This is a genomic window from Enterobacter cloacae complex sp. GYL001, assembly GCF_049237125.1.
GTDB classification, from domain to species: domain Bacteria; phylum Pseudomonadota; class Gammaproteobacteria; order Enterobacterales; family Enterobacteriaceae; genus Enterobacter; species Enterobacter hormaechei_C.
The window spans coordinates 1-57671 of record NZ_JBMKGW010000008.1; the positions used below are offsets into that span (position 1 = coordinate 1).

General features: G+C 56.3%; 49 protein-coding genes and 1 pseudogene (1 of these 50 running past the window's edge). 20 read left to right on the forward strand and 30 right to left on the reverse strand.

What is annotated here, in order from left to right:
* A partial coding sequence (locus ACOTWU_RS14875) for a hypothetical protein (RefSeq protein WP_032084584.1) occupies positions 1-80 on the forward strand: 80 nt, incomplete at its 5' end.
* On the opposite strand, the pseudogene ACOTWU_RS14880 reads toward ACOTWU_RS14875, so the two are convergent.
* From ACOTWU_RS14880 to ACOTWU_RS14890, 3 genes and pseudogenes are all read right to left on the reverse strand, one after another.
* Positions 77-274 (reverse strand): annotated as a pseudogene (locus tag ACOTWU_RS14880) (transcriptional regulator); the annotation flags it as partial. The gene ACOTWU_RS14875 and the pseudogene ACOTWU_RS14880 overlap by 4 nt on opposite strands.
* 167 nt (positions 275-441) lie before the next feature.
* Positions 442-1830, reverse strand: coding sequence for a sensor histidine kinase (locus ACOTWU_RS14885; protein WP_026080624.1), 1389 nt, complete (start codon positions 1828-1830; stop codon positions 442-444).
* Positions 1830-2507: a response regulator gene (locus ACOTWU_RS14890; protein WP_017383516.1), complete on the reverse strand. Its 678-nt coding sequence runs from the start codon at positions 2505-2507 to the stop codon at positions 1830-1832. The genes ACOTWU_RS14885 and ACOTWU_RS14890 overlap by 1 nt, the downstream gene beginning before the upstream one ends.
* Before the next feature lie 203 nt (positions 2508-2710).
* Here ACOTWU_RS14890 and ACOTWU_RS14895 point away from each other — a divergent pair, with 203 nt between their 5' ends.
* Positions 2711-3547: a MipA/OmpV family protein gene (locus ACOTWU_RS14895; RefSeq protein ID WP_017383515.1), complete on the forward strand. Its 837-nt coding sequence runs from the start codon at positions 2711-2713 to the stop codon at positions 3545-3547.
* 129 nt (positions 3548-3676) lie between these two features.
* Here ACOTWU_RS14895 and ACOTWU_RS14900 read toward each other — a convergent pair whose 3' ends face one another.
* The 3 genes from ACOTWU_RS14900 to ACOTWU_RS14910 all read right to left on the reverse strand — a co-directional run bounded on the left by ACOTWU_RS14900 (position 3677) and on the right by ACOTWU_RS14910 (position 5228).
* On the reverse strand, positions 3677-4423 hold the full coding sequence (locus tag ACOTWU_RS14900) for an alpha/beta fold hydrolase (RefSeq protein WP_017383514.1): 747 nt from the start codon (positions 4421-4423) through the stop codon (positions 3677-3679).
* 10 nt (positions 4424-4433) lie between these two features.
* Positions 4434-4901, reverse strand: a complete 468-nt coding sequence (locus ACOTWU_RS14905) for a DUF6130 family protein (RefSeq protein ID WP_017383513.1) — start codon at positions 4899-4901, stop codon at positions 4434-4436.
* 156 nt (positions 4902-5057) lie between these two features.
* On the reverse strand, positions 5058-5228 hold the full coding sequence (locus ACOTWU_RS14910; RefSeq protein WP_017383512.1) for a YfgG family protein: 171 nt from the start codon (positions 5226-5228) through the stop codon (positions 5058-5060).
* A gap of 368 nt (positions 5229-5596) precedes the next feature.
* Between ACOTWU_RS14910 and ACOTWU_RS14915 the strand changes: the two genes are divergently transcribed.
* Positions 5597-7837: an EAL domain-containing protein gene (locus ACOTWU_RS14915; protein WP_063151566.1), complete on the forward strand. Its 2241-nt coding sequence runs from the start codon at positions 5597-5599 to the stop codon at positions 7835-7837.
* 4 nt (positions 7838-7841) lie between these two features.
* Here ACOTWU_RS14915 and ppx read toward each other — a convergent pair whose 3' ends face one another.
* From ppx to purM, 4 genes are all read right to left on the reverse strand, one after another.
* Complete coding sequence (ppx, locus tag ACOTWU_RS14920; protein ID WP_032671813.1) at positions 7842-9380, reverse strand: exopolyphosphatase; 1539 nt, start codon at positions 9378-9380, stop codon at positions 7842-7844.
* Positions 9381-9383: 3 nt separating this feature from the next.
* A complete protein-coding gene (gene ppk1 / locus ACOTWU_RS14925; RefSeq protein WP_032669402.1) occupies positions 9384-11444 on the reverse strand; it encodes a polyphosphate kinase 1 in 2061 nt (686 codons plus the stop codon).
* A gap of 228 nt (positions 11445-11672) precedes the next feature.
* Positions 11673-12314, reverse strand: coding sequence for a phosphoribosylglycinamide formyltransferase (gene purN / locus ACOTWU_RS14930; RefSeq protein ID WP_006811493.1), 642 nt, complete (start codon positions 12312-12314; stop codon positions 11673-11675).
* Positions 12311-13348, reverse strand: coding sequence for a phosphoribosylformylglycinamidine cyclo-ligase (gene purM, locus ACOTWU_RS14935; RefSeq protein ID WP_017383509.1), 1038 nt, complete (start codon positions 13346-13348; stop codon positions 12311-12313). The genes purN and purM overlap by 4 nt, the downstream gene beginning before the upstream one ends.
* Positions 13349-13614: 266 nt before the next feature.
* Here purM and ACOTWU_RS14940 point away from each other — a divergent pair, with 266 nt between their 5' ends.
* The 4 genes from ACOTWU_RS14940 (at position 13615) to ACOTWU_RS14955 (ending at position 18058) form a co-directional block, all read left to right on the forward strand.
* Positions 13615-15045: a 6-phospho-beta-glucosidase gene (locus tag ACOTWU_RS14940; protein ID WP_023295128.1), complete on the forward strand. Its 1431-nt coding sequence runs from the start codon at positions 13615-13617 to the stop codon at positions 15043-15045.
* 216 nt (positions 15046-15261) lie between these two features.
* The gene (upp, locus tag ACOTWU_RS14945) at positions 15262-15888 is read left to right on the forward strand and encodes a uracil phosphoribosyltransferase (protein WP_003860560.1); all 627 of its coding nucleotides are present in this window, start codon (positions 15262-15264) and stop codon (positions 15886-15888) included.
* Between the two features lie 82 nt (positions 15889-15970).
* Positions 15971-17260 (forward strand): uracil permease, encoded by a 1290-nt coding sequence (gene uraA, locus ACOTWU_RS14950; protein ID WP_003860558.1) that lies wholly within the window; start codon positions 15971-15973, stop codon positions 17258-17260.
* 96 nt (positions 17261-17356) lie between these two features.
* Entirely contained in the window at positions 17357-18058 is a 702-nt protein-coding gene (locus ACOTWU_RS14955) for a DnaA inactivator Hda (protein WP_211482948.1), read from the forward strand.
* An 86-nt stretch (positions 18059-18144) separates the two neighbouring features.
* On the opposite strand, the gene ACOTWU_RS14960 is transcribed toward ACOTWU_RS14955, so the two are convergent.
* The 3 genes from ACOTWU_RS14960 to celB are packed head-to-tail and all read right to left on the reverse strand — an operon-like array spanning position 18145 to position 21842.
* Complete coding sequence (locus ACOTWU_RS14960; protein WP_126498901.1) at positions 18145-19563, reverse strand: leucyl aminopeptidase family protein; 1419 nt, start codon at positions 19561-19563, stop codon at positions 18145-18147.
* Positions 19563-20519, reverse strand: a complete 957-nt coding sequence (locus ACOTWU_RS14965; protein WP_040117931.1) for a N(4)-(beta-N-acetylglucosaminyl)-L-asparaginase — start codon at positions 20517-20519, stop codon at positions 19563-19565. Before ACOTWU_RS14965 ends, ACOTWU_RS14960 begins: the two co-directional genes overlap by 1 nt.
* Positions 20520-20522: 3 nt before the next feature.
* Positions 20523-21842, reverse strand: coding sequence for a PTS cellobiose transporter subunit IIC (celB, locus tag ACOTWU_RS14970; RefSeq protein WP_015572194.1), 1320 nt, complete (start codon positions 21840-21842; stop codon positions 20523-20525).
* Between the two features lie 147 nt (positions 21843-21989).
* Here celB and ACOTWU_RS14975 point away from each other — a divergent pair, with 147 nt between their 5' ends.
* Positions 21990-22814 (forward strand): homeodomain-like domain protein, encoded by an 825-nt coding sequence (locus ACOTWU_RS14975; RefSeq protein WP_040117930.1) that lies wholly within the window; start codon positions 21990-21992, stop codon positions 22812-22814.
* Here ACOTWU_RS14975 and arsC read toward each other — a convergent pair.
* Entirely contained in the window at positions 22811-23167 is a 357-nt protein-coding gene (gene arsC, locus ACOTWU_RS14980; RefSeq protein WP_017383503.1) for an arsenate reductase (glutaredoxin), read from the reverse strand. The two genes, ACOTWU_RS14975 and arsC, sit on opposite strands and share 4 nt — an antisense overlap.
* Before the next feature lie 13 nt (positions 23168-23180).
* Entirely contained in the window at positions 23181-24644 is a 1464-nt protein-coding gene (gene bepA, locus ACOTWU_RS14985; protein WP_015572197.1) for a beta-barrel assembly-enhancing protease, read from the reverse strand.
* A 220-nt stretch (positions 24645-24864) separates the two neighbouring features.
* Here bepA and ACOTWU_RS14990 point away from each other — a divergent pair, with 220 nt between their 5' ends.
* Complete coding sequence (locus ACOTWU_RS14990) at positions 24865-25929, forward strand: AI-2E family transporter (RefSeq protein ID WP_003860546.1); 1065 nt, start codon at positions 24865-24867, stop codon at positions 25927-25929.
* Between the two features lie 139 nt (positions 25930-26068).
* Here ACOTWU_RS14990 and bcp read toward each other — a convergent pair whose 3' ends face one another.
* Positions 26069-26539, reverse strand: a complete 471-nt coding sequence (bcp, locus tag ACOTWU_RS14995; RefSeq protein WP_015572198.1) for a thioredoxin-dependent thiol peroxidase — start codon at positions 26537-26539, stop codon at positions 26069-26071.
* Complete coding sequence (locus tag ACOTWU_RS15000) at positions 26539-27108, reverse strand: glycine cleavage system transcriptional repressor (RefSeq protein WP_000213743.1); 570 nt, start codon at positions 27106-27108, stop codon at positions 26539-26541. The genes bcp and ACOTWU_RS15000 overlap by 1 nt, the downstream gene beginning before the upstream one ends.
* 145 nt (positions 27109-27253) lie before the next feature.
* On the opposite strand from ACOTWU_RS15000, the gene dapA reads away from it, so the two are divergent.
* The 6 genes from dapA to ypfH all read left to right on the forward strand — a co-directional run bounded on the left by dapA (position 27254) and on the right by ypfH (position 33711).
* Positions 27254-28132, forward strand: a complete 879-nt coding sequence (dapA, locus tag ACOTWU_RS15005; protein WP_003860542.1) for a 4-hydroxy-tetrahydrodipicolinate synthase — start codon at positions 27254-27256, stop codon at positions 28130-28132.
* A 16-nt stretch (positions 28133-28148) separates the two neighbouring features.
* Entirely contained in the window at positions 28149-29183 is a 1035-nt protein-coding gene (gene bamC, locus ACOTWU_RS15010; protein ID WP_006811481.1) for an outer membrane protein assembly factor BamC, read from the forward strand.
* Between the two features lie 109 nt (positions 29184-29292).
* Entirely contained in the window at positions 29293-30006 is a 714-nt protein-coding gene (gene purC / locus ACOTWU_RS15015; protein ID WP_001171626.1) for a phosphoribosylaminoimidazolesuccinocarboxamide synthase, read from the forward strand.
* Between the two features lie 120 nt (positions 30007-30126).
* Positions 30127-30996, forward strand: a complete 870-nt coding sequence (locus tag ACOTWU_RS15020; RefSeq protein ID WP_001303362.1) for a neutral zinc metallopeptidase — start codon at positions 30127-30129, stop codon at positions 30994-30996.
* Positions 30996-32942 carry a tRNA(Met) cytidine acetyltransferase TmcA gene (locus tag ACOTWU_RS15025; RefSeq protein ID WP_126498882.1) on the forward strand — a complete coding sequence of 649 codons (1947 nt, stop codon included), beginning with the start codon at positions 30996-30998 and terminating at the stop codon, positions 32940-32942. The genes ACOTWU_RS15020 and ACOTWU_RS15025 overlap by 1 nt, the downstream gene beginning before the upstream one ends.
* 73 nt (positions 32943-33015) lie before the next feature.
* Positions 33016-33711 carry an esterase gene (ypfH, locus tag ACOTWU_RS15030; RefSeq protein ID WP_017383497.1) on the forward strand — a complete coding sequence of 232 codons (696 nt, stop codon included), beginning with the start codon at positions 33016-33018 and terminating at the stop codon, positions 33709-33711.
* A gap of 39 nt (positions 33712-33750) precedes the next feature.
* On the opposite strand, the gene ACOTWU_RS15035 is transcribed toward ypfH, so the two are convergent.
* The 3 genes from ACOTWU_RS15035 to ACOTWU_RS15045 are packed head-to-tail and all read right to left on the reverse strand — an operon-like array spanning position 33751 to position 35460.
* Complete coding sequence (locus ACOTWU_RS15035; RefSeq protein WP_000383991.1) at positions 33751-33948, reverse strand: YpfN family protein; 198 nt, start codon at positions 33946-33948, stop codon at positions 33751-33753.
* 24 nt (positions 33949-33972) lie between these two features.
* Positions 33973-35100 (reverse strand): succinyl-diaminopimelate desuccinylase, encoded by a 1128-nt coding sequence (dapE, locus tag ACOTWU_RS15040; protein WP_017383496.1) that lies wholly within the window; start codon positions 35098-35100, stop codon positions 33973-33975.
* Between the two features lie 3 nt (positions 35101-35103).
* A complete protein-coding gene (locus ACOTWU_RS15045; RefSeq protein ID WP_015572203.1) occupies positions 35104-35460 on the reverse strand; it encodes an ArsC family reductase in 357 nt (118 codons plus the stop codon).
* A gap of 387 nt (positions 35461-35847) precedes the next feature.
* Between ACOTWU_RS15045 and ypfM the strand changes: the two genes are divergently transcribed.
* On the forward strand, positions 35848-35907 hold the full coding sequence (ypfM, locus tag ACOTWU_RS15050; protein WP_015572204.1) for a protein YpfM: 60 nt from the start codon (positions 35848-35850) through the stop codon (positions 35905-35907).
* A 109-nt stretch (positions 35908-36016) separates the two neighbouring features.
* Here the strand turns inward: ypfM and acrD are convergent, their stop codons facing one another.
* Positions 36017-39130 carry a multidrug efflux RND transporter permease AcrD gene (acrD, locus tag ACOTWU_RS15055; RefSeq protein ID WP_220719669.1) on the reverse strand — a complete coding sequence of 1038 codons (3114 nt, stop codon included), beginning with the start codon at positions 39128-39130 and terminating at the stop codon, positions 36017-36019.
* A 141-nt stretch (positions 39131-39271) separates the two neighbouring features.
* Complete coding sequence (gene narQ / locus ACOTWU_RS15060; RefSeq protein WP_017383493.1) at positions 39272-40966, reverse strand: nitrate/nitrite two-component system sensor histidine kinase NarQ; 1695 nt, start codon at positions 40964-40966, stop codon at positions 39272-39274.
* 152 nt (positions 40967-41118) lie between these two features.
* Here narQ and aegA point away from each other — a divergent pair, with 152 nt between their 5' ends.
* The 3 genes from aegA to ACOTWU_RS15075 all read left to right on the forward strand — a co-directional run bounded on the left by aegA (position 41119) and on the right by ACOTWU_RS15075 (position 44906).
* The gene (aegA, locus tag ACOTWU_RS15065) at positions 41119-43095 is read left to right on the forward strand and encodes a formate-dependent uric acid utilization protein AegA (protein WP_116481206.1); all 1977 of its coding nucleotides are present in this window, start codon (positions 41119-41121) and stop codon (positions 43093-43095) included.
* A gap of 67 nt (positions 43096-43162) precedes the next feature.
* Positions 43163-43756: a GDP-mannose pyrophosphatase NudK gene (nudK, locus tag ACOTWU_RS15070; protein WP_047741434.1), complete on the forward strand. Its 594-nt coding sequence runs from the start codon at positions 43163-43165 to the stop codon at positions 43754-43756.
* 106 nt (positions 43757-43862) lie between these two features.
* Positions 43863-44906: a DUF1176 domain-containing protein gene (locus ACOTWU_RS15075; protein WP_045333802.1), complete on the forward strand. Its 1044-nt coding sequence runs from the start codon at positions 43863-43865 to the stop codon at positions 44904-44906.
* Between the two features lie 89 nt (positions 44907-44995).
* Here the strand turns inward: ACOTWU_RS15075 and ygjK are convergent, their stop codons facing one another.
* From ygjK to ebgR, 6 genes are all read right to left on the reverse strand, one after another.
* Positions 44996-47347: an alpha-glucosidase gene (gene ygjK, locus ACOTWU_RS15080; protein ID WP_421625785.1), complete on the reverse strand. Its 2352-nt coding sequence runs from the start codon at positions 47345-47347 to the stop codon at positions 44996-44998.
* 15 nt (positions 47348-47362) lie between these two features.
* Positions 47363-48421, reverse strand: a complete 1059-nt coding sequence (gene ygjJ, locus ACOTWU_RS15085; protein ID WP_126498879.1) for a protein YgjJ — start codon at positions 48419-48421, stop codon at positions 47363-47365.
* A gap of 74 nt (positions 48422-48495) precedes the next feature.
* Positions 48496-49896, reverse strand: a complete 1401-nt coding sequence (locus tag ACOTWU_RS15090; protein ID WP_126498878.1) for an amino acid permease — start codon at positions 49894-49896, stop codon at positions 48496-48498.
* A 53-nt stretch (positions 49897-49949) separates the two neighbouring features.
* Positions 49950-50399, reverse strand: a complete 450-nt coding sequence (locus ACOTWU_RS15095; protein ID WP_126498877.1) for a beta-galactosidase subunit beta — start codon at positions 50397-50399, stop codon at positions 49950-49952.
* On the reverse strand, positions 50396-53479 hold the full coding sequence (ebgA, locus tag ACOTWU_RS15100) for a beta-galactosidase subunit alpha (RefSeq protein ID WP_126498876.1): 3084 nt from the start codon (positions 53477-53479) through the stop codon (positions 50396-50398). Before ebgA ends, ACOTWU_RS15095 begins: the two co-directional genes overlap by 4 nt.
* Positions 53480-53625: 146 nt before the next feature.
* Positions 53626-54609 carry a transcriptional regulator EbgR gene (gene ebgR, locus ACOTWU_RS15105; protein WP_015572215.1) on the reverse strand — a complete coding sequence of 328 codons (984 nt, stop codon included), beginning with the start codon at positions 54607-54609 and terminating at the stop codon, positions 53626-53628.
* Between the two features lie 138 nt (positions 54610-54747).
* Between ebgR and ACOTWU_RS15110 the strand changes: the two genes are divergently transcribed.
* Complete coding sequence (locus tag ACOTWU_RS15110) at positions 54748-55080, forward strand: tRNA-binding protein (RefSeq protein WP_048219698.1); 333 nt, start codon at positions 54748-54750, stop codon at positions 55078-55080.
* Positions 55081-55167: 87 nt separating this feature from the next.
* On the opposite strand, the gene tkt is transcribed toward ACOTWU_RS15110, so the two are convergent.
* Together tkt and tal are read right to left on the reverse strand one after the other, a co-directional pair.
* Positions 55168-57156, reverse strand: coding sequence for a transketolase (tkt, locus tag ACOTWU_RS15115; protein WP_023295116.1), 1989 nt, complete (start codon positions 57154-57156; stop codon positions 55168-55170).
* Between the two features lie 19 nt (positions 57157-57175).
* A protein-coding gene (gene tal, locus ACOTWU_RS15120) for a transaldolase (protein WP_015572217.1) crosses the window boundary here: on the reverse strand, positions 57176-57671 show its 3' portion. The gene runs 455 nt beyond the window's last position; the window shows 496 of its 951 coding nt (coding positions 456-951); its start codon lies beyond the right edge, outside the window; the stop codon is at positions 57176-57178.

Consider the following 57671-nt stretch of genomic DNA (forward strand, 5'->3'; position numbering starts at 1 on the left):
CAAGGGAAGACTTACTCGTGGCTGCAACCCTACTAGCTCAAAATTTATTCACACATGGTTACGCTTTGGGGAAATTATGAGGGGATCTCTCAGGGCCAAGCGTGGAGACGATAATGCCGTCGCGGGCGAGAGGAACCATTAATTTGCGGATAAAGCTCGGATTCGCTTCCAGGCCGTAAGCCAGGATTGCACTCGTCGAACGTTCACCCGATTGCTCCGCCATCGCTACGCTGAGAACCATCTGCAAAGCTGTCGGGAAGCGGTAATCTAACATTTTTCTGTCCTGGGTTGCGGTGAATCTTGTTCTTTTTGGCACCGCAGAGGTGAATAATCAGTAAGTAACAATATAACAAATACGGTAATTTTATTGAAGCAATCTGCGGCATACGTGAAGTAACGCTGCGCTGACACATGTCAGGACGTGTAGCGCCGCGTTTACGTTCATGCGAACGCCGGATTCGGGAAATCAACGGTCACCATAAGACCGCCTTCGGCTGACTTACTCAGATTGACCCTGCCGTTGTGTTGCTGCGTAACGGCTTTAACGATAGCAAGCCCCAGTCCACTCCCGCTTTGGGTCTGATTAGGATCGCGGAAGAACCTGTCGAACACACGCTCCCGCAATTCAACCGGAATGCCGGGACCCGCGTCTGAGACGCGCAGCTGAGCGGACTTGTCACGCGATTGCAGTTGTACCTCAATGCGTCCACCCTCAGGGCTGTACTTCACGGCATTCTCAATCAAATTGTCGATCAGCGATACCAGACGTTCCCGAATGCCTGCGACATGGATTTCATCATCGGCGATGAATTCAAACTCAATTCTGCGCCCGGACGCCAGTGGTTCCAGGGCAGCCATTCGCTCCTGAATAAGCGTCGTCAGCGGCACAGGCGACATCACCGTGCTGATGTGCGCTTCGCTGTGCATCATCAGCAGAAGCTGATTGACGAGACGCGCAGCACGGCTATTGCTGCTAACAATGCCCGCAAGCAGCTCCTGCTGGCTTTCGCTGATGACCCAGGACTGCAACGCCTCGACGTTGATCCGCATCGCGGCCAGAGGCGTACGCAGTTCGTGTGCGGCATCGGCAATAAACATTCTTTCCCTTTCGGCGCTTTCCCGCACCCTGGCCAGAAAGTCATTAATCGCGTCGACTGTCTGGCGAAGCTCCCTGTGTCTGGGGACGGCTTTTAAAGGCGAGAGATCGTCCGGCGTGCGCAATGAAATTTCATTCACCACCTTGTTCCAGGGGCGCATCGCGATGCGGATGGACAGCCACGCGGGGAACAGAAGAAAAGGGATGCATATCATCAGCGGCATGACGTAGTAGCCGCGCGAGTTCAGATAGATAAAGAAATTCCAGCTACCGGCAGGGGTAAAAAGGGTGACTTCCACGTCGGAGTGCGCGGATTTGAGGGTACGGCTCGTCCATGTATGGTCCTCACTCTGGACATGCTGCATGACCCCCAGACGGCTATTTTTTACCCCCGTCGGCGCACCATCCGAAGAAAAAATAATCTCGTTATTCTTGCGAACAATGAGGTTGATGGACAGCTCCGGATCTTCGCCGCCGCCATACCCCTCCCGCAGAGCCTTGCTGAACGCTGCCAGCACAGCATCACGCGCCTGCGGACGATCGTCCATACTCTCCACCAGGGAAAAAACGGTTTCATAAGTCTCACTGCCCGTCAGTATGGGAGGGCTACGCAGGTCTTCCAGCAAAATGAAGGTTAAAAAGAGACACCAGAGCAACGTAAGCAGCAGCATCTGGGCGACCAGCATTCGCCTGACCAGCGTGGGAAGCCGGAGGTGGTGCCAAAAATTACGCATCAACCTGCCGCCTTCTGAACGGGTACGGTATCGATGACATACCCAACGCCTCTTACCGTTCGCACAAAGCCATCGCCAATTTTTCGCCGCAGGTTACCCATATGCACGTCAAGCGCGTTGCTGAGGTTTTCTTTCGTGCCAAATATCCTTTCTTCCAGATACCGTCGCGTAAGCACGCGATCGGCGCGTAGCATTAACGTTTCAAGCAGCGCATATTCGCTTGCCGTCAGCTCAACGTGGCGTGCGCTCACCGTTACGCGACGCGTCGGAATATGAAGCGACAAACCGCGAATTTCTATTGCCTCATTTTCAAAACCGTAACTGCGCCGCGCAAGGGCTCTCACGCGCGCCAGCAGTTCGGCGAGAACAAAAGGTTTGACCAGATAATCGTCTGCACCTGCATCCAGCCCGCACAGGCGGTCCTGTAGCGTGCCTCGCGCCGTCAGGATGATGACGGGGACGCCCTTAAGCTGTTGACGCAGGCGCGTCATCAGGCTCATGCCATCGCCATCGGGCAGCCCCAGGTCGAGCAAAATAAGTTCCGGCACGCAGATCCCAAGCTGATGCAGCGCATCCTCTTTGCGGCGTACCCATATGACATCAAATCCTTGATCTGCAAGGGCGATACGCACGCCATTGCCGAGATCCAGGTCGTCTTCAATTAGTAGAATTTTCACATTGGTAACTGTATCAACAGTGCATGAAGAACAACTGAAGAAAAAACGGTAACAGGAATTCTTCAGGGTTTACAGAACCTTCACGTGCTTCAGCATTTCTTCATTTACGGCTCATAAGAACCTTAGGGTGAGTATTCAGAATGGGCGCTCTGGCGTTTAACACCGCTTGTATCGCAATTATCTGAATCCAAAGGGCTTCTTTAATGAGAAACATCAAACTGCGTCATAGTTTCCCCCGTTCACGCATCGGTCGCAGCATGAAAAGCATCTTGCCGGGGGCCGTCCTGGCGTTACTGGCTACCCCGACCCTGGCGGCAGATCAGCCTCAGGGCAACGTGTTAACCCTGGGAGGCGGCGTGGATGTTGCGCCACGCTATTCCGGTTCGGACAAGAGCCGGGTCTCTGCGGCTCAGGTGGTTGATTACGCGATGGCCAATGGTTTTTTTGTCAGCACCACGCGGGGGATCGGCTACGGCAACAGCTTTGGTAACCTGGACTACAACGCAGCGCTGAGCTATCGCGCAGGACGTAAGGATCGCGACGTAAGCAGCGATTCGATCGCCTCCGGCAGCGACGACCTGCGAGGAATGGGTGACATTAAAGGCTCAGCTATCGTTGTGCCAGGGCTGGGATACAGGGTGACTGACTGGCTGACCGTGCAGTTGCAGGCAGAGGTCCCGGTTTCTGAGAGAGACAATGGTGAAGCTGTGCATTTCGGCATTGCCAGCCCGCTCTATACATCTCCGAAAAATGTGTTAGCGCTGGCGCTGACCGGTAGCTGGGGATCCAGTAAGTATGTGCAAACCTACTACGGGGTGAATGCCGCCCAGTCGGCCGCATCGGGTTTTGCCCGACACGATGCCGGATCGGGAATATATGCGTATTCGCTGAACCTGGACTGGACCCATAAGCTTACCTCCCGCTGGAGCCTGCTTGCCGCAGCTGGCGTTACGCAGCTGACGGGAGAGGCTGGCGATAGCCCCATTGTTCAGCGAAAAACGTCTCCTGTGGGAAGTTTGAAGGTGACGTACAGCTTCTGATGGTTCAGCGAGGGGGAAGGTGCGTTTGTGACAAAACCGCACATAACCCCGTTGCAGGAGCCGGAAGTGCATAAAGCCCGCAGGATGGCGTGGCCCAAAGTCGGACCGTTCATCATGCGGGCTTTTTTATCACTGTTGACCCGATAACGCCTGTTCAATCGTACGGGTAATGACGTCCGGCTGGCTGACCATCGATACATGGCTTGCCGCTACCTCCGTGGTGTTGGCGTTGATTTTCTTCGCCATTGCGCGCTCTAGCTCAGGATTGATCATCCGGTCATTTTTGCTGACCACATACCAGCTCGGTTTGTCATGCCAGGCGGCATGCGCGATTTTCTCCCCAAACGCATCGGCCTTAATGGGGCCCTGCGTCGTGGCAATCACGCTGCGCTCAACGTCCTTCACGTCAGGGGCAAAATTCTCGCTGACCGCTTTTGTCGGCAGATATAAATACCCCTCTGTGGTTTTAGCGAGGCTGGCGGTCCCTGGCGGAGCAGGGTAGCTATTTGCCAGATCTGCCGTCGACTGGCCGGAATCCGGCGCAAAAGCGGCAACGTAAACCAGTGACTTCACGCGGGCATTGTTTCCCGCCTCGCTGATTACCGTCCCGCCCCAGGAGTGACCGACCAGCACCACATCCCCATGAGCCCGGGCGATAGCACGCTGCGTGGCGGCGACATCATCTTTCAGAGACGTGAGCGGAAGTTGTACCGCAATGACCTCGGTATGGTGTTTTTGCAGCCGGGTAATCACCTTATTCCAGCTGCTGCCGTCGGCAAACGCCCCGTGCACCAGCACCACGCTGGCTTTCGTCTCTGCCAGCGCGCTGGTGGAAACCGCCAGCACCATCGCTGTTAATACAGACAATGCTTTCATAACAGGCTCCTTAAAAGTGATGAACCGCGGCGTGTGGCGGCACGGTGAATTCAACGGTTTTATGGTCGATGGGTTTATGCGTCGGGTCGGCAACGACGATCGTCACTTTGTGCTTTCCTGCGGGCAGCCCGACCAGGATCACCGGCTCGCCGCTGGTATCAGCCCAGTGCCAGGGCGCGTCATCCACCACAACGTGAATATGGCCGATACGCGGAGTGACTTTCAGCGCGTCGGGTCCAAATACAGGTTCAATGCGCAGGTTTTCGACACGGTACTGAATAAAGACCGCACCTTTACTTAGCGGTCCCGGCAGCGGCGGATCGACAATCAGTTTTGCTGGCGGCTGGGGGTGTTCAGGCGGGGCGACGGCGGCTGGACCGTTGACATCAGCGGCGCTCAGGCCATCCAACGGTGCGGCCATTGCGCCAGCAAAGGACGTCAGCGCAAATACAGGAAGCAGGAAATATCGACGAATCATCTGTGTCTCTCCTCATCAGTTTATTATGGCGAGGGATACAGAAGACCATTTTTATGTATCGGGGATGTTTGCTTTTGCGGGCGTTTTGTACCGGTTTGTCAGCGTAGCGCTCGGGATACAGTGCGATACAGTTTGTCTTCCGGGAGCGAACACGCTTTAGCGCTCGGGCGAATCCACCACAAGACCTGATTGCTGCGACTGAATTTTGTCCTGATGGTGATACCAGGCGCCAATGGAGGAATAAACAAAGCGGCCAAAGAAAAACAGGAAACTGATAAGCAGTATGATGCGGGTCATCCGGGTGTTAAATCGATGTCGTTTTCGCATACGCGTAGCCTGACTCACTTTCTTTTCCTGAGTATACCCTTTTGGGCGATACGGCTATTAAGGCACAGCCGCAAGTCAGGGTCAATTCGGCGAAATGTAAAATAGCGTCAATGCTTACATTAATTTATGTTATTAAAAACAACGCTTTTATTTATCGCATTGATAATTACAGGAAAAATATTCAAAAAAAACGTAAGAAAGGTTTATTCAGATAAATTAATTTGATTTAGGTCAACCGCATCCCGTCGTTGATATTTAAAATCCCTCCTCCACTGTGCTTGCCAGGAATTTTCCAGGCAACGTGTACGTCAGGTTGGATGCCTGTCTTCATTTACCCTCTGGAGCGCAAGGGTTGTAAACGAGCATCTATGAATATTCACCACATCCTGAAGCAAAATAAAGACCGCTGGTGGGCACTTCCTCTTATTTTACCCGTCGTGTTACTCCCGGTGCTTAGTGTGGCTAATACCTTAACGCAGTTGGGCGACGGTATCGTTGCGCTCTATTATCTCCCGCTCTCCTTTTTGCTGACGCTGATGTTATTCTTTGGCCTGGAAGCCCTCCCCGGGGTGGTGGTGTCGCTGTTTTTACGTTATTACCCCTCCGTTGGGTTATTTGAAGCCATGGCCGGCATTCTGCATTTTATCGTTCCTCTGGTGCTCAGCTGGGGCGGTTATCGCGTGTTTGCGCCCCGGCGCAATATGACCGCTTACGGTGACATACGCCTGATGGGGCAGCGTATTTTCTGGCAGGTGTTTTGCCCGGCAACGCTATTTCTGCTGCTGTTTCAGTTTGCGGTCTATCTCGGCGTCTATGAGAGCCGCCAGAGCCTCGCAGGACTGAATCCCCTCAATATTCGGACCCTTATTAACTATCAGGGGCTGCTGGTGAGCGGGCTGACGGGCGTGCCGCTAAGCTACCTGCTGATCCGTCTGATACGTCATCCGCGCTATATCAAGGGACTGATGTCCCAGCTCCGCGCGCAAATAGACAAAAAGGTGACGGCCTTTGAGTTTGTGGTGTGGTTTATAGCCCTGGGCGGGTTGCTGGTCATGCTGCTGCTGCCTATGAATGCAAACAGTTCCATTTTCAGTACCAACTACACCTTGTCCCTGCTGATGCCCGTGATGCTCTGGGGGGCGATGCGCTTTGGCTACAAGCTGATGTCACTCATCTGGACGCCGGTCCTGCTGGTGTCGATTCACTTTTTTTATCACTACATTCCGGTGCAAGAGGGGTATGGCATTCAGCTGGCGATCACCTCATCCAGCTATCTGGTCTTTTCCTTCGTTGTGACGTACATGTCGATGCTGGCGACACGTCAGCGGGCCATCAATATTCGCTCCCGCAGTCAGGCTTTTCTCGATCCGGTGGTGCATATGCCCAACCTGCGGGCGCTGTCGCGCGAGCTGGCCAGTCATCCGTGGTCAGCGCTCTGTTTACTGCGCGTGCCCGAGCTGGAGGTGCTGGGACGCAATTACGGCGTGATGCTGCGGATCCAGTATAAACAGCAGCTGGCGCAATGGATAAACGGTACCCTTCAGCCCAATGAGCGAGTCTATCACCTCACCGGGTATGACATGGCGGTGCGTCTGGAGGCGGAGTCGCATCAACAGCGCATTGAAACGCTGGACGAGCATATCAAGCAGTTTGTTTTTATCTGGGATGGTATGCCGGTACAGCCTCAGGTCGGCGTGAGCTATTGCTATGTACGCTCACCCGTCAATCATCTCTATCTGGTGCTGGGGGAACTGGGCATCGTGGCCGATCTCTCCCTTTCTACCAACCACCCGGAAAATCTTCAGCAGCGCGGGGCTGTTCATTTGCAGCGTAGCCTGAAAGATAAGGTCGCGATGATGAGTCGTTTGCAGGCCGCGCTGGAGCAGGACGCTTTTACCCTGCTGGTTCAGCCCGTTCGCGGGCTGCGCGGTGATTGTTATCACGAGGTGCTGCTGCGAATGCGTGATGATAACGGGGCGCTGATCTTTCCCGAGCAGTTCCTGCCCATTGCACAGGAGTTTGGTTTATCGTCGCGTGTTGATTTATGGGTACTGGAGCGTACGTTGAGTTTTCTGGCACAGCACCGCCAGCGTTTACCGGGCCAGCGCTTTGCGATCAACCTCGCACCTTCTACCGCCTACAGGGCGCAGTTCCCGCTTGAAGTGAGCCGCCTGTTAGCCAAATACGCCGTTGAAGCGTGGCAGCTGATCTTTGAAGTGACCGAAAGCAGCGCCTTTGGTCATGCGGATCTGGCGGCGTCGACCCTCAGGAAATTACAAAAAATGGGCATCCGGATCGCCATTGATGATTTTGGCACGGGCTACGCCAGCTATGCGCGGTTAAAAAGCGTGGACGCAGACATTCTCAAAATCGACGGCGGTTTTATTCGCAATATTGTCAGCAACAGCCTGGATTACCAGATTGTGGCTTCCATTTGCCATCTGGCCCGGATGAAGAAAATGCTGGTGGTGGCGGAATATGTGGAAACGGAAGAGATACGTAGCGCGGTACACGCGCTAGGTATCGATTATGTGCAGGGCTATTTGATTGGGTTGCCGGCTGAGCTTAATACGTTGCTCAACACGCAGCCTTCTCAGGAGACCGCCTGAGCCGTTACGCTGCCGCCTCAGAACTCTCTTCTTCAATCTTCAGCAGCCAGCCGGTGACCGCTTCCCAGTACTGCTGCTCTTTTTCCAGATCCAGCAGCACCAGCGCGTTCTGGCTAAACCAGTCGTTCGGGAAGCTCAGCGTCCAGTGATAGTCATCCGTTTTTAGCTTCAGCGTCGGCGGCGTGGTGGTTGCCTGTCGCTGATTATTGAGCAACACGCCCAGGCGCAACAGCTGAATGAGCGGCAGGAACTGCTTTTTCTTAAATAACGTAAAGCGCGGCAGATCGTCGAGCTTGATGGCTTTGCGGTGATAGCGCACCAGCGTCGCCATCATGGTTTGCTGCTCCTGGTTGAAACCAGGCAGATCGCTGTTTTGCAGAATATAGGCTGAATGGCGATGCATTCCGCTGTGGTTAATGTTCAGCCCCACCTCGTGCAACATGGCGGCCCATTTCAACAGCGCGGCCAGCTGCGGATGCGCCAGCTTCGGATTCTGCTCCTCCCACTGCTCGTACATCTGAACCGTGGTTTCCAGCACCCGTTTCGCCTGTTCGCGGTCGATGTTGTACTGGTTGGCCAGGCTCTGCGCGGTGCGGCTGCGAATATCCTGATGACGGAAACGGCCTTCCATCTCATACAGTACGCCTTCACGCAGGGCGCCGTCAGAGAGGCGCAGCTCTTTGATCGCCAGCGCGTCAAACACGCCGCAGAGGATCGCCAGCCCCGGTACGAACACGGCTTTACGTTCGTCGGACAGACCCGGCAAACTCAGGGCGTCGAAGCTCTTATGCTTAAGCACCTCTTCGGTGAGTTTCACCAGGCGCTCAGGCGTAATAAACCCGTCTTTTTCACCCATTGCCAGCAGCACTTCATGGGCCGCTTTAATCGAACCCGATGCGCCCAGCGCCACGTTCCAGCCCTGAATACGGTATTGCCAGGCCAGATTTTCGAGTTTTTGTACGGCGGCCATGCGCGCGCGCTGGAAGTTTTCGCGGGTGATGACGCCGCCCGGGAAATACATCTGCGCGAAGCTGACGCAGCCCATACGGCGGCTTTCCACCAGACGCGGCTCGAAGTCTTCGCCAATCACCAGTTCCGTGGAACCACCGCCGATATCAATCACCAGCTTGCGGCCTTTTTCCGGCTGCGTATGCTCCACGCCCATAAAAATCAGGCGCGCTTCTTCGTTACCGGAGATGATCTCAATCGGGTAGGGGATAACCTTTTCCGCGCGCTTAAGAAACTCCGGCGCGTTCAGCGCCTGGCGTAGCGTATGCGTCCCGACGATGCAGACGCTGGACGGCGAAAAGCCTTGCAAACGTTCTGCGAACAGCGACAGACAGTTCAGCCCGCGCTCCATGGCCTCTTCGCTCAGCATGTTACGCGCGTCGAGTCCATCGGCCAGATGCACACGCTGCTTCAGACGACCGATGATCTGCATCGCGCCATCCACCTCGCGGGCGATGACCATATGGAAACTGTTTGAGCCAAGATCGACCGCGGCGAACTCCTGCGGGCGTGGGGTATTATCGTTTATTGGCATAGGTTAATCGGATTGCTCAAGTGATTTAATGTAATCGTAAATCGCCAGCTGCGAGCGCACTTTACGGCGGTTGCCGCGCGGTACGTAGCGATTACTGAGTTCTTTGTCGATATAACGTGCTTTCACCGTATCGCTGAACAGGATCTCGATAATGTCCAGGATACGCTGCTTAAGGCGAGGATCCAGCAGCGGTGCCGCCACTTCAATACGGTAATCAATGTTACGCGTCATCCAGTCGGCGGACGAGAGGTATACGCGCTTATCACCGGCGTTATCGAAAATATAGACGCGATCGTGTTCAAGATAGCGATCCACAATGCTGATCACGCGGATATTGTCGCTGATGCCTTCCAGTTCCGGAATGAGCGAGCACATGCCGCGAATGAGCAGATTTACCGGAACGCCGGAGCTGGAGGCTGCGTACAGGCGGTCCACCAGCCCTTTGTCCACCAGATTGTTGAGCTTCAGCGTGATGCCGGACGACAAGCCGTTCTGCGCATTGGCAATCTCTTTATCGATCATATCGTACAGCAGGCGCCGTGAGTTCTGCGGTGACACCAGCAGATAATCGAAGCTCACCGGGCGGTACGGGTTCTCAATGAAGTTGAACACCCGACGCACTTCGTTGGTGATGCGGGCATCGGCAGTCAGCAGCGAATAGTCGGTGTAGATTCTCGCGGTTTTCTCGTTAAAGTTCCCGGTACCGATATGGGCGTAGCGCACCACGTCCTCGCCCTCTTTACGGGAGATCAGGAACAGCTTGGCGTGAATTTTCAGCCCTGGCGCGGAGAAGATGACGTGTACGCCCGCTTCCGTCAGTCGGCGCGCCCAGTGGATGTTGGCCTCCTCGTCGAAGCGAGCCTGGAGCTCAACCACCACGGTCACTTTCTTGCCGTTGTGCGCCGCGTGGATCATCGCATCGATGATACGGGAATCTTTCGCCACGCGATAAATGTTGATTTTGATCGCCAGCACGTTCGGATCGAACGAGGCCTGACGCAGCAATTCCAGCACGTGTTCAAAGGTGTGATACGGATAGTAGAGCAGCACATCCCGTTCGCGGATGGCGTCGAACCCGTTGCGGAACTTATCGAACCAGATATGGCGCAGGCGCGGCAGCGGTTTGTTCACCAGATTGGCCTTGCCGACGTTCGGGAAGCCAATGAAATCTTTAAAGTTGTGGTAACGCCCACCGGGGATAATGGAGTCGTAGCGGGAGATGGTCAGCTTATCGCGCAGCATCTCCACCATCGCGTCCGGCATATCGCGTTGATAGACAAACCGCACCGGCTCCGCCGTCAGGCGCTGCTTGAGGCTGGAAGACATCAGCTCCATCATGCTGGCCTCCATCTCATGCACCAGATCGTACTCGGCGTCACGGGTCATCTTCATCGAGTAGGCGTTGAGCGCGTCGTAATCGAAGAAGCCTTTGAAGATATCGTCCAGGCAGTAGCGCAGGATGTTATCCAGCAGGATCATCGGCTTACGCCGGCGCGGGGTTTCCGGCGGCAGGTTTACAAAGCGTGGGACTTTATCAGACGGTATTTCCAGCAACGCGTAGTTAATGGTCTCACCACGAATGATTTCTACCGCCAGATAGGTGTAATCATCTTTCAGGAACTGCACCAGATCGGTTTCACGGTTGATCAGAATCGGGGTAATGTGCTGGCGCAGATAATGTTTGAAATAGTGGCGCAGCCAGTTTTGCTGATTCGCGGAGAGCTGGCGTTCGTTGATCAGGAAGATTTGGTTGCGTGCCATTTCCAGCAGCAGTTCGTTATAGAGGCCATCAAATTCCTGATCGGCTTTCATGACGCGAGACTGGATTTTTCCAAGCAGATGCCGCGAGTGGGAGTTTAAGCCCTGTTCTTCGCTGATGATGATTCGCCGTTTCAGTTCGGCGAAGCGAACCTTGTAGAACTCATCCAGATTGTTGGAATAGATGCCTAAAAAACGCATACGTTCAATCAGCGGGTTGCTTTTATCGGCCGCTTCCTGAAGTACACGTTCGTTGAATGCTAACCAGCTTAGCTCTTTCTCGATGTATAACTTTTCCTGACCCATTACAGCTCACACTCCAGTTCAATCACAGGACGTGGTAAATCCGTCTCGTCCTTATTATGGCGAGCATTTCCACGATATGTCCAACAGTGCCAGAAAAGTATGACAGTTATTTTTTTGTTGGGGAATTTAGAGGGTTGGGGAAGGGGGGGGCGGGTGGCGCTGCGCTTACCTCGGCCTACGGGACCGTAGGCCCGTGCAAGCGAAGCGCCGCCGGGCAATTCAAACAGACTACTCTTCGGCCGCATAACCCTGCGGGGGCAACTTCACGCCGTCCAGCCAGGCTGCGCCGTTGCGCATCTCCAGACGTCCATCGACAAACCAGCTTACCACCAGCGGATAAATGGCGTGTTCCTGCGTCTGCACACGTTCGGTCACGTCGTCTTCGTTGTCGCCGTCAAAGACCGGTACTTTTGCCTGCAAAATCACCGGACCACCGTCCAGCTCGTCGGTAACGAAATGCACGGAGGTACCATGCTCCTCATCGCCGTTCTCCAGCACCTGACGATGGGTGTGCAGACCGGGGTATTTTGGCAGCAGGGAAGGGTGGATATTGAGCAGTCGTCCGGCGTAGTGTGCAACAAAAGCCGGGCTCAGGATGCGCATGTAGCCTGCCAGCACCACCACGTCAGGTGCGTAGGCGTCAATCTCCTGCACCAGCTCACGGTCAAAGGCTTCACGCCCGGCGAACTGGCTGGCTTCCAGCGCGTGCGCAGGAATGTTCGCTTCCCGCGCGCGCTCAAGGCCGAATGCATCGGCCTTGTTGCTGAATACTGCCCGAATGGTGCCATTGATTTTCTTCTGTTTGCAGGCGTCTATGATTGCCTGCAAATTGCTTCCGTTGCCGGAAATGAGCACCACGATGTTTTTCATTCAATGACCACACGCTGTTCGGAATCGGAAGCTTTAATCGTACCGATTTTCCACGCGTTTTCACCTTTTTCTGTCAGCAGTTTAACCGCTTTATCCGCTTCGCTGGCGGGCAGGGCGATAACCATGCCCACGCCGCAGTTAAAGGTGCGGTACATTTCGTGAGAGCTCACGTTGCCTGCGGTTTGCAGCCAGTTGAAGACAGACGGCCACTGCCATGAGGATGCGTCGATCACCGCCTGGGTATTGTCCGGCAGCACGCGCGGAATGTTTTCCCAGAAGCCGCCACCGGTGAGGTGAGCGATGGCGTGCACGTCGACGTTCTCAATCAGTTCCAGCACGTTTTTCACGTAGATGCGGGTCGGGGCCAGCAGGTGATCGGCCAGCGGTTTGCCGTCCAGTTCGGTGGTCAGCGGGTCGCAACCGCTCACTTCGAGGATTTTACGCACCAGAGAGTAGCCGTTGGAGTGCGGACCGCTGGAGGCCAGCGCAACCAGCACATCGCCGTCAGCCACTTTGCTGCCGTCGATAATTTCTGATTTTTCTACCACGCCGACGCAGAAGCCTGCGACGTCATAATCTTCACCGTGATACATGCCAGGCATTTCCGCGGTTTCACCGCCGACCAGCGCACAGCCGGATTGCAGGCAGCCTTCGGCGATACCGTTAATGACGCTGGCTGCGGTATCCACGTCCAGCTTGCCGGTCGCGTAGTAATCGAGGAAGAACAGCGGCTCGGCGCCCTGTACCACCAGGTCGTTGACGCACATCGCCACCAGATCGATACCAATCGTATCGTGACGCTTAAGATCCATCGCCAGGCGCAGTTTTGTACCGACACCATCCGTACCCGAGACCAGCACAGGTTCACGATATTTTTGCGGCAGCGCGCACAGTGCGCCGAATCCACCCAGGCCACCCATCACTTCCGGGCGGCGGGTTTTTTTCACCACACCTTTGATTCGGTCAACCAGCGCATTACCTGCGTCAATATCAACACCGGCATCTTTGTAGCTGAGAGAAGTTTTGTTGGTCACGGCTTAAATCCCCACGCGATTGCATAGCTAGTAAGAAAAATCGGCGCAATTCTAACAGTCCAGGCAAACGTTTGCGAGCCTATTCTCGGCGCGAGGATCTTTTTTTCTGTGCGGGCTGTCCAGGGCAACAAACTTGACTCTGTTCACGAAAATGAAACCGGTTTCGGCGATCTGCTTGCAACGGCTATCCCCTTTGCACATCATCAAACTGAAACCGGTTTCTGTAACTGTTTTTGCAGAAAATAACGCAGAATGAGGGATAGCGAATGTCAGGATTTAAAGCAGGTTTTCTGTGGGGTGGGGCCGTTGCGGCGCACCAGCTCGAAGGTGGCTGGAAAGAGGGCGGCAAGGGCGTGAGCGTTGCCGATGTCATGACGGCAGGCGCCCACGGGGTACCGCGTGAAATCACCAACGGCGTGCTGGAGGGGAAAAATTACCCAAACCACGAAGCCATCGACTTCTATCACCGCTATAAAGAAGACATCAAACTCTTTGCCGAGATGGGGTTCAAATGCTTCCGCACCTCCATCGCCTGGACGCGTATCTTCCCGAAAGGCGACGAGCTGGAGCCGAACGAAGCGGGACTCAAATTCTATGACGATCTTTTTGACGAGTGCCTGAAGCACGGCATCGAGCCGGTGATCACGCTTTCCCACTTCGAGATGCCTTTCCACCTGGTGACGGAATACGGCGGCTGGCGCAACCGTAAGCTGATCGACTTCTTTGTTCGCTTCGCGAAGGTCGTTTTTGAGCGCTACCAGCATAAAGTGAAGTACTGGATGACCTTTAACGAGATCAACAACCAGGCCAACTTCCACGAAGACTTTGCGCCGTTTACCAACTCCGGGCTGAAATATGCGCCGGGAGAAGATCGCGAGCCGGTGATGTTCCAGGCGGCGCACTATGAGCTGGTGGCCAGTGCCCTGGCGGTGAAGGCGGGGCGCGAGATCAACCCGTCGCTGCAAATCGGCTGCATGATTGCCATGTGCCCCATCTATCCGCTGACCTGTGCCCCGGACGATATGATGATGGCGATGAACGCCATGCATCGTCGCTACTGGTTCACCGACGTTCACGTGCGCGGCAAGTATCCGCAGCATCTGCTCAACTACTTTGAACGTCGCGGCTTCGCGCTGGATATCACCGAAGAAGATAAAGTGGCGCTGACGCAGGGCTGCGTGGATTACATCGGGTTCAGCTACTACATGTCTTTCGCCACCAAAGCGACGGCGGACAACCCGCAGCTGGACTACGACGAGAGCAAGAGCCTGGTCTCTAACCCGTACGTGCAGAAATCGGACTGGGGCTGGCAGATTGACCCGGTGGGGCTTCGCTACTCCCTCAACTGGTTCTGGGATCACTACCAGCTGCCGCTGTTTATCGTTGAGAACGGCTTTGGCGCGATCGACGTGCAGGAGAGCGACGGCACGGTGAACGACCAGTACCGCATCGACTACCTTTCCGCGCATATCCGCGAGATGAAAAAAGCGGTGGTGGAAGACGGCGTGGATCTGATGGGCTATACCCCGTGGGGCTGTATCGACCTGGTCTCTGCCGGCACAGGCGAGATGAAAAAACGCTACGGCTTTATCTTTGTCGATAAAGATAACGAAGGTAACGGCACGCTGAACCGCAGCAAGAAGAAATCGTTCGACTGGTATAAGCAGGTGATTGCCAGCAACGGAGAGCAGCTATAATTGCCCGGTGGCGCTGCGCTTACCGGGCCTACGGGATGTGTAGGCCGGGTAAGCGTTAGCGCCACCCGGCAGAATCCCGCACCCAAGCCGGAGCCCAGCCTCCGGCTTTTTTGTTTTTGATTGATATACGTCAAGCAAGATGGGTATGGCGCAATCCGAAAAAAGCGGTATAATCCCGCGATTTTTTTGCGGATGCCACCTCAGAGGAGAAAGAGAATGAAGATTGTGGAAGTGAAACACCCACTCGTTAAACACAAGTTGGGCCTGATGCGTGAGCATGACATCAGCACGAAGCGTTTTCGCGAACTGGCTTCTGAAGTGGGTAGCCTGCTGACCTACGAAGCGACCTCTGATCTGGAAACGGAAAAAGTGACCATCGAAGGCTGGAACGGTCCGGTACAGGTTGAGCAGATCAAAGGTAAAAAAATTACCGTGGTGCCAATCCTGCGTGCGGGTCTGGGCATGATGGAAGGCGTGCTGGAGCACGTCCCAAGCGCGCGTATCAGCGTGGTGGGTATCTACCGTAACGAAGAGACGCTTGAGCCGGTCCCGTACTTCCAGAAGCTGGTCTCTAACATCGACGAGCGTATGGCGCTGGTGGTTGACCCGATGCTGGCGACCGGCGGTTCGATGATCGCCACCATCGACCTGCTGAAAAAAGCGGGATGCAGCAGCATCAAAGTGCTGGTGCTGGTTGCGGCGCCGGAAGGTATCGCGGCGCTGGAAAAAGCGCACCCGGACGTTGAACTCTATACCGCGTCTGTCGACCAGGGACTGAACGAGCACGGGTACATCATCCCGGGGCTCGGCGATGCCGGCGATAAGATTTTTGGTACTAAATAATCGAATAACGATAAAGAAGCCGACTTTGATAGTCGGCTTTTTTTTGAATAAAAACCAACAATGACACTCAGAGGAAAACACTATGACGCGCCGTGCTATCGGGGTGAGTGAAAGACCGCCGCTTTTACAGACAATCCCGCTTAGTTTGCAGCACCTGTTCGCCATGTTTGGCGCAACCGTGCTGGTGCCAATCCTGTTTCACATTAACCCGGCTACCGTGCTGCTGTTTAACGGCATCGGTACGCTGCTTTACCTCTTCATCTGTAAAGGCAAAATCCCGGCCTATCTCGGGTCGAGCTTCGCGTTTATCTCCCCGGTTCTGCTGTTGCTGCCGCTGGGTTATGAGGTCGCGCTGGGCGGCTTTATCATGTGCGGCGTGCTGTTCTGCCTGGTCTCCTTCATTGTGAAGAAAGCCGGTACCGGCTGGCTGGACGTGATGTTCCCGCCTGCGGCAATGGGGGCCATCGTTGCCGTCATCGGCCTGGAGCTGGCGGGCGTGGCGGCGAACATGGCCGGGCTGCTGCCTGCGGACGGTCAGTCACCGGATTCCAAAACCATCATTATTTCGCTGGTGACGCTGGGCGTGACGGTTTTCGGTTCCGTCCTGTTCCGCGGCTTTATGGCGATTATCCCGATCCTGATCGGCGTGCTGGCGGGTTACGCGCTCTCCTTCGTGATGGGCGTTGTGGATACCACCCCGATTGCCGAGGCGCACTGGTTCGCGCTGCCAACCTTCTACACCCCGCGCTTTGAATGGTTCGCCATTTTCACTATTCTGCCTGCCGCGCTGGTGGTGATTGCTGAGCACGTCGGCCACCTGGTGGTGACGGCGAACATCGTGAAGCGCGACCTGATCCGCGACCCGGGCCTGCATCGCTCCATGTTTGCCAACGGTTTCTCCACCATCATCTCTGGTTTCTTCGGCTCCACGCCAAACACGACTTACGGTGAGAATATCGGCGTAATGGCGATCACCCGCGTCTACAGCACCTGGGTTATCGGCGGCGCGGCGATCATCGCCATTCTGCTCTCCTGCGTTGGTAAACTGGCGGCGGCGATCCAGATTATCCCGGTTCCGGTGATGGGCGGTGTTTCCCTGCTGCTGTACGGGGTGATCGGTGCCTCCGGTATTCGCGTGCTGATTGAATCCAAAGTGGATTACAGCAAGGCGCAGAACCTGATCCTGACCTCCGTTATCCTGATTATCGGCGTGAGCGGCGCGAAGGTGCACATCGGCGCGGCAGAGCTGAAGGGGATGGCGCTGGCGACCATCGTCGGCGTCGGCCTGAGCCTGATTTTCAAGCTGATCTCGGTGATCCGCCCGGAAGAGGTGGTGCTGGACGCGGACGACAGCGAAAAAGCGCCACATTGATCGTCATGCCGGGCGAAGGATCGCCCGGTTCTCTCCTTGCAGGTTCCGTGTTAAACTCCATTCCGATTTTATGTAAGATCTCTGGTTGAGGTATTTCTGAACGGACCGGCACAGCTCTCTCTGCCACTTTATCTCCCTGACGACGAAACTTTCGCGAGTTTCTGGCCGGGTGATAACCCCTCTTTACTGGCTGCACTGCAAAACGTGCTGCGCCAGGAACACAGCGGATACATCTATATCTGGTCACGCGAAGGCGCGGGACGCAGCCACCTGCTGCATGCCGCCTGTGCGGAGCTTTCGGCGCGCGGTGACGCGGTAGGCTATGTGCCGCTGGATAAACGCACCTGGTTTGTGCCTGAAGTGCTGGAGGGCATGGAACATCTCTCCCTGGTCTGCATCGATAATATCGAATGCGTGGCGGGGGACGAACCGTGGGAAATGGCGATCTTTAACCTCTACAACCGCATTCTGGAGTCGGGCAAAACCCGGCTGCTGATCACTGGCGATCGTCCGCCGCGTCAGCTCAATCTGGGGCTGCCGGATCTGGCGTCTCGTCTGGACTGGGGACAAATCTACAAGCTGCAACCGCTGTCGGATGAAGACAAACTCCAGGCACTTCAGTTGCGCGCCAGACTGCGCGGATTTGAACTGCCGGAAGACGTGGGTCGTTTCCTGCTCAAGCGTCTGGATCGCGAAATGCGCACGCTGTTTGATACGCTCGATCAGCTCGATCGCGCCTCCATTACCGCCCAGCGCAAGCTGACCATTCCGTTTGTAAAAGATATTCTTAAGCTTTGAGTTTTTTGCCCGGTGGCGCTGCGCTTACCGGGCCTACGAAAACCCGTCATACCTTGTAGGCCGGGTAAGGCGCAGCCGCCACCCGGCTAAAGATCCCCCAACAAGTGCTCCACCAGCAGCGGAATCGGTCTTCCCGATGCCACGCTTCTGCCGTTCTCACGCCACAGCGCCGTCCCGCTGATATCCAGATGCGCCCACGGAATGGTCGGCGGGCAGAAGTGATGCAGCAGCCACGCCGCCGAGGCGCTGATCGCCGCATTGTTGGTCGGCGTGTTGCATAGATCGGCAATGGCGCTGTCGGTCTGCTTTCTCAGCCGCGCATCCAGCGGCAGGGACCACACCTCGTCGCCGCTTCGTTTGCCCGCGAGCGTCAGTGCCTGACGCAACGGCTCATCCTGGGTCATCAGCCCGCTCAGCTCATACCCCAGCGCTTTCACCACCGCTCCGGTTAAGGTCGCCATATCAATGATATAGTGCGCCTGCGGATGGCGCTGACTCGCCCAGGCGATAGCGTCTGCCAGCACCAGCCGGCCTTCGGCATCGGTATTGTTGATTTCAACGGCGGTGCCGTTGCAGGCCATCGCCACCGTGCCGGGCTGCATGGCGTCGGGGCCGATGGCGTTTTCCGCCAGCGCCAGCACGCCCATGATGCGCACGGGTAATTTCAGCTCCGCAACGGTCAGCATCAGCCCGAGCACGTTAGCCGCGCCGCACATGTCATATTTCATGGTGTACATGCCCGCGCCTTCCTTCAGCCACAGGCCGCCGGTGTCAAAGGTAATGCCTTTTCCCACGTAGCAGCGCACCGGGCCATCAGACACGCCGTTATAGTGAATAGCCAGCAGGCGCGGTGGGCAGGTCGCCCCTTTGCCAACGGCGTGCAGTAGCCCCAGCCCCTGCTCAACAATTTGCTTTTCATCCAACACCTCGCAGCGCAGGGCAGGGCTGGCGGCACACAGTTTTTGCGCCTCTTCCACCACAAACTGCGGCGTGCAGCGGTCGGACGGCATATCCGCCAGACGTCGCGCCGCAACCATGCCGAGCGCAATGGCCTGCTGCTGGCGGAAGGTCGTCTCCAGCTTCGCCTGCTGTTCCGGCAGGCAGAGGGCAGTGATGCAGGTAAGACGCAGCGCTACGTCCGTCTTCTTCAGCTTCAGGTCACTGAGCCTGTGCGCCTGATTAAAGAGAAAACGCAGTACCTGCGCCAGCACCACATCGTCAATATCCGTCACGTCCAGCACGAGTTCGGCGCTGGCGGGGGCGGCAAGCAGCGGTCGCAGGGCGGTGAGCAACCCTTCGGTCAGGGCGTCATGCCAGAGCGCATCCGGAAACAGGGTGATGCGGGCAAACGGCGCGCAGCCAAAGCGCGCATCCGCGACGGTGCTCTGCTGGCGCATTTCAGCGACAAGAGCGCTTTCCGGTATCAGGGAACTGTCAGCGCGCGCAATCAAATGGCTTTGCGGCTTCGCGTCTGAAAGCGCGTTGATAAACTGGTACGTGATCATCATAACTCCTCAATCGGTGCGCGGATCCGCGCGGCATAGGCCTGCATCCACTCCTCATCTACCGCGTGATAGTGCGTTTTCTCCCGCAGGCGTTCAGTACGGAAAACGGTGAGGGGCTGGCGAGCCGTCGCCACCACAAACGAGAAGGTTTTGATGTTGGTCGCGGCGCCAAATTCTCCTTTGCTGTTCATGCACACCACGGAGAGATCGCCCGCGCGGCCAAAGCGCGACATCAGCTTGTCTTCCAGTTCGAACACCACCGAATCCGCCGCCTGCTGCGGCGTCATCCCTTGCGCCATCCGGCGAACGATTTCGTAGCTGGTACAGCCCTTCATCAGATCTTCACCGACGCCCGTGGCGGTGGCCGCGCCGGTTTCGCTGTCGCAGTAAAAGCCGGAGCCGATGATGGGTGAGTCACCGAGGCGACCGCGTTTTTTCATAAACAGGCCGCTGGTGGAGGTGGCGACGCTCATCGAGCCCTGTTTATCGAGGCCAATGATGCCGACGGTGTCATGTCCGTCGTAGGGGCTTAACCCCTTGTCCAGCGTTTCGCGGCAGCGCTTACGGTAGTGTTGCATGGCGCGATCCGTGAGCATGGTTTTGTCGGCAAAGCCCTGGCTCAGCGCCCATTCGCGCGCGCCCTGGCCGACCAGCAGGCTGTTATAGCGCTGGCGGCTGAGCGCGTGCGCCACGCGTACCGGGTTGGCGATATCCACCAGATTGCCCACGGCGCCGAACGCCAGCGTGTCGCCGTCCATATAGGCCGCGTCCAGCTCCACCTCGCCGTTCTCGGTCGGCAGCCCGCCGTAGCCGACGGATTTATAAAACGGAAAGTCCTCGACGGCGGCGACGGCATCCACCACCGCCGGAGCGACAGGTTTGCCCGCAGCCAGCGCAGACGCAGATTCCGTGACGCCTTCAAGCGCCATTCGCCAGGTTGCGATAATTCCCCACATGCTTTACTCCTGTTTTGCAAGGGTGGTGTCGGTTTGCGTAGCGGTAGTCAGCTCCGCGGCGCGGTACTGTTTATCCACGATACGCATGAAAGGCAGGTACAGCATGGCGCCAATCAGCAGGTTGATCAGCTGCATCACGCTGCCGCTCAGGTGCCCGGTGACGATAAAGCCGCTGATAACCGGCGGCAGCGTCCAGGGGATAAACACCCCGGTGGTGACGGCGACCGCACCAATTTTCATCGCCGCATACTGCACGGTGACCAGCACCAGCGGCACCAGATTGAACGGGATGAGCATGATCGGGTTCATGATCACCGGCAGGCCAAACAGGATCGGTTCGTTGATGTTAAACACCGACGCGCCCGCACCGAGGCGCGCTACTTCGCGCATGTTTTTGCTGCGGGCGAAAATCAACATCGCAATCACCAGCGACAGCGTGGCGCCCGCGCCACCCATCCAGATCATGTCAAAAAACTGTTCGGTGATGATGTGCGGCGGCGTCGTTCCCGCCTGGATCGCGGCGATGTTGTCGGTCTGGTTCTCCATCCACAGCGGGCGAATAATCCCGTTGATCATCGAACCGGAGTTAATGCCCACTGACCACAGAATGGTGATGCTGAATACGGTCATCAGCGCCCCGAAATAAGAGGTGCCGTAGTGGCGCACCGGGGTGGCAACCACTTCATAAATAAACTGGTGGATGGTGTGATAGTGGGTGTTTTCAAAGATGATGCGGATAAGCAGCACCAGAATCATCACCAGCAGGGCCGGGATCAGGGCCGCGAACGACTCCTGCACCGCCGGAGGCACGCCGTCCGGCATTTTGATGACCAGCTTTTTGCGCTTCAGCCAGCAGAACAGTTCCGTCCACAGCAGGGAACCGATCATCGCCACGAACAGCCCTTTGCTGCCAATCCACTCCACCGGCATCACGGTAATGCCGCCGTTTTCCGCCACTTTGATAAAGGGCGTCAGGATCAGAAACGCGACCAGCGCCAGGATGCCGCAGGAGATGCGGTCCTCGCCATAATGCTCAGCCAGGCGGTAGGCCACCAGGAAGCTGATAAACAGCGACATGGTTGAGAACACCGCGTTAAACGGGATCTCTATAATTGCACTCCAGCTCTCACCAAAGGCCTGAGACATAAACTGCTGATAGGCCTGATTCGGGAAGGAGGAGATCACCAGCAGAATGGAGCCGACGATAATAAACGGCATGAATGACACGTAGGCGCCGCGAATGGCCCCAAGATGACGCTGCTGGGCCGTTTTCGCCGCCAGCGGCATCAGTTTTGCTTCAAGAAATCCCAGAACATTGTTCATTGTGAACTCCGTACAAGATTGAGAGGTGTTGTTTATGTTATGTCTGTGGATTATCAGTGAAGCGTGGCGAGCGAAAGGTGAAATCGGTCACAAAGCATTCGCTGCTCTGATATAAATCTCATAAGATTAGTTCCGGAGAGAGACGCGATGGAAATCAAACTGCATGCCAACGCCACCACCACACCGCGTATCCGTCGTTATCTTCAGCAGTCAGATAAAAGCGACAGGGAACTTGCCGTTGAGCTGGGGATCTCGGTCACCACCGTCAGGCGCTGGCGCAACCGCGACCAGGTTTCGGATAACCACACAACGCCAAAAGTGATACACAAAGCGCTGAGACAAGAGCAGGCGGCACTGATAAATGCCCTGCGGGATATCACCGGGGCACCGCTGGATGAACTGCTGCTGCTGGTGAATGACGGACTCGGGATCGCCGTTTCCCGGGCGACCCTGAACCGCTACCTCAAACCAGCCTCGCTAAAACAAAAGGGGGCGTCGTTGCAGGGCAAAAAGGCGCTGAAGGCCGGGATCATGCCGCAGAAGCTACTCCTGCATCATCAGCCGCTGTCGCTACATATGGACGACGATGGCGAGCAACACCTGCTCTGGGCGCGTGAACCCGTCAGCGGCTGGTGTTACGCCCGGCTTTATGCTGGCGTATCGCCGCAGTTGCTGACCCGCTGGACGAACGAGGTGCTGGCTGCCTGTCCGGCTGATATTCAATCTGTTGAGACTTTTGGGCTAGAAGTGAACTTGCCGGAGCATAACGTCACCGTAAAAGTGCATTCACAGTATTATCTCGCCCTTCAGGTCACCGTGCCGTTACGCGAAATCATTCCGCGGGTGAACAGTGAACCGATGGGAGAGCTGTTGATCCAATTGTGTGAGTTTTATAACCGGGGGAAAGCGCAGAAAAAGCTGGGAGAGCGTACGCCGCAGGCGTTTCTGGAAGCGCTGCGGCGTAACGATTAGACGATCTCGAGCACGTCTTCCGGCGGACGGCCGATACGCGCCTTGCCATTTGCCACTACAATCGGGCGCTCAATCAGCTTTGGATTGTCGACCATCGCCTGAATCAGCCGATCTTCAGTGAGACTGGTATCGTTCAGATTGAGCGACTTATACAGATCTTCTTTCTGACGCATCAGGTCGCGTGCGCTGCCCATGTTCAGCATCTTCAGCAGCTGGCGGATAGTCTGCGCGTCCGGCGGCGTCTCCAGGTACAGCACCACTTCCGGTTCGATGCCGTTAGACTTCAGCAGGCTGAGGGTGTCTCGGCTCTTGGAGCAGCGAGGGTTATGGTAAATTTTTACCGCGTCTGTCATGACTTCTCCTTTATTACATCTTCTCGTACGGCTTAAAGCGTTGTTGCAGGCCGCGCAGCTGGTCGATTCGCGCATCGTAGCGGGCCTGTTGCAGGCTGCCAAGCTTCACCTGCGAGCTGGCGCTGCTCAGCAGGGAAATGGCCTGATCGAGACGACCCGCCAGCGCCAGACCTTCCGCACGCGCGGCCAGCTCCTGATCGCGGTTACCCAGTTGCCCCTGGGCCTGGGCGAGCAGCTCCCAGCCGTTCTGGTCATCTTTATTGTTAAAGGTGTAGCGGTTCAGAATGGTCACCGCCTCGCCGGGCTGGCCGCCCTGTAGGTAGGCGTTCGCCAGGTTAAGCTGCAATACTGGATTATTACGAAGATCTTTCGCCCCTTTCAGGCGATTAATCGCATCGGTCGCTTTTTTCTGCCCCAGATCGATATCGGTGGCGAGGTCGAGATACCACGGATTGTCAGGCGCCGCCGCCAGCAGCGGCTGTAGCGCTTTTCGCGCTTCATCGTATTTGCTGGCCTCCATCGCCTGGAGCGCCTGACCATACTGCGCCGCGTTTTTCTCGCGCACGTTGCCTTTCGCCAGCGCGTCCAGCAGATCGCTGGTGAGCTGATTACGTCCGGAGTTGTACATGCCAAGCGTTCTCACTTTGGCCATGTAGAAATCCTGCGAAGACTGCACCACGACCGGACGCATCTGGTTGGCACGGTTACGCGCATCCGAGAGGCGGCTTTCCGGCAGCGGGTGGGTCAACAGAATTTCAGGCGGGCGCGACGAGTAGCGTGCCTGGTCGAGCAGCTTTTCCAGGAAGCTCGGCATGGCCTGCGGGTCAAAGCCGGAACGCTGTAAAACCTGAATGCCGATGCGGTCTGCTTCCTGCTCGTTCTGCTGGGTAAAGCTGATCATCCCCTGACGCGTCCCCGCCAGCGTCCCGGTAAGCGCCGCCATCCCGGCCTGCGGGCTGGCCATCGCCAGCAGAATAGAGCCCAGCGCGCCCACCCAGGTTAGCGGGGCGTTACGCTTCTGATCTTCCATCGCACGCGCCAGATGGCGCTGGGTGACGTGTGAAATTTCGTGCGCCATGACGGACGCCAGCTGGCTTTCGTTATCGGAATAACGGAACAACGCCGAATGCAGCACCACGTTCCCGCCAAAGAAGGCGAAGGCGTTGATTTCATCGTTATTGATTAAATAGAAGTGGAAGGGCGTTTTTACCGAGTCGGCGTGCGCCACCAGACGCATCCCCAGACCGTTGATGTATTGCACCAGCAAAGGGTCGTTAATCAGCGGAGCACTGCCGCGCAGCTGGCGTACGTAATAATCACCCATCTGCATCTCCTGCCCGATGGAGAGCGTGCTTCCTGCCGTGGTGCCCATGTCCGGCAATGAATCGGACGAGTCAGCGAAAGCGGGCAACACCTGACCCACCGTCACGGCGGCAATCAGTGTCGCAACCAGTGTTTTTCTCAACTGCCTGAACATAACCACTGTCCTGTATGTTGGATGTGCTAATTTGACCGATGAACCCGCATAACGTTCATCTCCGCTGCTCTGCGAGTGTAGCCGTGTTAAGAGATGAAGAAAATCCCATTCATCAGGGTTTTGCGAAACCTGACAGTGAAACAAAAAGGAAAGTCTTTTTTGTGACAGTTAGATACAATTCACCGTCTCACTCCCGCCATTCGATTCAGGGAAGGGTTGTATGCTCGAAATGTTAATGCAGTGGTATCGGCGTCGGTTTAGCGACCCGGAAGCCATTGCTTTGCTGGTCATTCTGGTTGCCGGATTCGGTATCCTGTTCTTCTTTAGTGGCCTGCTGGCACCGCTACTGGTGGCAATTGTGCTGGCGTATCTGCTGGAGTGGCCCACCGCTCGTCTGGAACATATCGGCTGTTCCCGCCGCTGGGCGACCAGCATTGTTCTGGTGCTGTTTGTCGGCATTCTGCTGCTGATGTCCTTCGTGGTGATGCCCATCGCCTGGCAACAGGGGATCTACCTGATCCGCGATATGCCCGGCATGCTGAATAAACTGTCTGATTTTGCCGCCACGCTGCCGCGCCGCTATCCTGCACTGATGGACGCCGGGATCATCGATGCAATGGCCGAAAACATGCGCGCCCGCATCATGACCATGGGTGACTCGGTGGTGAAATACTCTCTGGCCTCGCTGGTAGGCCTGCTGACGCTGGCGGTTTACCTTGTTCTCGTGCCGCTAATGGTGTTCTTCCTGGTCAAAGATAAAGAGCAGATGCTGAACGCGGTACGCCGCGTGCTGCCGCGCAATCGCGGTCTCGCCGGTCAGGTCTGGCAGGAGATGAACCAGCAGATCACCAACTACATTCGCGGCAAAGTGCTGGAGATGATTGTGGTGGGCGTGGCGACCTGGATTGGCTTCGTGATCTTCGGACTGAACTACTCGCTGCTGCTGGCGGTGCTGGTCGGATTCTCGGTTCTGATCCCGTATATCGGCGCGTTTGTGGTGACCATTCCGGTAGTCGGTGTGGCGCTGTTCCAGTTTGGTCTGGGTACGGAGTTCTGGAGCTGTTTCGCCGTATACCTGATTATTCAGGGACTGGACGGGAACCTGCTGGTACCGGTGCTGTTCTCAGAAGCAGTTAACCTGCATCCGCTGGTGATTATCCTGTCAGTGGTGATTTTCGGTGGGCTGTGGGGATTCTGGGGGGTATTCTTCGCCATTCCGCTGGCGACGCTGATTAAAGCCGTGGTCCACGCGTGGCCGGATGTGCCAGCGGTGGAAGAGAAGTAGATTTAGTGCGGGCTGATGCCCTCACCCCAACCCTCTCCCGCGGGGAGAGGGGGCAAACACTAAAAACGGTAGCGCATTCTACCGTTTTGCATTTACCTTGTAGGCCGGGTAAGCGCAGCGCCACCCGGCACTAAAATGATCACGCGTTCTCTTTCAGCCACTTCAACACCACGTCGTGGTGGTTGCTGGTTTTGAAATCATCAAACACGTGCTCAACTTTACCGTCAGCGTCAATCAGGAAACTGATGCGGTGAATACCGTCGTACGTTTTGCCCATAAAGGACTTCTCACCCCAGACGCCAAACTGCTCGCAAACCTGGTGGTCTTCATCGGAAAGCAGCGTGAAGTTCAGCAGCTCTTTTTCCGCAAAGCGTGACAGCTTCTCTGGCTTATCGGTGCTGATGCCCAGCACTTCCACACCGACCTTTTTCAACTCATCCATGTTGTCGCGTAGACCGCAGGCCTGTACGGTACAGCCCGGGGTCATGGCTTTCGGGTAGAAATAGACCAGAACACGCTGTCCCTGGAAGTCGGTCAAATTTACTTGCTCGCCGTCTTGATCCGGTAAGCTAAATTTCGGTGCGATATCACCGGCTTTCAGTGGGTTCATTACTCAACTCCATCCTGTTCGTGCTGCGAATAATCGACGACGCTTATACTGCCTTGCGCATGTAATTCTGTACAGAGGGCTTTGAACGCTTGCTCGATATTTGACGCATCCTGCGAGGCAGGGCTGTGTGCGGTAATTTGAATAAACAGCGTCGGGATTGCGTTTTCATCGCCCGGCTGCGTGCGGGAAACCAGTTCGGCAATGTTCATCTGATGGCTGTCAAACAGCGCCGTAAAACGTTCAATCAGATGAGGTGAATCAGGCACTTCAACCTGTACCCAGACCGTGGCAGGCAGAGCCGGACGCGGGCGCGCGGTGGTGCGCTTCATCACAATCAGTAAATCCAGCTCTGCGCCTTTCAGCGGCAAGGTAGATTCGATGAGGGTAATGGCATTCCATGTTCCGGAAAGCAGCATGATGAACGTGAACTCTTCGCCAAGCATAGCCAGCCGGCTATCTTCGATGTTGCAGCCGCAGCTGCTCACGTGGCGAGTGATGGTATTCACGATACCCGGCCTGTCAGCACCCAGCGCAGTGATAACCAGGTAATGTTGTGATGAGGTTGTCAAACCTGTTCTTCCTTTGCGTGGTTAAGTCTTCCTAAGGAAAGCATAAAAAAAACATGCATACAACCGCCTGAGAGCCTCAGGTCGCTTGCTTTTATTACAGTTCCAAACGTAACATTGAGGCTCTTGTTCGCACAGAGGATGGCTCATGTTCACGGGAAGTATTGTCGCGCTTGTTACACCGATGGATGAAAAAGGTAATGTCTGCCGGTCAAGCATGAAGAAGCTCATTGATTACCATGTCGCCAATGGAACCTCGGCGATCGTTTCGGTAGGGACTACCGGTGAATCCGCTACGCTGAGCCACGAAGAGCACGGCGACGTTGTGATGCTGACCCTGGAACTGGCGGACGGGCGTATTCCTGTCATCGCGGGTACGGGCGCAAACGCAACGGCAGAAGCGATTAGCCTGACTCAGCGTTTTAACGACAGCGGCATTGTCGGCTGCCTGACGGTGACCCCTTATTACAACCGTCCTACTCAGGAAGGTTTGTTCCAGCATTTCAAAGCCATCGCTGAACATACTGACTTGCCACAAATTCTGTATAATGTGCCGTCCCGTACCGGTTGCGATATGCTGCCGGAAACCGTTGGCCGTCTCTCGAAAGTAAAAAATATTATCGGGATTAAAGAGGCGACAGGGAACTTAAGCCGCGTTCATCAGATCAAAGAGCTGGTTTCAGACGACTTTATCCTGTTGAGCGGTGATGATGCGACCGCGCTGGACTTTATGCAGCTCGGTGGTAATGGCGTGATTTCCGTTACGGCGAACGTGGCGGCGCGTGATATGGCTGACATGTGCAAACTGGCCGCAGCCGGTCACTTTGATGAAGCTCGCGTGATTAATCAGCGTCTGATGCCGTTGCACAATAAATTATTTGTCGAACCCAATCCGATCCCAGTGAAATGGGCATGTAAGGAGTTGGGGCTTGTAGCAACCGACACGCTGCGTCTGCCAATGACACCGATTACCGACCACGGTCGTGAAATTGTCGCTGGCGCGCTGAAGCATGCCGGTTTGCTGTAAAGTTTAGGGAGATTTGATGGCTTATTCAGTACAGAAGTCGCGCCTGGCGAAGGTTGCGGGTGTTTCGCTTGTTATGCTCCTCGCTGCCTGTAGTTCAGACTCGCGCTACAAGCGCCAGGTGAGCGGTGATGAATCCTATCTGGATGCGCCGCCGCTTGCTGAACTTCACGCGCCTGCCGGCATGATCCTGCCGATCCAGAACGGTGATTATAATATTCCGGTTACCAACGGCAGTGGCCTGGTGGGTAAAGCGCTTGATATTCGTCCGCCGGCTCAGCCTCTGGCGCTGGTGAGTGGCGCGCGCACGCAGTTTACCGGTGATACGGCCTCTCTGCTGGTGGAAAGCGCACGCGGTACCACGCTGTGGCCGCAGGTTGTGAGCGTTATTCAGTCGAAAAACTATACGATTGATAAACGCGACGACGCCAGCCAGACTTTAACCACCGACTGGATTGAGTGGAACCGTCTCGATGAAGACCAGCAGTATCGTGGTCGTTATCAAGTCTCCGTTAAGCCGCAGGGTTATCAGCAGGCGGTTACCGTCAAGCTGTTGAATCTTGAGCAGGCAGGTAAACCGGTTGCCGATCCGGCCGCCATGCAGCGCTACAGCACTGAAATGCTGAACGTGATTGCCGCCGGTCTGGATAAAAACGCTACCGATGCCGCAAACGCCGCGCAGAACCGTAACGGTTCAACGTTTGACGTGCAGAGCGGTGCAGACGATACCGGCCTGCCAATGCTGGTGGTGCGTGCGCCGTTTAACCAGACCTGGCAGCGCCTGCCAGCAACGCTTGAAAAAGTGGGCATGAAGGTGACCGACAGCACACGTTCAACGGGCAGCATCACAGCGACCTATAAGCCGCTGTCTGATAGCGCCTGGCAGGAGCTGGGGGCAAGCGATCCACAGCTGCCTTCCGGTGACTACAAAATCCAGGTTGGCGACCTCGATAACCGCAGCAGCCTGCAATTTATCGATCCGAAAGGACACACGCTGACCCAGGCGCAGAATGATGCGCTGGTCGCTGCCTTCCAGGCCGCATTCAGCAAATAATAGTGAGGGCTGGTTAATCCAGCCCTTTTTATTTTCGTGCTACGCAAACGTGTGCGTGGCATAATATGGCCAGTTTTGAATACAAATCATCACACCAGGAGTAATGAAGATGCAGAAGCAAGCTGAGTTGTATCGTGGCAAAGCGAAAACCGTATACAGCACGGAAAACCCGGATCTGTTGGTGCTCGAATTCCGCAATGATACGTCAGCAGGAGACGGCGCACGCATTGAGCAGTTCGATCGTAAGGGCATGGTGAACAACAAGTTCAACCACTTCATTATGACCAAACTGGCCGAAGCCGGTATCCCGACTCAGATGGAAGCGTTGCTGTCCGATACGGAATGTCTGGTAAAAAAACTGGATATGGTGCCGGTTGAGTGCGTGATCCGTAACCGTGCCGCAGGCTCCCTGGTGAAGCGTCTGGGCATTGAAGAGGGTATCGAACTGAATCCACCGCTGTTCGATCTGTTCCTGAAAAACGACGCCATGCACGACCCGATGGTCAACGAATCCTACTGCGAAACCTTCGGTTGGGTAAGCAAAGAGAACCTGGCGCGCATGCAGGAACTGACCTACAAAGCCAATGACGTGCTGAAAAAGCTGTTTGATGACGCGGGCCTGATCCTGGTCGACTTCAAGCTGGAGTTCGGTCTGTACAAGGGCGAAGTGGTGCTGGGCGACGAATTCTCGCCGGACGGCAGCCGCCTGTGGGACAAAGAGACGCTGGATAAAATGGACAAAGACCGTTTCCGCCAGAGTCTGGGTGGCGTGGTCGAAGCGTACGAAGCGGTTGCTCACCGTTTAGGCGTTAAGCTCGACTAAACTGCGCATTTGCCAAAGGATGTTGGCATCCTTTGGCGTCTTATCCTTGTTTACTATGGTAATCCTTTCATTAACCGCCTACGATCATAGCTATTATAAATGGAATAGTTCGAGGTGTTTATGCGCTGGCAAGGGCGTCGTGAAAGTGACAACGTAGAAGACAGACGCAGCAGTGGTGGCGGTGGTCCGTCTATGGGCGGGCCAGGTTTCCGGTTACCCAGCGGCAAGGGCGGCATTATTCTGCTGGTCGTCGTGCTGGTGGCGGGCTACTACGGCGTCGACCTGACCGGTTTGATGACCGGTGAAACCGGGCAACAGCAGCAGTATTCTCAGCGCTCCATCAGCCCGAATGAAGATGAAGCGGCGAAATTTACTTCCGTTATTCTCGCGACGACCGAAGATACCTGGGGTCAGCAGTTCGAGAAAATGGGGCGGACTTATCAGCCGCCAAAACTGGTGATGTACCGGGGCGCAACCCGCACCGGCTGCGGCACCGGGCAGTCCGTTATGGGGCCGTTCTACTGCCCGGCGGACAGCACCGTCTATATCGATCTCTCCTTCTATGACGACATGAAAAGCAAGCTGGGCGCCGACGGCGATTTTGCCCAGGGCTACGTGATCGCGCATGAAGTCGGCCACCACGTGCAGAAGCTCCTCGGTATTGAGCCTAAAGTGCGTCAGATGCAGCAGAATGCTTCTCAGGCGGAGGTGAATCGTCTGTCCGTACGCATGGAGCTTCAGGCCGACTGCTTCGCTGGCGTCTGGGGACACAGCATGCAGCAGCAGGGCGTGCTGGAAACAGGCGATCTGGAAGAGGCCCTGAATGCCGCACAGGCGATTGGTGACGATCGCTTGCAGCAGCAGAGCCAGGGGCGCGTTGTGCCGGACAGCTTTACCCATGGCACCTCAGAGCAGCGCTACAGCTGGTTTAAGCGTGGCTTCGACAGCGGCAACCCGTCGCAGTGTAATACCTTCGGCAAAGCTATGTGATGTTGGGGTTTGAACAGCTGGTCAACCAGCTTCAGCGTACCGGGCACCGCCGGCTGGTGGTGCTCAGCGGCGATGAAGCGTGGACGTTGAGCCAGGCGACCATTCTGCGCGATACGTTACCAGGAGACTGGCTGTGGCTGGAGGAAAACCCCTCTAAGACCATCAGCGGCCTGCTGGGACGTGAATACCTGCACGCCGTTTTTGACGCGCGTCGCGGGTTTGACGTCTCGGCCTTCGCCGCCCTCAGCGGGACCCTGCGCGCCGGAAGCCTTCTGATGCTGCTGGTGCCGCCGTTCTCCGTCTGGGCTAACAGGCCCGACGCGGATTCTCTACGCTGGAGCGACAGCGCCGAGCCGATCGCCACCCCGCACTTTGTTCACCACTTTTGCCGGACGCTTGCCGCCGATTCAGATGCCATCGTCTGGCATCAACATCGTCCTCCGTGCCTTCCCGTTACGCCAGATTTACCCGCCTGGCAGCCTGCCAGCGGTGAACCGCAGCGCGAGCAAGCTGAGATCCTCGACGCTCTTCTGACCATGCCTGCGGGCGTGGCCGCCGTGACGGCACCGCGCGGACGCGGAAAGTCCGCCCTGGCGGGCATGTTGCTCAACGGCATTCAGGGGAGTGCAGTAGTGACGGCACCGGCAAAAGGGGCGACGGATGTCATCGCGCGTTTCGCCGGGGAACATTTTCACTTTATGGCCCCGGATGCGCTGCTGGCCTCCACAACAGAAGCTGACTGGCTGATTGTCGATGAGGCGGCCGCCATCCCCGGCCCGCTGCTGGAGAAGCTGGCGTCGCGCTTTCCCCGCGTGTTGCTGACCACCACGGTGCAGGGTTATGAAGGCACGGGCAGGGGATTCCTGCTGAAGTTCTGCGCCCGGTTCAGCGGGCTGCGGCGTTATACCTTATCCACGCCTGTTCGCTGGGCTGCCGGATGTCCCCTTGAGCGGATAGTGGCGAACGCGCTGCTGTTCGACGATGCGCTTATCGATCGCAAACCGGAAGGCGAGGTACGTTTAACGTCGCTGGAGCCCGGGATGTGGGAGAGCGATCCGACGCGCGGGGCAGGCGTGTATGAACTGCTTTGCGCCGCGCACTACCGGACGTCACCCCTCGATTTACGCCGGATGATGGACGCCCCCGGCCAGCACTTTGCTGTTGCTCAGGCGGGCGCGGAGATCGCGGGCGCGCTCTGGCTGGTGGAGGAGGGGGGATTACCCCCTGAACTTAGCCGCGCAGTCTGGGCGGGCTTTCGTCGGCCGCGTGGAAATCTGGTGGCGCAGTCGCTGGCAGCGCACGGCGGCTCGCCGCTCGCGGCGACGCTGAAAGGCCGACGCGTCAGCCGCATTGCGGTTCATCCCCATCGCCAGCGGGAAGGCATCGGCCAGCGGCTGATCCGCAGTGCCAGCGGAGAAGATTATCTCTCGGTCAGCTTTGGCTATACCGACGAGCTGTGGCGTTTCTGGCGGCAGTGCGGGTTTGTGCTGGTGCGAATGGGCAGCCACCGGGAAGCCAGCAGCGGGTGCTATACGGCGATGGCGTTGCTGCCGCTGAGCGAGGCGGGGCATCAGCTCTGCGAACAGGCGCATCAGCGGTTATGTCGTGATATGCGCGTCCTGTCGGCCTGGAATGGCGAAAAGATCCCGGTGACGGATGCATGGGAAGCTACCCTTAATAGTGACGACTGGCTGGAGCTGACGGGGTTTGCCTTTGCTCACCGGGCGTTTTCAACTTCGGTTGCGGCGCTGACGCGGTTGTTGTTAGCCGTGGACATGCCGCTCCCGGCACTGCGGGGGAAAATGGAAGGGAATACGCACGATTTCGGGCGCAAAGCGTTGCTGGCGAAGCTACGCGAGGAAACCGCTCACGCGCTTGAAAGGCTTGATTACTCCCGTAGCCAGCAGCTGAAAGCCGACATTTTGCAATGGCAATTTTTTCAATGAGTTCTTCAGTAAAGTGGCATGGTCATTACCCCGCAGAGGCGTAAAATCCTGCTTATCAATTAAGGAGATCGCCATGAAACATGACCATTTTGTTGTGCAAAGCCCGGATACACCTGCTAAACAGCTACTGCTTCTGTTTCATGGCGTGGGCGACAATGCCGTCAATATGGGACAAATTGGCAGCTGGTTTGCACCCGTTTTCCCACACGCGCTGATCGTCAGCATCGGCGGCGTGGAGCCGTGCGGTCCGGACGGGCGGCAGTGGTTTTCCGTCGAGGGCGTGACGGAGGAGAATCGTCAGGCGCGTATTGATGACGTTATGCCAGCCTTTATCGATACCGTGCGTTACTGGCAGCAGCAGAGCGGCGTAGGCGCCGACGCAACGGCGCTGATTGGCTTCTCTCAGGGGTCAATCATGTCGCTGGAAAGCGTAAAAGCGCAGCCCGGACTGGTGTCCCGCGTGATTGCCTTTAACGGGCGTTTTGCGACGTTACCGCAAAGCGCGACCACGCAGACCACGATCCATCTCATTCATGGGGGGGAAGACCGGGTAATTGAGCTTTCGCATGCGGTAGCTGCCCAGGAGACGCTGATGCGCGAGGGCGGAGATGTGACGCTGGATATCGTAGACGATCTGGGGCATGCCATTGACGATCGCAGCATGCAGTTCGCGCTCGATCATCTGCGTTATACCGTACCGAAGCACTACTTTGATGAAGCGCTCAGCGGCGGTAAGCCGAATGACGATGATATCGTCGAGTTTATGTGAGGTGTCCCCCTCTCTTTAGGGAGAGGGGAAACAGAGCGATTACTTCTTCTGGTCCTTCTTCGGCCAGTCGTCTTCATCGTCCCACTTGTCGTTAAAATCACGGTGCGGCGGAAGATCCGGTTTGTTGGCAAGGAACTTTTTGTGGTCAACGCGCTTGAGATCTTTAATCACGTTAAGCAGCACGCCTACCAGAAATACCAACACCAGAATCCACCAGTACTTTGAAAGCCAGTCCATTCGCTAATCCTCTTTAAGCACCCGTCAGGCGACGAGCTGCTCCATAATACGTTGATACATGCGGGCCAGCAGTTGTAAATCGGCAGCGTTCACGCATTCATTGATTTTGTGAATCGTCGCGTTAACCGGACCCAGTTCGACAACCTGTGCGCCCATGCGGGCGATAAAGCGTCCGTCAGACGTGCCGCCCGTTGTCAGCAGTTGTGGCTTAATTTCATTATAGTGCGCAATGGCGTTCACCACCGCATCCACCAGTTTACCGCGCTGCGTCAGGAACGGCTGGCCAGACAGCCACCAGTCGAGGGTATAGCGCAGCTGATATTTCTCGAGCAGCGCAATCACGCGCGCTTTGATCATCTCGTCGGTCAGTTCGGTGCTGAAGCGGAAGTTAAACTGGACGAAGAGATCGCCGGGAATGACGTTGTTGCTGCCGGTGCCAGCCTTGATGTTGGCTATCTGCATGCTGGTTGGCGGGAAAAATTCGTTGCCTTTATCCCATTCAATGCCTACCAGTTCGTTCAGCATCGGCGCGGCGCGGTGTACCGGGTTATCCGCCAGGTGCGGATAGGCAACGTGGCCCTGCACGCCATGAATAGTCAAATTACAGGTCAGGGATCCACGGCGGCCATTTTTCACCACATCGCCCACCACTTCGGTGCTGGACGGTTCGCCCACCAGACAGTAGTCCAGACGTTCATTGCGCGCCATCAGGGCCTCAACGACCTTCACGGTGCCGTTGTGGGCGCTGGCTTCTTCATCGGAGGTAATCAAAAACGCAAGACGGTTTTTATGGTTCGGATGCTGGGCGACGAAACGCTCTGCCGCCACGACCATCGCAGCCAGAGAACCTTTCATGTCCGCAGCGCCGCGTCCGAAAAGCATGCCGTCGCGGATGGTCGGCTCAAAAGGCGGGTTGATCCAGCGGTCTGCGTCGCCTGCGGGAACTACGTCAGTATGTCCGGCAAAAGCCAGCGTCTCTCCCTGACCGCGCCATGCCCAGAAGTTCTGCGTATCGCCAAAATCCATGTGCTCCACGGTAAAACCGATGGCACGCAGGCGCTCAATCATTAATGCCTGACAACCTGCGTCGTCCGGGCTAAGGGAAGGACGGCGAATAAGCTGCTGAGTCAGCTCAATGACCGGGCATGACATAGACTACACCTCAACGAATAAATCTGAATAAAGGGTTTCACTGAAACCCAGCAGCATAGGCTGACCTGGCTTGCAGAGCAATGGGCGTTTGATGATTGCCGGCATTTCAAGCATCAGTTTGGCTGCGCTGTCGGCGTCGTTGATCGTGGCCCGGAGAGATTCATCCAGTTTTCGCCAGGTGGTCCCGCGTGTATTCAGTAGCGCTTCCCATCCCAGTTCGTTGATGGCGGAATGGAGAAACGCGGGGTCAAGCCCGTCGGCACGGTAATCGTGGAAGCGATAGTCGATGTTGTGTGCTTCCAGCCAGCGGCGGGCTTTTTTAATCGTGTCGCAATTCTTAATGCCGTACATCACAACCATAGTGAATCCTTTTGTTCTTTTGTGGATTAAATGTTCAATATTTTCGAAGATATATCCTTAAGTGGAATATAACACATTCGGAATTTTTCGGGATTTACAATTCTCCATAATTCAACGAACAGCTGTAAGCTGAATAGTCTTTCATCTTTTAAGCATAGTTGTCCACCCTGTTTAAATTGCCAATAAACTCAGGGGGAAATTAAAAATGCTGTCATTTTTCCGACTATTTCAAAATATTGCTGTAGGTCACATAAAATTTACCCGACAACGCTCATAGTGATCCTAAACCTACCAGCACAGCGGGGCTCAATCACAGCAATCGGTTAAAGTGGCTTCACAATGATGATACGTTTTCGTAGAATGCGCATAATAATAAGAGAGGTTGTTATGATTGAACGTGAACTGGGGAACTGGAAAGATTTTATCGAAGGCATGCTTCGTAAATGAATTTCCGGTAAGAAATGCAAGAGCACTTAATTAACTAAAATAACCATAGTGTGAAAGAATCACACAATAAAAAGGCGGCCTGTAAAGCCGCCTTTTTTATTTCAACGTGTTATTTCGGCTTATCCTTCAGCGGGAAACGACGGCGTACCAGCACAAAGAACAGCGGTACGAAATAGATAGCCAGAATCGTCGCCGAAATCATTCCCCCCATAACGCCCGTTCCCACCGCGTGCTGGCTGCTGGAGCCTGCGCCGGAGCTGGTGGCCATCGGCAGGACGCCAAACACAAACGCCAGAGAAGTCATCAGGATCGGGCGCAGGCGCTGACGACAGGCGTGCAGCGTGGCGGCCATCAGTTCGTGACCTTTGGCATTCATCTCATTGGCAAATTCGACGATCAGAATGGCGTTTTTCGCCGACAATCCGATTACGGTGAGGAGTCCGACCTGGAAATAGACATCATTTTCCAGGCCGCGCATCCAGGTTGCCAGCAGCGCTCCGATGACCCCGAGAGGCACCACCAGCATCACCGAGAACGGCACTGACCAGCTTTCATACAGCGCCGCCAGACAGAGGAACACTACCAGCAGCGAAAGGGCATACAGGGCAGGCGCCTGAGCGCCGGAAAGCCGTTCCTGGTAGGACATCGCTGTCCACTCCAGGCCAAAGCCGGTCGGTAACTGCTGAACCAGTTTTTCCATAATGTCCATTGCGGTACCGGTACTGACGCCCGGCGCGGCTTCACCAACAATCTCCAGCGCCGAATAGCCGTTGTAACGCTCCAGACGCGGTGAACCGGTCTCCCAGCGTGACGTCGCAAATGCCGAGAACGGCACCATGCCGCCGGTGTTATTGCGCACATACCAGCGGTTGATATCGTCCGGCAGCATGCGGTATTTGGCGGCAGACTGAACATAGACCTTCTTCACGCGGCCGCGATCCATAAAGTCATTCACGTAGCTTGAGCCCCATGCCGTTTGCAGGGTGTCGTTAATGTCGTCGATGGAGACGCCCAGCGCCTGCGCTTTACGCTGGTCAATATCCACCTGTAGCTGAGGACTGTCATCCAGACCGTTATGACGAACGCGGGTAAGCTGCGGATCTTTCCCGGCCAGCTCCAGCAGCTTGTCGCGAGCAGCCATCAACGCGTCATGCCCGGCGCCCGCGTGATCCTGAAGCTCCATATCAAACCCGGCTGAGCTGCCCAGGCCGCTGATGGCGGGCGGGCTGCTGGCGAAAACGCGCGCTTCCTTGATTTTGTTGAACGCTTTGGTTGCACGTTCAATGATGGCAAAGGAGGAGCCGGTATCGCTGTCGCGCTGGTCCCAGTCTTTCAGGCGCACAAACATACGCGCCACGTTCTGCCCGTTACCGCCAGGGCCAGAGCCGACGGTGGAGAAGACGGAGACCACGTTATCTTTCTCCTGAGTATGGAAGTAGTTCTCAACCTTCTGCACCACTTTCAGGGTCTGCTGCTGGGTCGAGCCGCTGGGTAACTGTACGGAGGTGATAAACATGCCGCGATCTTCCAGCGGCAGGAACGAGGTTGGCAGCCGCAGGAACAGGAAGACCATGCCGCCGAGCAGCAGGACATAAACCACCATCCAGCGCACGCTGCGGTGCAGTACTTTACCCACGCCTGCTTCATAGCGCGCCGCATTGCGGTTAAACATGCGGTTAAACCAGCCGAAGAAGCCTTTTTGACCGTGGTGTTCGCCCTTATGCAGCGGTTTCAGCAGCGTCGCGCACAGGGCAGGGGTAAGGATCATCGCCACCAGTACGGAGAGCACCATTGCAGAGACGATGGTGATCGAGAACTGGCGATAAATCGCGCCCGTGGTGCCGCCAAAAAACGCCATCGGGATAAATACCGCCGACAGCACCATGGCGATACCGACCAGCGCGCCCTGAATCTGTCCCATCGATTTGCGCGTGGCCTCGCGGGGCGAAAGCCCTTCCTCGCTCATGATGCGCTCAACGTTTTCCACCACCACGATGGCATCATCCACCAGCAGACCGATGGCCAGCACCATGGCGAACATGGTCAGGGTGTTGATGCTGTAACCGAAGGCATACAGCACCGCAAAGGTACCCAGCAGCACCACCGGCACCGCAATCGTGGGGATCAGCGTAGCGCGGAAGTTTTGCAGGAACAGGTACATCACGAGGAACACCAGCGCGATAGCTTCGAGCAGGGTTTTCACCACATCTTCGATGGAGGCTTTTACGAACGAGGTGGTTTCGTAGGCGACTTTGTACTCCAGTCCGTGCGGGAAGAAATGCGACAGCTCATCCAGACGCTCTAGCACCCGCTGCGCGGTCGCCATTTCGTTGGCGCCGGAGGCCAGTTTCACCCCCAGCCCGGACGCGGCATTGCCGTTGAAGCGGCTCAGGTAGTCATATTTTTCCGCCCCCATTTCCACGGTGGCGACATCCCCCAGACGCACTTCCGAACCGTCCTGATTCACGCGTAGCGTGATATTGCGGAACTGTTCAGGTGTCTGGAGCAGCGACTGGGAGTTGATGGTGGCGTTAAGCGCCTGGTTGTCCACGGACGGCGTACCGCCGAGCTGCCCCACGGCAATCTGGGCGTTCTGCGATTCGATAGCGTCGGTGACATCTTTGGCGGTCATCTGCACGCTGTTCAGCTTGTTGGGATCCAGCCAGATACGCATGGAGTACTGCGAGCCGTAGGCGTCGATATCACCCACGCCGTTGATACGGCTGAGCGGGTCCTGAATATTACTGGCGACGTAGTCCGCGATGTCCTGCTTATCCATTGAGCCATCGGTTGAAACAAACGCGATGGTCAAAATATTGGTGTCACCGGTTTTACGCACGGTCACCCCCTGGTTCTGCACCGCCTGAGGCAGTTTACGCAGGGCCGATTGCAGCTGGTTTTGCACCTGCTGCACCGCTTCATCCGGATCCGTGCCCGCCGTAAAGCTCAGGGTTACCGTCGCCTGGCCCGTGGCGCTGCTCTGTGAGGACATGTACATCAGGTTATCGAGACCCGTCATGTTCTGCTCGATAACCTGGGTGACGGTATTTTCCAGCGTCTGTGCCGAGGCGCCAGGGTAGTTCGCCGTAATACGCACGTTGGGGGGCGCGAGGTCAGGGTATTGCTCAACAGGAAGGGACGTAATCGCCAGGACACCCGTCAGACACAACAGGATTGCAAGCACCCAGGCAAAAATGGGGCGATCGATGAAAAAATTCGCCATTAAAGTGTGACCTCGTTTTGCTGCACGTCATTATTGTTTATTGCCCGCCTAACTTTAGCGGTAAGGCCCAGGTCAAACGTGGAGAAATAAAGGAGATAATGTAAATTATCATGCGCTTTTTTCAGCGCGCCTTCTTTCTCGCTATTTTTCAGCCTGCGCCGCAGGCGTCCGGAACGTCACGCTGACCTGTGTGCCGCCCTGTGGCGGCTGAGAAAAGTGTAATGTCCCGCCGAGCCGTCCCGCGCGTTCGCGCATGATATTCAGCCCGTAATGCCCCGGCGGTTCACTGGCGTCGCCGATACCAATGCCGTTGTCGCGGATCGTGACCGTGTGAGTGCCGTCCGCGGTGGTGACGCAGCTGACCACAATCTCGCTCGCGTCGGCATGTTTAATCGCATTCAGCACTGCCTCACGCACAATCTGTAAGAGGTGCACCTGTTTTTGTGCGTCCAGCGCCAGCGATGAGAGACGGCAGTCGAGCACCAGCTTCGCGCGGGTCTGGCTTTGCAACCCGTCGAGAGACTCCTGTAGCGCGGCAGGAAGATTGGCGTGATTGAGCGTCAGGCGGAAGGTGGTGAGCAGCTCGCGTAGCTGATGCCAGGCATTATTCAGCTCGCGGGAGAAGTCCGTAATGATGGTCTGCGCCGGAGCATTGTCGCCCGGCACGGCATGCTTCAGCAGCGTAAGCTGAATACGCAAATAGGAGAGCACCTGCGCCAGCGAATCATGCAGCTCGCGCGCGATGGTGGCGCGCTCCTCCATCAGCAGCAGCTGCTGATAATGTTTCTGCGCCTGATTAAAATAGAGCCCCCGGCCCAGCATCGTCGCCACGCTTTCCATGAGCGGCAGCGGAACATCCCCGGTCGCGCTTTGCCAGCGCAGTTCGCCGTACAGGGTGTCCTGCATTAACACCGGTAAATTGTGCATTTTCTCGCCCGGGGACTCCTGTCCTTCGTAAAGCTGCCAGTCGTCGCTGGTGCGCAATTGCAGGTAATTCATCTGCGTATAGTCATGCACAATCTGCAAAATATGCCGGAAGCAGTGGCTGTCTATCTGCCCGGTATTCAACGCCTGTGAGCATTTGAACAGCATTTCGAGCTGCTGATGCGCTTCATTCAGGTGGCGGGTTTTTTCAGCAACGGAGTGCTCAAGGGAAAGGTACAGGGTGTGTAATTCCGCCGACATATGGTTGAAGGCGCGGGAAAGCTGGCCCAGCTCGTTGGGAAGCGTAGTATCCGGCGCGGGAGTGTCGAATTGCCCCTGTTCGATACGCTCGCTCGCCGCCACCAGATTATTCAGCGGCAGCACAACCTGACGGCGGATGCGCCGCAGGGTCACCACCGCCAGCAGCAGGATGCCCAGGCCACCCGTCAGCGACATGAAAATCACCAGCTGAATTTTATGTTCGGTGTAGTGCTGTAGCGCCAGCACAAAGGCATCTATCCGGCCCACGAAATCCTCTATGTGGTTCTGATACCATCCGGTATCGCCGCTGGCGATGCGCGTGTCCATCTCCTGCCAGCCAAGGTGCAACTGCTGGTAACGCTGTTTGACGTCCTCTGGCACATACCAGCGGTTTAGCTTCTGCAACGCAGGCGCGCTCAGCGTTTTTTGCCAGACCGCGCGGTGCTCTGCCAGCGATGGGCCGGCGCGCTGCATTTCGTAGCCCAGGCGGTAGCTCTGCATACGCAGCGAGCCGGCGATGTTAATCGCCTCGGCGTCGCGCTGGCTGCTGGCGAGTGTGACCAGCGCAATGGCGCTGATCAGAACGGACAAGACAATCATCGAAAAGAAAGCCCGAGCCAGGCTTCCCGATACGGGGCGTTTAACGGTCACTCATCAGCTTCCTGAATTAAATTGATCTGCCACAGGTTCACTGGAAATAGTTCGGCTTCCTGGGCATTTGAACATTGCGTCGCCATGCCGCTGTGGGTAAATACGATAACAATAGAAAGAATAAGGTTATTGAACCAAAAACAGGTGTTGTTATGAATCGTTTTATTATGGCCAACGCTCAACAGTGTATCGGTTGTCGCGCCTGCGAAGTTGCCTGTGTGATGGCGCACAACGGGGAGCAGCACGCGCTGAGCGAGCGCCATTTTCATCCCCGCATTACGGTCCTTACCTCAGGCTTGCGAAAAAGCCCCGTGACCTGCCACCACTGTGAAAACGCGCCCTGCGCGCAAAGCTGCCCGAACGGAGCCATCACGCAACACAGCGACAGCGTACAGGTCAATCAACAAAAATGCATTGGCTGTAAAGCCTGCGTGGTGGCCTGTCCGTTTGGCACGATGGACATGCTGATCGCCCCGCTGGAAAACGACAGCGTAAAGGCCTCGGCGCACAAATGCGACCTCTGCCTGGAAAGGCCGCAAGGCCCGGCCTGCGTGGAAAACTGCCCGGCGGAGGTGCTTACGCTCGCCACCCCAGCCGTACTGGATAAGCTGGTTAAGCAGCGCCGACAGCGCAGCGCAAGGCTGGACGCGCTGCCGTGGCACAGCGAGGCGGTTCAGTCAGCCCCTCCGCAAACCAAACGGCAACAGATGCAAAACACCCCGGCGCGCGGTGAGCCGGATAAGCTCAGCCCCGAAGCACGCGCATACCATTTTAACGAGATCTACCTGCCGTTTCGCCCGGAACAGGCGCAGCGTGAGGCATCCCGGTGCCTGAAATGTGGCGAGCATAGCATTTGCGAGTGGACCTGCCCGCTGCATAACCACATTCCCCAGTGGATTCAGCGGATCGGGGCGGGGGATATCGTCGGTGCGGCTGAGCTTTCACACCAGACTAACTGTTTACCGGAAATTACCGGCCGCGTCTGCCCACAGGATCGATTATGTGAAGGCGCCTGCACCCTGCGGGATGCGTCAGGGGCAGTAACCATCGGTAATATCGAACGGTATATCTCGGATCGGGCGCTGGCGATGGGCTGGACGCCGGACGTCAGCCACGTTAAGCCGGTCGGTAAGCGCGTCGCCATCATCGGCGCCGGTCCGGCAGGGCTGGCCTGCGCCGACGTGCTGGTGCGCAGCGGCGTCGGCGTGACGGTCTACGACCGCCATCCGGAAATCGGCGGATTGCTGACCTTTGGTATTCCGGCCTTTAAGCTGGATAAATCCCTGTTAGCGCGGCGCAGAGAGATATTCAGCGCGATGGGCATCCGCTTCGAGCTGAACTGCGAGGTGGGAAAAGACGTGTCGATGGCCCAACTGCAAAACGACTACGATGCCCTGTTCATCGGCGTAGGGACCTATCGTTCCATGAAAGCGGGTATCCCTCACGAAGACGCGCCGGGTGTGTACGACGCGCTGCCGTTTTTAGTGGCAAACACGCGGAACGTGATGGGCCTTGATCCTGCCGCAGACGAACCGTTTATCGACACACAGGGTTTAAACGTGGTGGTGCTCGGCGGGGGCGATACGGCGATGGACTGCGTGCGCACCGCGCTGCGGCATGGCGCGGCGAAAGTCACCTGCGCCTATCGGCGGGACGAGGCCAACATGCCGGGCTCAAAGAAAGAGGTTAAAAACGCGAAAGAAGAGGGCGCAGCGTTTGAATTTAATGTCCAGCCGGTTGAGCTCACGCTGGATACCGACGGGAAGGTTAACGGTATCCGGATGCTGCGCACCAGGCTGGGCGAGCCGGATGCGCAGGGGCGGCGGCGTCCTGTCCCGGTGGCGGGCAGTGAGTTTGTCATGCCAGCGGATGCGGTGATCATGGCGTTTGGTTTTAATCCGCACGCCATGCCGTGGCTTCAGGCGCAGGGCGTCGACACCGACGACTGGGGGCGCATCAGGGCCTCCGTGGAGAGCCGTTATCGCTACCAGACCTCGAATCCGCAGATTTTTGCTGGCGGTGATGCGGTACGCGGTGCGGATCTGGTGGTCACCGCGATGGCGGAAGGGCGTCATGCCGCGCAGGGGATCATGGACTGGCTTGGCGTGCCGCCGCGCAACATGCATTAATGCAGACGGGCGACAAAGCGGGCTTCACGGCGTAGTATAAACAGACTCATTTTGCCGTGGAGCCCGTATGTCCCTGAACATTACCGTTATTAAAGACAAAATCCTTTCTGAAAATTACTTTGTCCTGCGTAACATCACTTACGATCTCACCCGTAAGAACGGGGACGTCATTCGCCATAAACGCGAAGTCTACGACCGGGGCAATGGTGCAACCATCCTGCTGTATAACCGTGAAAAGCAAAGCGTGGTGCTGATCCGCCAGTTTCGCATCGCGACATGGGTCAATGGCAACGCGGACGGACGTCTGATTGAAACCTGTGCAGGTCTGCTTGATGACGATGAGCCGGAAGTGTGTATCCGCAAAGAAGCCATTGAGGAGACGGGTTTTGAAGTGGGTGCGGTGCAGAAAGTCTTTGAGCTGTTTATGTCCCCTGGCGGGGTTACCGAGCTGGTTCACTTCTTCATTGCGGAATATACCGATGCTCAGCGCACGCACCGGGGCGGCGGCGTGGACGATGAAGACATTGAAGTGCTGGAAATGCCTTTCGCTCAGGCTGTCGACATGGTGAAACGCGGTGAGATCCGCGACGGTAAAGCGGTGATCCTGTTGCAGTATCTGCAAACCAGCGGGCTGATGAATGCGGCGGCGGAAGCGCAATAAGTTGTATTTCAGATAAATCTATCCGATAAATCCGATTGAGCCAGCCCGCCCAGGGCACGAACATACGCCCCAGATTGACCTATTCGTTTCCGGGGCTGTGCCGTTCATGCGCTACTGCGTTTATCTTCTCTTCTTCATTTGCGTGCTTCCCGCGCCTTTGGTGTGGGCTGCGCCTGCGCAGCAGTCTTTTTCAGACTGGCAGGTGACCTGCAATAACCAGAACTTCTGCGTAGCGCGCAATACCGGCGAGCATCGCGGTCTGGTCATGACGCTGAGCCGCAGTGCGGGGGCAAAAACGGACGCCAGCCTGCGCATCGATCTCGGCGGGCTTTCGGCGCCTCCGGTGAAAGAGCCTGACATCACCCCGCGCCTGCTGCTCGACAATGTGCCGCTTAAACTCACGTCGCAACACTGGCAGTTAGCCCCCTGGCATCTTAAAACAGACGATACGGCCACCATCACCACGTTTCTGAAAACCATTCAGGAAGGGCAGGCGCTGACCCTGCGCGGGGGGAAGCAGACAATTTCTCTGGCCGGTCTGAAAGCGGCGCTGCTGTTTATCGATGCCCAGCAAAAACGCGTCGGAAGTGAAACGGCGTGGATTAAAAAAGGGGATAGTCCACCGCTGAGCGTGCCGCCTGCGCCGGCATTAAAAAAGGTGGCGGTGGTGAACCCCACGCCAACGCCGCTGACGCATAACGAACTCAACGATCTGCTGGATTACGGTACCTGGCGCATGAACCACAGCCAGTGCTCTCTCGATCCGAACCGGCGTGAAGTGCGCGTGACCGCGCTGACCGATGACAAAGCGCTGATGATCATCAGCTGTGAGGCGGGGGCGTACAACACCGTCGACCTGGCGTGGCTGGTGTCGCGTAAAAAACCATTTTCGGCCAGGAGCGTGAGATTGCGTCTGCCGTTTACCCCTTCCAGCCAGAGTAGTGACATGGAGCTGATGAATGCCAGCTTCGACGAAAAAACGCGCGAGCTGACCACGCTGGCGCTGGGACGCGGGATTGGCGACTGTGGGATCCAGACCCGCTGGCGTTATAACGGCCAGCGCTTCCGCCTGGTACGCTACGCGGAAGAGCCAAGCTGTGATAACTGGAATGGGCCAGATGCCTGGCCCACGCTGTGGATCACAAGGTAGGGTTTTGCCGGGTGGCGCTGTCGCTTACCCGGCCTACTTTTTAGAACCGTAGGCCCGGTAAGGCGTAGCCGCCACCGGGCACGAGGGCATCACCGATCGCTCTTACGGAAAAAGTCGTTATACAGCATATACAAATGCGCCGCGCTCCAGGAGAAGTTAGGTGCGCCCTGCTGTGCTCCGGTCAGGGGGTTATAGTTCTCCTGAATCGGGCCGTCCGAGGTTAACCCTTTCGCATGCTTAAAGAAGGTTTCGGCGAGGGTTTGCGCCTGCTCACGATAGCCGTAACGTTCCATGCCTTTTAGTCCAAACCAGAACTGATCGACCCAGACCCGGCCGCGCCAGTATATGTCTGCGCCGAACGCCGGGTTTGTCAGCGCGGCGGTGCCGAGCGGTACCCAGGTATTGAACTCCTTCGGATCCAGCATCACCTTGACCACGGCATCCGCATGTTCCTGCGTCGCGGCACCGTTAAACAGCGGAGACCAGCCTTCCGGCCCTTTACCACGCTCGACGATAGGTTTGCCCGCACAGCCGTTCGCCAGCGGCTTATCCTCGATACGAAGGTCATAGTAAAACCCGCTTTTCGCATCGAACATGCAGGTGTTGATATAGGTTGCGAGCTTATCTGCCAGCTGGCGATAGTGGCTGGCCTCCTGCTCTTTACCCAGCAGGCTCGCCATCTGCGCCAGATAGTGATTGTCGCTGTACATATAGCTTGCCTGGTCAACGGACTCCTGTAATAAGGAATACCCTAACAGATCGCCTTTTTTACTCCTGTTTTCGGCAAATTTAACCGTCCAGTCGCTGCGTTTCCCGCCGTTTTCAACGTACTTATCCAGCTGCGCTTTATCGATAAATCCGAATACGGCGGCATCATCGCGCCCGGACTCCCACGAGGCGGCCACCTGCGCGGGGATCTCCAGGCTGTCGTACTGGCCGTTATCAATTATCCGTGCGTAGTTATTCAGGCCGGAAAGCGACTCTTCTTTATCACCTTTTTTCACCGTGAACAGCATCTCGCCGGTAGCGGTGTTATGGGCCTTATCACGCGTCGCACCGTACTCCGGCACGCCGTTGCCGTTATGATCGCGGTTACGCAGCCACCAGTCGTGATAGGCAACCAGTTTTGGATACATCTCGGCAAGCCAGGCTTTATCCTGCGTGGTGTTATACACCTCCATCACCGACCATGCCGCCAGGCTCGGCTTGGTGTTACGCTCGTTCCAGTTACCGCCGTCGCCGCCTCGTTCCGGGCTCAGGTTCCAGGCGATTAAATCCGGCACAAATCCGGTATCCTGCGGGCGCACCGGATCGTCGGGTTTGATCTGCCAGGAGAAGACCGCGCGGATGTTCTCTTTGGCGATCTCCGGGTTGAAATGCGCCATGGCAAATGCCTGTTTCCAGGTGTCCCACGGCCAGATCTGGTTGCCGGAGAACCAGCGTCCGGTTACGGAGGGCGTCACCGTGTTAAAACGCACCGCGCCGCCTGGCGAACGCCAGTTACCGTTCAACGTCTCGATGGCTTTCACCGCCACGCGCGTTTGTTCTGGAGTCGCGTGCGGGTTGGTTAACCCTTTTTGTAAATACCTCTCCCAGCGCGCTTGCGAGGCGGCCATAAAGTAGGCCGGACGCGCCAGAATGTCGCGGATCTGCGGCTGTTCACGCGCGACGTCATCGGCGTTCAGCAGATGGGAGTAGGTAGTGTACAGCGTGGTGCTGCCGGAAATCTGTGCCCGGCTGGTAAAGCGATGTCCGTCAACGGTGGTCTCGGCAGGAAGAGAGCGGTGTAACTGATATTCGGAACTGCCGGAGGTGAGCAGATCCCAGGTGGAGCGTACCTTGCCGAAGGTCACCTTCAGGCCGTCGCGCGTGGCTACAATTTTACGCTGATAATCAGGATATGCGCTGTCGATGGTTTTATCCGAACGCGGCTTGCCCTCTTTGGCCTCCAGTTTTTCCAGCAGCTCGCCATCCCACACCAGCTCCAGCGGCGTTTTGCTGGTAATACGGGTTTCAAGCAGCGAAGTACGCGCAGAAGCAAAGCGCAGCGTCATCACGATCTGAACATCCCTGGCGCTCAGTTTCTGCACCAACGCGCCAGGGAGGCTGTAGGCTTCAAGGGTGAAATCCACTTTTTTGCCGTTCTGGTACACGGACAGGCGATCAAAATTCGTCGCCATAAAGTTGATGTACTCTTCGGTGAGCAGCGCTACGCCGGGAAATCCGCCCTGGGTCTGCGGCCCGTCCGGCAGCAAATGCCCATGCCAGGCACCCATATCAAAAAAGGGATTAAACCGCTGGTGTTCGTCGTAGTCGAAATCCTGCATGAAGAGCGGCGCGCCGGTACGGTTGATGACGTTTTTGAAGTCAGTTGCGGTGGCGGCGTGAGCCGAAAAACTGAGCGCCAGCGCGCAGGCCAGCGGCGTGAGGACGTATTTCATGGTGGTAGATCCTTTTTACCAGTAGAAGTATTGCATCAGGAAGACCTGATCGCTCGGGTCGCCGGAGGCATTTTTCATATAGAAGCGGCTGTCGGCAGCGGTGGCAAAACGCCCGCCGCCGTACTCGTACCAGATCCCGAACTGCATAAACGAGGTAGTTTTTTCAGCCGCATCGTCCGGACGATGTTTCGCGTAGCTGTAAGCAGTGGAGAGATAAACGCCTTTCAGGGCTTCCACCATGGCGCTGACCATAAATCCGCTCTCCGTGCCGGAGACGTTCTGTCCATCTGCCCGTCCGGTATGATGCCACGCGCGTGCCGCCAGGTTGGGTGTCAAAACGCCTGTTAAAAAGAGCTGGCCTGTACCGTCGGTAATTTCAAGACCGTTCATCCAGGTGACATCTTTCATGATGTCGTACTGAATATAGCCATTCGCCATTGCCGGATAGGTATATTTGTCGTCATAACGATCGTATTTGCCGAAGTGCAGCCAGGCCTTGCTTTCGTCATGGTGACCCGCTGGCGTGGCGGTGACGCTATAGCGCAGGTTGCCGGAGAGGTTTTGCACCTTTAGTGCGTACAAGATGTCGCGGGTGTTGGGGATCACATAACCCAGATCCGGCGTAAAATCGCCCCACCATTGCAGGTCATCGAGAGACGAGTCCTGGCGCAGGCTGAGCATGATCTCGGTGCTGTTATCGGTTTTGTAACCGCCGTAGGAGCGGTTAATCCCACCTTCAAACCCGCCCCAGCTGTGATCGGGCACCCAGGCGTTGCCCTGATGATCCGCCTGTACGGTCCAGCCTTCGCCGTAAATCAGGCCGAACCAGTTCCCCTGTTTTATCTCCAGACCGCCCTCAATATAAGTGCCGTCGCTGTATTTATGTTTATCCTGACCTTCTAAATCCATATACCCACCGACGCCCATCTCGCCATAAAAACGAAATGACGGGGAGGTTATTGCCGGTGTTTTGGTATCGTCATGTTCAGCGGGCCGGGCATCTTCTGCGGCAATAGCAGGGCAGCAGAAAGAGAGGGCAGCGAGTGCCCAAAATGTTTTTTGTTTAATTTTCATAAACTCATCCCAATGAGATAAAATCCATGCCTTTTATTTCAGTTAATATTCGAGGCAGGTGATGCTTCAGTTTTTTATTGTTCTTTTGATAATCCGTTTACGTATTTGCTGTATTTCCACCAGGCAAATCCGAGGAATAAAACAATGCCACCGACGTTATAGAAAATAATCGTCAGAATATTGGCACCGGTAGGGAAAGTGGATGCCACAAAACCAATGGCGAAAATAACAATCAGCATCGACACTATGGTTATACCCGTGGTTCGTGAACCCATCCTGAAATCGCGCGGCAGGTGATCGAGCTTACGACGCAGGTTGAGGTAGGCCAGCATAATAAACAGCGGCGGTAACATGGAGGCCGCAGCGGTCATATTGATGACGGTGTTCATCAGCTCCTGCGCGGTACTGGAGCCCATGGTCGGGATAATCATCAGTGGGATCACAATCAAATACTGGATCCAGGCCGCGCGCGCCGGTACGCCGTTTTCGTTCAGCGCCACGGTTTTCGGACCAAAAATGCCGGTCGGGATCTCCGAGAAAAAGATTTTGACCGGCGTCGCCGTCCACATCAGCAGGGAACCGAACATGGCGGTAAAGGAAACCAGACCGACGAAACGGTTCATCAACACTTCCGGCAGGCCAAACCACACCGCCAGACCGTGGAACACCTGCACCGAACCCCCGGTAAACTTCAACGCTTTGCTGCTGATAAAGACGTTGATCAGTACCGAGGAGATGGAGTACAGCACGCCGATAAAGATCCCCGCCAGGATGATCACTTTAACGAAAGATTTCGAACCGCCTTTCACATCGTTTACGTACACCGCGACGGATTCCGCGCCCCCGGCAGCCATAAATATCCAGGTGGTAATGCCGAGGAATGCCCAGTTAAAATGCGGGATCATCGCGTCGACGGTAATCGGATCAGCGGGCTGCACCCCACCCATTAGCGCCGCGCCCGCCAGCAGAATGTAAGAGAGCGTCAGCAGCAGCATCAGCGTGGAGGTTACAGACGTAATTGGCCCCAGCATCTTCGCCCCGTTGGTGGAGACCCACGTTGAGAAGGCGAACAGCACCATACTTAGCACCGTTGTGGCAAATGGTGTGAGAATGTACTCATAGCCAAGAAAGGCATAAGAGGCATAGGCAATGACGCGCGGTAATAACGAGGTGAAGAAGAATAAATTCACGAACCAGTATGTATAAGCGGTAATAAATGCCCAGCGCCCGCCGAGTGAACTTTTTACCCAGGCATAAACTCCAGCTTCTGAGTTTTTATTCAACGAGACAAACTCAGCGATAATTAAGCAGAACGGGATAAAATAGAACAGGGTTGCTAAAAAGAACATCGGCGCGGAGGCAAGTCCGAGTTCGATATTATTATTGATCACGTTGTTAAAACTAAACACGGCGGCAAAGGTCAGCGACAGCAGGCCGAATTTGCCGATGGTATTGCGTTTGGTGGTTTCAGACATAACGTTTCTCCGGGTAAGAGGCTAGCGGTGCTTCATTGGCACCGCTCGTTTTTTTATTTGTTATGGAAATAACCGTCTTCGATGGTCACATTGAGAATGACTTTTTTGACCGGCTCCTCGCTGATAAAGCGATACGCCTCATGGTTCTCACAAATTACGATCTGCCCCTCGCGCACCTGTTCGGTGGTACCCATGCCTTTCAGGTATTCTCGATCGGTCTCATCGCGGTAACACTCCACTGTCTGAAGCGCATCTTTGGCGGCATATTCAATTTTCTGCGCGCCGTGAAGGTAGTAATGCACCTCGAAATAGCGGCGATGCCCGACAAACAGCGCGTCGGTGCTGGCATCATTGGTCACACGGTAGGCCAGCGAATCGCCAATCGAATGGGCTACGCCGGGCGAGATATTATCGATATTGTTAATGGCTTCTGAGCAGCGCTGCCATTTGCGACCCGTGCGGTAATGCTGTTGAAACTGTTCCAGGCTCTCAAGAACGATCATTTGTCTTCCTCGCTGTGCAAATCCATGGAGAAGAAACCGGTGCCGAATTGCTGGCGTGCCAGCGCCATCGAGGCGATGCGGCCGCCATTGAGCGGGAGCAATGTGAAGCCGTAGCGGAACGGACTGAACCAGACGCGCCAGCTCTCCAGTACCTCACTTCCCCAGGAATTGGAGCCTAAGCCCAGCACCTGGTGGTCAAGATTAAGCGTAATGTCATCGCAGCGGCGCAGTTCGTTGCAGTGCTGTGCGGCGTGAATGTTCTCAGCCGTGTAGTGCCAGGCGCTGAAGTGGAGAGGCTGTTGCGGTACGACCAGCACGCCGCTGCCATGACGATCCGCGAGGGAGGCCCAGCGCACCTGCTGACGGTTGCCGTTGTTTTGCGGGAACGGATAATTTTCAAACATCTCATCAACCGTGGTGTGCCACAGGTCGATGGTGCTGGCCTGCTGGCTGTCCGGATAGTTTTCACCCGGCCCTCGCCCGTAGTAGCTCACCTGATCGAAACCGCCGTTGATGCCAAGCGTAAAGCCGATGCACGGAATGATGTGTGGGTACTCGCCGTAGCGCTCACCGCATAGCTCAACGTTGATCTGCCCGTCGGCGGCGATGCGCCAGCGATAGGTACAGCGCATGCCAAAATCAAACACTGGCGGGGCAATCAGGGTACGGGTGGTGACGATGATCGCATCGTTATGCTGCTCAACCTCGAAACCGCGCAGATGCTCCTGCATGATCTGGAAATGATACGGCTGCCACAGCCCTTCATACTCCTGCTTATGGTTATCAATCATGGGCTTGAAGAAGTTAATCTTCGGCTCACGGGTAAGGTATTCCTCACCGTTCACCTGCCAGGCGCTGAGTTTTCCCGATACTTTAGAGAAGGTCGCGCGGAAGTTATGCCCGGTCACGGTGCAGCTCAGGCGATCTTCCTCCAGACGCAGCGGAGTGGCACTGGTGTTGATAAACGGTGTCGGGCGTGCCGTGCGGCCTTTTAACGGGAACTGATACACCGCGATCTCGTGCCCGACCTCGCTGTAGCGCGTGGGACTGTTTTTGATAATACGTACAGTCAGGAATGCTTCGCGCTCGTCCAGTTCCGGCACGTGCAGGCTGACGCTGCGGGAGCTGTTGGGGGCCAACCCGGTGATGTTCAGTGGCTCGCTGTGCAGCGTTTCACCTTCCGCACGCACCTCCGTGAGCAGGGTGTAATCATCCAGGCTGGTGAACCATAAGCGGTTATCAACGTGCAGCTCACCGTTTTGCCAGCGCAGTTTGACCGGGGCGATCACCTGCTTGTACTCACGCAAACCTTGCCCGGGCGTTTGATCGGAGTAGATCAGCCCGTCGAGGCAGAAGTTGTAATTATTGGGGTAATCACCGAAGTCGCCGCCATAGGCGTACCAGATATTGCCGCTGGCGTCTGTTTTCTGAATACCGTGGTCGCACCACTCCCAGACATAATGCCCCTGAATGCAGTCGTGCCGATCGAACACGTTCTGATACTCGGTCAACCCGCCGGGACCGTTGCCCATCGCATGGGCGTATTCGCAGATAATGCGCGGTTTGGCGTGCGGGTATTCGCCAAACAGATTCATCAGCGGTACGCGGGTATACATGGTGGAGATAATGTCCACCACCTCGGCGTCGCGATCTTCTTCGTAGTGAAGCAGGCGAGTATCATCCAGCGCTTTTGCCGCACGGGCCATCGCGCGGATGTTACAGCCGTAGCCGGACTCGTTTCCGAGCGACCAGATGATGATCGACGGATGATTTTTCTGCGCGTGAATATGGCGTTCGATGCGCTCAACGTAGACCGGCTCCCACACCGGATCGTCCGTAATGCGGCTCAGGTCGCCGACGTTGGCGAAGCCGTGAGACTCCACATCCGTTTCAGCCATTACAAACAGGCCGTACAGGTCGCAAAGCTCGTAAAAGCGCGGGTCGTTCGGGTAGTGGGCGGTACGTACCGAGTTGATATTGTGCTGCTTCATCAGGATCAGGTCGCGCTCCACGCGATCCATCCCCACCGCGCGGCCCCTCAGATGATCGTTGTCATGACGATTGACGCCGTGCAGCTTCAGATAACGGTTGTTAACGTAGAACAGGCCGTCTTTCACCTTGATATCCCGAAACCCGATGCGCTGCGGGATGATTTCCAGCGTCTGGCCATGGTTATCTTTTAAAGTCATGACCAGATGATAAAGATCCGGCGATTCAGCGGACCACTGGCGGGGTTGCCTCACCTCAATGCTGAAGGCGGTTTCCGCACGCTCGCTGACGGTCAGGTTGTCGGTTGTTCCCTTGTGCAGCACTGTCTCGCCGTCGTACAGGGTATAATCCAGTTGAACACAGCCAGGGCGTGCAGCAAGGTTTTCCAGCTCAAGCTGACAGAAGAGGGTGGCATCCCGGTATGCCTCGTCGAAGGTGGTTTTAACCGTGAAATCGCGGACATGCGTGAGTGATTTTCCCAGCAGGTAGACGTCGCGGAATATCCCCGCCGTCCACCACATGTCCTGATCCTCAATGTAGGTGGAATCTGCCCACTGCATAACCCGCACGCACAACAGGTTTTGCCCGCTGTGTACCGCATCGCTGATATCAAACTCGGCAGACAGTCGGCTGCCTTTGCTAAAGCCTATATAGCGGCCATTCACGTAGACTTCGAAATAGGTTTCGACGCCGTCAAACTTGATAAGAGTCTGTTTCTCTTGCCAGCTTTCAGAAAGCGTAAACCAGCGCTGGTATGCCCCGGTCGGGTTGTCTGACGGCACCCATGGTACGTCCACCGGGAAAGGAAAGCCTTCGTCGGTGTACTGCAACTGACCGTGACCTTCCATCTGCCACATGCCCGGCACGGTAATATCGCCCCAGTCGGCCATGTATTCTGAGGTAAAGTTTTCCGGGACAAGCAGCGGGTTCGTGAAGAAGCGAAAGTTCCACTTTCCGCTTAGCGACAGAAAGTGGCTGCTGGCTCCACGCGCAAACGTGCGTGCCCGGGAAACGGTGTCATAAGAGAAGAAGTACGCACGTGGCGGGAGCCGGTTTTCATGCGTGAGTTGAATATTTTCCCAGCGATTCATGTGATCTCCCTGTAGGGGTAAAACATCATTGCTGGAGATTTTAGTAAATATTTTACTAAATAAAATCAGTAAAACCGATTTGCTTTAACTCGATCACGAAATTAAAAAAGCCGGGCGTGCCCGGCGGGAGAGTTAACAGGTGGAAATCAGCGGGTGGTGCCGCGCAGCTTCAGTACGCTCGGGACAAAGACCTGAAGCGGTAGCGCGCGGCCATCGCGGGCCTTTTCCAGCAGCAGATTAACGCCCTGGCTGCCCATCATTTCAGAGTGAATGCGCACGGTGGAAAGAGGCGGGAAGGTAAAGCGGGCGGTTGGAATGTCGTTCACGCTGATCAGTGAAATATCTTCCGGGATCGCCAGCCCTTTTTCGTGGATGGCGCGTAACACCCCGATGGCGATGGAATCGGAGGCCACGAACAAGGCGGAAGGCCAGCACTGTTGTGCCAGCATGATTTTTGCCAGTTCATAACCGGACGAGCTGGAAAAACCGCCGCGCCAGATGTCCTGTTCCGATACCACCCCTTTCAGGAGCCCGTACTCCACGAAGGCGGCTTCCCGAATATCAGCCTTGCCTGGCTCATCTTCGCCGCCGATAAAGCCAATCCGCTTAACTCCCTGAGCAATAAAGAAATCCACGATCTGCTTGCTGATGCGCGAAAGGTCAATATCGACAGAATCGTACTCGCTACCTGGCTCGTGAAAGTCGATAAAACAGACGTTGTCGGTCAACGACATTGCCGCACGTCGAAGCGCAGGGGAGGGTTTGCCTACAATCAACACCCCGGTGAGCTTTTTCAGCTCCGGCAGGGTGGCATTAGCGTAGCAGTTACTCAGTTCGACCCCCAGTTTTTCGCACTGCGTCTCAATGCCGTGGCGAATGGCAAGATAGTAAGGGTCGTTGATCTCCAGTTCCTGCTGGTAGCTGTAGAGCGCCAGAATATGTTGCTGACCGGCAGCGACAGACTGCATTTTACGGGAGGTCGTGCTTTTGTATTCCAGCTTCTCGGCAATCTCCAGAATGCGGTGTTTCGTCTCTTCTTTCACATTCAGCGTCGGGTCATCGTTTAAAACCCGGGATACCGTTGCCAGCGAGACGCCAGCTTCCGTCGCGATGTCTTTCAGCGTTGCCATGTTTGTCCTTATTCCCCACGAGATAGCTTATTGTAAAGGATGCGTTCGGACATGCATTAATTTTTAGTAAATAACATCCCTGTTGCCCTCGCCAGTTATCGTGCTAGTATTTAGTAAAATTTTACCAAGGAGGCAAAAGTGGAAACGGTAGCGTACGATGATTTTGCAAAGCTCGAGATCCGCGTGGGAAAGATTGTTGACGTTAAACGTCACGCCAATGCGGACAAGCTCTATATTGCGCAGATAGAGGTGGGAGGCAGAACGTTGCAAACCGTCACCAGCCTGGTGCCGTATTACCGGGAAGAGGAGCTGATGGGCAAAACGGTGGTGGTGTTGTGTAACCTGGCAAAGGCTAAAATGCGCGGTGAAACATCTGAATGCATGTTGCTCTGCGCGGAAACCGATGACGCCCGAGAAAGTGTGTTATTAACGCCGGAGCGGGTGATGGCGGCAGGGGTAAGAGTGGTGTGAAAAAGCCGGGTGGCGGCTACGCCTTACCCGGCCTACAAAGCCTCGAACCGCAGGCCGGGTAAACGACAGCGTCACCCGGCAAAAGCACTACAGCACGCTTAGCGCCTTCTCCACCACGTTCTCAACGGTAAAGCCGAAATACGGGAACAGCTTGTCGGCCGGGGCGGATTCACCGTAACCATGCATCCCGACAATTGCCCCTTTCAGACCCACGTATTTGTACCAGTAGTCGGCAATGCCAGCTTCAACCGCCACGCGCGCCGCGACGTTTGAAGGCAGCACCGATTCGCGGTACGCCTCATCCTGGGCATCAAAGATATCCGTTGAAGGCAGGGAAACCACGCGCACCGCGTGACCCTCGGCGGTCAGTTTCTCCGCCGCTTTTACTGTGATTTCCACCTCGGAACCGGTGGCGATCAGGATCACGTCTGGCTTGCCGCCGCTGTCTTTCAGGATGTACCCGCCGCGGGCGATATTTTTCACCTGCTCCGGCGTGCGCTCGATCTGCGCCAGGTTCTGGCGCGACAGGATCAGCGCCGTGGGTCCGTTATGACGCTCTACGGCCAGCTTCCAGCCCACTGCCGCTTCCACCTGATCGCAAGGACGCCAGGTGCTGAAGTTTGGCGTTAAGCGCAGGCTTGCCAGCTGCTCTACCGCCTGGTGCGTCGGCCCATCTTCACCCAGCCCGATAGAGTCGTGGGTATACACCATGATTTGCCGCGCCTTCATCAGGGCCGCCATACGCGCCGCGTTACGGGCATATTCGACAAACATCAGGAAGGTGGCAGTGTACGGCACGAAGCCGCCGTGGTGGGCGATGCCGTTGGCAATGGCGGTCATCCCGAACTCGCGCACGCCGTAGTGGATGTAGTTCCCGGCAATGTCCTCCTTCAGGGATTTAGAGCCGGACCAGATGGTGAGGTTACTTGGCGCCAGATCCGCCGAGCCGCCCAGCAGTTCGGGCAGGATTGGGCCAATCGCGTTCAGGGTGTTTTGTGATGCCTTACGGGTGGCAATTTTCGCCGGGTTGGATTGCAGGTTCTCAATCAGCGCATGAGTTTTCTCTTCCCAGTCTTCCGGCAGGCCGCCGCTCATGCGGCGGGTAAACTCAGCCGCCAGCTCCGGATACGCTTTTTTGTAGGCGGCAAACTTCTCGTTCCAGGCCTGCTGCGCTTTTTCACCTGTTTCGCGAGCATCCCAGGCCTTGTAGATCTCTTTTGGGATCTCAAAGGCCGGGTGTTTCCAGCCCAGTTTCTGGCGGGTCAGCGCCACTTCCTCTTCACCCAGCGCCGCGCCGTGCGCCTCCTCTTTGCCCGCTTTGTTCGGCGAGCCGAAGCCGATGGTGGTGCGGCAGATGATCAGGGACGGTTTGTCCTTCACGCTCTGCGCTTCCTGAATCGCTTTTTTCACCGCCTCAGGATCGTGACCGTCGATCTCGTGCACTACGTGCCAGTGATAGGCTTCAAAGCGTTTCGCCGTATCGTCGGTAAACCAGCCCTCGGTTTCCCCGTCAATGGAGATACCGTTGTGATCGTAGAAGCCAATCAGCTTGCCCAGCCCCAGGGTGCCCGCCAGAGAACAGACCTCGTGAGAGATCCCCTCCATCAGACAGCCGTCGCCCATAAAGACATAGGTATAGTGATCGACAATCTCGTGGTCGGGCTGGTTGAACTGCGCGGCCAGCGTACGTTCGGCAATCGCCAGGCCAACGGCATTCGCCAGCCCCTGGCCCAGCGGGCCGGTAGTGGTTTCAACGCCCGGCGTATAGCCGATCTCCGGGTGGCCCGGCGTTTTGGAGTGCAGTTGGCGGAAGTTTTTTAATTCCTCAAGCGGCAGATCGTAGCCGGAAAGGTGCAGCAGGCTGTAGAGCAGCATCGAGGCGTGCCCGTTGGAAAGAATAAAACGGTCGCGGTCGTACCAGGTCGGATCGGTAGGGTTGTGCTTCAGGAAGTCGTTCCACAGCACTTCGGCGATATCAGCCATCCCCATGGGGGCGCCAGGGTGGCCGGAATTGGCTTTTTGTACGGCATCCATGCTGAGGGCGCGAATGGCGTTGGCGAGCTCTTTACGGGACATAGTTCACTCCGTGGCAAGGTTAAAGTTTGGCGGCGAGAAGATCTTCGAGTTTGCGCTGGTCGACGGCGAACTGACGGATGCCGTCCGCCAGTTTTTCCACGGCCATTGGATCCTGATTGTGCTCCCAGCGGAATTCCGCTTCGGTCATGGGTTTTGGTTTTGGCAGAACGGTGGAGGTTGGCACCAGCTTGCGGATCACCGTCTCTTCACTCTCCTGAAGCTTCTTCAGCAGGTCTGGGGAGATGGTCAGCCGGTCGCAGCCCGCGAGCGCGAGGATCTGCTCGGTGCGGCGGAAGCTGGCCCCCATCACGATGGTCTCGTAGCGGTGCTGCTTGTAATAATCGTAGATATTACGCACCGATTTCACGCCGGGATCTTCGTCCACCACATACGGATCCATCGGCTGTTTTGCCTGATACCAGTCGTAGATACGCCCGACAAACGGTGAAATCAGGAACACGCCCGCTTCGGCGCAGGCACGCGCCTGGGCGAAGGAGAACAGCAGCGTCAGGTTA

Bases quoted from the DNA above. Each gene is read 5' to 3' on its own strand.
- ACOTWU_RS15020 (WP_001303362.1), top strand. From the start codon at position 30,127: ATGCGCTGGCAAGGGCGTCGTGAAAGTGACAACGTAGAAGACAGACGC.
- ebgA (WP_126498876.1), bottom strand. From the start codon at position 53,479: ATGAATCGCTGGGAAAATATTCAACTCACGCATGAAAACCGGCTCCCG.
- tkt (WP_023295116.1), bottom strand. From the start codon at position 57,156: ATGTCCCGTAAAGAGCTCGCCAACGCCATTCGCGCCCTCAGCATGGAT.
- ACOTWU_RS14910 (WP_017383512.1), bottom strand. From the start codon at position 5,228: ATGCGAAAACGACATCGATTTAACACCCGGATGACCCGCATCATACTG.
- dapA (WP_003860542.1), top strand. From the start codon at position 27,254: ATGTTCACGGGAAGTATTGTCGCGCTTGTTACACCGATGGATGAAAAA.
- ACOTWU_RS14965 (WP_040117931.1), bottom strand. From the start codon at position 20,519: ATGTGGGGAATTATCGCAACCTGGCGAATGGCGCTTGAAGGCGTCACG.
- ebgR (WP_015572215.1), bottom strand. From the start codon at position 54,609: ATGGCAACGCTGAAAGACATCGCGACGGAAGCTGGCGTCTCGCTGGCA.
- ACOTWU_RS14895 (WP_017383515.1), top strand. From the start codon at position 2,711: ATGAGAAACATCAAACTGCGTCATAGTTTCCCCCGTTCACGCATCGGT.
- aegA (WP_116481206.1), top strand. From the start codon at position 41,119: ATGAATCGTTTTATTATGGCCAACGCTCAACAGTGTATCGGTTGTCGC.
- ACOTWU_RS14915 (WP_063151566.1), top strand. From the start codon at position 5,597: ATGAATATTCACCACATCCTGAAGCAAAATAAAGACCGCTGGTGGGCA.
- ACOTWU_RS15045 (WP_015572203.1), bottom strand. From the start codon at position 35,460: ATGGTTGTGATGTACGGCATTAAGAATTGCGACACGATTAAAAAAGCC.
- ygjK (WP_421625785.1), bottom strand. From the start codon at position 47,347: ATGAAATACGTCCTCACGCCGCTGGCCTGCGCGCTGGCGCTCAGTTTT.
- ACOTWU_RS14960 (WP_126498901.1), bottom strand. From the start codon at position 19,563: ATGATCACGTACCAGTTTATCAACGCGCTTTCAGACGCGAAGCCGCAA.
- bepA (WP_015572197.1), bottom strand. From the start codon at position 24,644: ATGTTCAGGCAGTTGAGAAAAACACTGGTTGCGACACTGATTGCCGCC.
- ACOTWU_RS15095 (WP_126498877.1), bottom strand. From the start codon at position 50,399: ATGATCGTTCTTGAGAGCCTGGAACAGTTTCAACAGCATTACCGCACG.
- purC (WP_001171626.1), top strand. From the start codon at position 29,293: ATGCAGAAGCAAGCTGAGTTGTATCGTGGCAAAGCGAAAACCGTATAC.
- uraA (WP_003860558.1), top strand. From the start codon at position 15,971: ATGACGCGCCGTGCTATCGGGGTGAGTGAAAGACCGCCGCTTTTACAG.
- ACOTWU_RS15075 (WP_045333802.1), top strand. From the start codon at position 43,863: ATGCGCTACTGCGTTTATCTTCTCTTCTTCATTTGCGTGCTTCCCGCG.
- bamC (WP_006811481.1), top strand. From the start codon at position 28,149: ATGGCTTATTCAGTACAGAAGTCGCGCCTGGCGAAGGTTGCGGGTGTT.
- purN (WP_006811493.1), bottom strand. From the start codon at position 12,314: ATGAAAAACATCGTGGTGCTCATTTCCGGCAACGGAAGCAATTTGCAG.
- ACOTWU_RS14900 (WP_017383514.1), bottom strand. From the start codon at position 4,423: ATGAAAGCATTGTCTGTATTAACAGCGATGGTGCTGGCGGTTTCCACC.
- upp (WP_003860560.1), top strand. From the start codon at position 15,262: ATGAAGATTGTGGAAGTGAAACACCCACTCGTTAAACACAAGTTGGGC.
- ACOTWU_RS15035 (WP_000383991.1), bottom strand. From the start codon at position 33,948: ATGGACTGGCTTTCAAAGTACTGGTGGATTCTGGTGTTGGTATTTCTG.
- bcp (WP_015572198.1), bottom strand. From the start codon at position 26,539: ATGAACCCACTGAAAGCCGGTGATATCGCACCGAAATTTAGCTTACCG.
- arsC (WP_017383503.1), bottom strand. From the start codon at position 23,167: ATGACAGACGCGGTAAAAATTTACCATAACCCTCGCTGCTCCAAGAGC.
- ygjJ (WP_126498879.1), bottom strand. From the start codon at position 48,421: ATGAAAATTAAACAAAAAACATTTTGGGCACTCGCTGCCCTCTCTTTC.
- ppx (WP_032671813.1), bottom strand. From the start codon at position 9,380: ATGCCAATAAACGATAATACCCCACGCCCGCAGGAGTTCGCCGCGGTC.
- ACOTWU_RS14990 (WP_003860546.1), top strand. From the start codon at position 24,865: ATGCTCGAAATGTTAATGCAGTGGTATCGGCGTCGGTTTAGCGACCCG.
- celB (WP_015572194.1), bottom strand. From the start codon at position 21,842: ATGAACAATGTTCTGGGATTTCTTGAAGCAAAACTGATGCCGCTGGCG.
- ACOTWU_RS14885 (WP_026080624.1), bottom strand. From the start codon at position 1,830: ATGCGTAATTTTTGGCACCACCTCCGGCTTCCCACGCTGGTCAGGCGA.
- ACOTWU_RS14905 (WP_017383513.1), bottom strand. From the start codon at position 4,901: ATGATTCGTCGATATTTCCTGCTTCCTGTATTTGCGCTGACGTCCTTT.
- ACOTWU_RS14975 (WP_040117930.1), top strand. From the start codon at position 21,990: ATGGAAATCAAACTGCATGCCAACGCCACCACCACACCGCGTATCCGT.
- ypfH (WP_017383497.1), top strand. From the start codon at position 33,016: ATGAAACATGACCATTTTGTTGTGCAAAGCCCGGATACACCTGCTAAA.
- ppk1 (WP_032669402.1), bottom strand. From the start codon at position 11,444: ATGGGTCAGGAAAAGTTATACATCGAGAAAGAGCTAAGCTGGTTAGCA.
- dapE (WP_017383496.1), bottom strand. From the start codon at position 35,100: ATGTCATGCCCGGTCATTGAGCTGACTCAGCAGCTTATTCGCCGTCCT.
- acrD (WP_220719669.1), bottom strand. From the start codon at position 39,130: ATGGCGAATTTTTTCATCGATCGCCCCATTTTTGCCTGGGTGCTTGCA.
- ACOTWU_RS15090 (WP_126498878.1), bottom strand. From the start codon at position 49,896: ATGTCTGAAACCACCAAACGCAATACCATCGGCAAATTCGGCCTGCTG.
- ACOTWU_RS15025 (WP_126498882.1), top strand. From the start codon at position 30,996: ATGTTGGGGTTTGAACAGCTGGTCAACCAGCTTCAGCGTACCGGGCAC.
- ACOTWU_RS14940 (WP_023295128.1), top strand. From the start codon at position 13,615: ATGTCAGGATTTAAAGCAGGTTTTCTGTGGGGTGGGGCCGTTGCGGCG.
- nudK (WP_047741434.1), top strand. From the start codon at position 43,163: ATGTCCCTGAACATTACCGTTATTAAAGACAAAATCCTTTCTGAAAAT.